General features: G+C 55.3%; 54 protein-coding genes, 1 other RNA gene and 1 other annotated feature (2 of these 56 only partly in view). Of the genes, 23 read left to right on the forward strand and 32 right to left on the reverse strand.

All coding sequences use genetic code 11. The annotated features are described in order from the left end of the window. Positions 1-434, forward strand: the 3' portion of a protein-coding gene (locus HVX72_RS15705) for an NfeD family protein (protein ID WP_042285783.1). The gene continues 28 nt to the left of window position 1, outside the view; the window shows 434 of its 462 coding nt (coding positions 29-462); its start codon lies off the left edge, out of view; its stop codon occupies positions 432-434. A gap of 5 nt (positions 435-439) precedes the next feature. On the opposite strand, the gene cueR is transcribed toward HVX72_RS15705, so the two are convergent. Further along, a complete protein-coding gene (gene cueR / locus HVX72_RS15710) occupies positions 440-847 on the reverse strand; it encodes a Cu(I)-responsive transcriptional regulator (protein WP_042285786.1) in 408 nt (135 codons plus the stop codon). 107 nt (positions 848-954) lie between these two features. Here cueR and copA point away from each other — a divergent pair, with 107 nt between their 5' ends. The 3 genes from copA (at position 955) to ybaK (ending at position 5,070) form a co-directional block, all read left to right on the forward strand. Further along, on the forward strand, positions 955-3,456 hold the full coding sequence (gene copA, locus HVX72_RS15715; protein WP_181821850.1) for a copper-exporting P-type ATPase CopA: 2,502 nt from the start codon (positions 955-957) through the stop codon (positions 3,454-3,456). 138 nt (positions 3,457-3,594) lie between these two features. Then, the gene (locus HVX72_RS15720; protein WP_060569041.1) at positions 3,595-4,389 is read left to right on the forward strand and encodes a TraB/GumN family protein; all 795 of its coding nucleotides are present in this window, start codon (positions 3,595-3,597) and stop codon (positions 4,387-4,389) included. Between the two features lie 201 nt (positions 4,390-4,590). Beyond that, positions 4,591-5,070 (forward strand): Cys-tRNA(Pro)/Cys-tRNA(Cys) deacylase YbaK, encoded by a 480-nt coding sequence (gene ybaK / locus HVX72_RS15725; protein WP_042285792.1) that lies wholly within the window; start codon positions 4,591-4,593, stop codon positions 5,068-5,070. A gap of 44 nt (positions 5,071-5,114) precedes the next feature. Here the strand turns inward: ybaK and ushA are convergent, their stop codons facing one another. Then, complete coding sequence (ushA, locus tag HVX72_RS15730) at positions 5,115-6,764, reverse strand: bifunctional UDP-sugar hydrolase/5'-nucleotidase UshA (RefSeq protein WP_181821851.1); 1,650 nt, start codon at positions 6,762-6,764, stop codon at positions 5,115-5,117. Between the two features lie 161 nt (positions 6,765-6,925). Between ushA and HVX72_RS15735 the strand changes: the two genes are divergently transcribed. Together HVX72_RS15735 and ybaL are read left to right on the forward strand one after the other, a co-directional pair. After that, on the forward strand, positions 6,926-8,131 hold the full coding sequence (locus HVX72_RS15735) for an MFS transporter (RefSeq protein ID WP_060569043.1): 1,206 nt from the start codon (positions 6,926-6,928) through the stop codon (positions 8,129-8,131). 215 nt (positions 8,132-8,346) lie between these two features. Continuing rightward, on the forward strand, positions 8,347-10,023 hold the full coding sequence (gene ybaL, locus HVX72_RS15740) for a YbaL family putative K(+) efflux transporter (RefSeq protein ID WP_042285798.1): 1,677 nt from the start codon (positions 8,347-8,349) through the stop codon (positions 10,021-10,023). A 110-nt stretch (positions 10,024-10,133) separates the two neighbouring features. Here the strand turns inward: ybaL and gsk are convergent, their stop codons facing one another. Continuing rightward, the gene (gsk, locus tag HVX72_RS15745) at positions 10,134-11,438 is read right to left on the reverse strand and encodes an inosine/guanosine kinase (protein ID WP_042285800.1); all 1,305 of its coding nucleotides are present in this window, start codon (positions 11,436-11,438) and stop codon (positions 10,134-10,136) included. A gap of 142 nt (positions 11,439-11,580) precedes the next feature. Between gsk and aes the strand changes: the two genes are divergently transcribed. After that, entirely contained in the window at positions 11,581-12,540 is a 960-nt protein-coding gene (aes, locus tag HVX72_RS15750; RefSeq protein WP_181821852.1) for an acetyl esterase, read from the forward strand. On the opposite strand, the gene hemH is transcribed toward aes, so the two are convergent. The 8 genes from hemH to HVX72_RS15790 all read right to left on the reverse strand — a co-directional run bounded on the left by hemH (position 12,537) and on the right by HVX72_RS15790 (position 20,683). Next, positions 12,537-13,499: a ferrochelatase gene (hemH, locus tag HVX72_RS15755; protein ID WP_060569045.1), complete on the reverse strand. Its 963-nt coding sequence runs from the start codon at positions 13,497-13,499 to the stop codon at positions 12,537-12,539. The two genes, aes and hemH, sit on opposite strands and share 4 nt — an antisense overlap. 172 nt (positions 13,500-13,671) lie before the next feature. Then, positions 13,672-14,316 (reverse strand): adenylate kinase, encoded by a 645-nt coding sequence (gene adk / locus HVX72_RS15760; protein WP_042285806.1) that lies wholly within the window; start codon positions 14,314-14,316, stop codon positions 13,672-13,674. A gap of 241 nt (positions 14,317-14,557) precedes the next feature. Continuing rightward, positions 14,558-16,432, reverse strand: a complete 1,875-nt coding sequence (gene htpG, locus HVX72_RS15765) for a molecular chaperone HtpG (protein WP_181821853.1) — start codon at positions 16,430-16,432, stop codon at positions 14,558-14,560. 110 nt (positions 16,433-16,542) lie between these two features. Next, entirely contained in the window at positions 16,543-17,148 is a 606-nt protein-coding gene (gene recR, locus HVX72_RS15770) for a recombination mediator RecR (protein ID WP_042285814.1), read from the reverse strand. Then, complete coding sequence (locus tag HVX72_RS15775) at positions 17,148-17,477, reverse strand: YbaB/EbfC family nucleoid-associated protein (protein WP_001515903.1); 330 nt, start codon at positions 17,475-17,477, stop codon at positions 17,148-17,150. The genes recR and HVX72_RS15775 overlap by 1 nt, the downstream gene beginning before the upstream one ends. A 53-nt stretch (positions 17,478-17,530) precedes the next feature. Next, entirely contained in the window at positions 17,531-19,462 is a 1,932-nt protein-coding gene (gene dnaX / locus HVX72_RS15780; RefSeq protein ID WP_042285817.1) for a DNA polymerase III subunit gamma/tau, read from the reverse strand. Beyond that, positions 18,134-18,198: a sequence feature (DnaX frameshifting element), on the reverse strand. It overlaps the preceding gene by 65 nt. Positions 19,463-19,550: 88 nt before the next feature. Beyond that, positions 19,551-20,102 (reverse strand): adenine phosphoribosyltransferase, encoded by a 552-nt coding sequence (apt, locus tag HVX72_RS15785; protein ID WP_042285819.1) that lies wholly within the window; start codon positions 20,100-20,102, stop codon positions 19,551-19,553. Between the two features lie 203 nt (positions 20,103-20,305). Then, complete coding sequence (locus tag HVX72_RS15790) at positions 20,306-20,683, reverse strand: DUF454 family protein (RefSeq protein WP_042285821.1); 378 nt, start codon at positions 20,681-20,683, stop codon at positions 20,306-20,308. A gap of 69 nt (positions 20,684-20,752) precedes the next feature. Here HVX72_RS15790 and priC point away from each other — a divergent pair, with 69 nt between their 5' ends. The 3 genes from priC (at position 20,753) to HVX72_RS15805 (ending at position 22,455) form a co-directional block, all read left to right on the forward strand. Continuing rightward, positions 20,753-21,280 carry a primosomal replication protein N'' gene (priC, locus tag HVX72_RS15795; RefSeq protein ID WP_181821854.1) on the forward strand — a complete coding sequence of 176 codons (528 nt, stop codon included), beginning with the start codon at positions 20,753-20,755 and terminating at the stop codon, positions 21,278-21,280. 14 nt (positions 21,281-21,294) lie between these two features. Next, entirely contained in the window at positions 21,295-21,453 is a 159-nt protein-coding gene (gene rsmS, locus HVX72_RS15800) for a pleiotropic regulatory protein RsmS (RefSeq protein WP_181821855.1), read from the forward strand. Between the two features lie 78 nt (positions 21,454-21,531). Further along, positions 21,532-22,455 (forward strand): Rpn family recombination-promoting nuclease/putative transposase, encoded by a 924-nt coding sequence (locus HVX72_RS15805; protein ID WP_181821856.1) that lies wholly within the window; start codon positions 21,532-21,534, stop codon positions 22,453-22,455. Positions 22,456-22,490: 35 nt separating this feature from the next. On the opposite strand, the gene mscK is transcribed toward HVX72_RS15805, so the two are convergent. Then, positions 22,491-25,847 (reverse strand): mechanosensitive channel MscK, encoded by a 3,357-nt coding sequence (mscK, locus tag HVX72_RS15810; RefSeq protein ID WP_181821857.1) that lies wholly within the window; start codon positions 25,845-25,847, stop codon positions 22,491-22,493. 119 nt (positions 25,848-25,966) lie between these two features. Then, positions 25,967-26,620 (reverse strand): multidrug efflux transporter transcriptional repressor AcrR, encoded by a 654-nt coding sequence (gene acrR, locus HVX72_RS15815; protein WP_181821858.1) that lies wholly within the window; start codon positions 26,618-26,620, stop codon positions 25,967-25,969. Positions 26,621-26,761: 141 nt separating this feature from the next. Between acrR and acrA the strand changes: the two genes are divergently transcribed. The 6 genes from acrA to HVX72_RS15845 all read left to right on the forward strand — a co-directional run bounded on the left by acrA (position 26,762) and on the right by HVX72_RS15845 (position 33,555). Further along, entirely contained in the window at positions 26,762-27,955 is a 1,194-nt protein-coding gene (acrA, locus tag HVX72_RS15820; RefSeq protein ID WP_042285835.1) for a multidrug efflux RND transporter periplasmic adaptor subunit AcrA, read from the forward strand. A gap of 22 nt (positions 27,956-27,977) precedes the next feature. Continuing rightward, positions 27,978-31,127 (forward strand): efflux RND transporter permease AcrB, encoded by a 3,150-nt coding sequence (gene acrB, locus HVX72_RS15825; RefSeq protein ID WP_042285838.1) that lies wholly within the window; start codon positions 27,978-27,980, stop codon positions 31,125-31,127. 494 nt (positions 31,128-31,621) lie between these two features. After that, positions 31,622-31,996, forward strand: coding sequence for an Hha toxicity modulator TomB (tomB, locus tag HVX72_RS15830; RefSeq protein ID WP_042285841.1), 375 nt, complete (start codon positions 31,622-31,624; stop codon positions 31,994-31,996). Positions 31,997-32,023: 27 nt separating this feature from the next. Further along, complete coding sequence (locus HVX72_RS15835; RefSeq protein WP_001280991.1) at positions 32,024-32,242, forward strand: HHA domain-containing protein; 219 nt, start codon at positions 32,024-32,026, stop codon at positions 32,240-32,242. A 177-nt stretch (positions 32,243-32,419) separates the two neighbouring features. Continuing rightward, positions 32,420-32,977: a maltose O-acetyltransferase gene (gene maa, locus HVX72_RS15840; protein ID WP_042285845.1), complete on the forward strand. Its 558-nt coding sequence runs from the start codon at positions 32,420-32,422 to the stop codon at positions 32,975-32,977. 107 nt (positions 32,978-33,084) lie between these two features. After that, a complete protein-coding gene (locus HVX72_RS15845; protein ID WP_042285848.1) occupies positions 33,085-33,555 on the forward strand; it encodes a YlaC family protein in 471 nt (156 codons plus the stop codon). Positions 33,556-33,602: 47 nt separating this feature from the next. Here HVX72_RS15845 and ykgO read toward each other — a convergent pair whose 3' ends face one another. Further along, positions 33,603-33,743, reverse strand: a complete 141-nt coding sequence (ykgO, locus tag HVX72_RS15850) for a type B 50S ribosomal protein L36 (RefSeq protein ID WP_016537667.1) — start codon at positions 33,741-33,743, stop codon at positions 33,603-33,605. A gap of 2 nt (positions 33,744-33,745) precedes the next feature. Next, positions 33,746-34,006: a type B 50S ribosomal protein L31 gene (locus HVX72_RS15855; protein WP_042285853.1), complete on the reverse strand. Its 261-nt coding sequence runs from the start codon at positions 34,004-34,006 to the stop codon at positions 33,746-33,748. 178 nt (positions 34,007-34,184) lie between these two features. Here HVX72_RS15855 and HVX72_RS15860 point away from each other — a divergent pair, with 178 nt between their 5' ends. Continuing rightward, positions 34,185-35,735 carry an EAL domain-containing protein gene (locus HVX72_RS15860; protein ID WP_181821859.1) on the forward strand — a complete coding sequence of 517 codons (1,551 nt, stop codon included), beginning with the start codon at positions 34,185-34,187 and terminating at the stop codon, positions 35,733-35,735. 39 nt (positions 35,736-35,774) lie between these two features. Here HVX72_RS15860 and HVX72_RS15865 read toward each other — a convergent pair whose 3' ends face one another. Both HVX72_RS15865 and HVX72_RS15870 read right to left on the reverse strand, forming a co-directional pair. Beyond that, positions 35,775-36,128, reverse strand: coding sequence for a DUF1428 family protein (locus tag HVX72_RS15865; protein WP_060569050.1), 354 nt, complete (start codon positions 36,126-36,128; stop codon positions 35,775-35,777). 80 nt (positions 36,129-36,208) lie between these two features. Next, positions 36,209-36,805 carry a hypothetical protein gene (locus tag HVX72_RS15870; RefSeq protein ID WP_181821860.1) on the reverse strand — a complete coding sequence of 199 codons (597 nt, stop codon included), beginning with the start codon at positions 36,803-36,805 and terminating at the stop codon, positions 36,209-36,211. An 83-nt stretch (positions 36,806-36,888) separates the two neighbouring features. On the opposite strand from HVX72_RS15870, the gene HVX72_RS15875 reads away from it, so the two are divergent. Then, the gene (locus tag HVX72_RS15875) at positions 36,889-38,316 is read left to right on the forward strand and encodes a PLP-dependent aminotransferase family protein (protein ID WP_042285864.1); all 1,428 of its coding nucleotides are present in this window, start codon (positions 36,889-36,891) and stop codon (positions 38,314-38,316) included. On the opposite strand, the gene HVX72_RS15880 is transcribed toward HVX72_RS15875, so the two are convergent. The 3 genes from HVX72_RS15880 to ffs form a co-directional block, all read right to left on the reverse strand. Further along, positions 38,313-38,531: a hypothetical protein gene (locus HVX72_RS15880; protein WP_060569052.1), complete on the reverse strand. Its 219-nt coding sequence runs from the start codon at positions 38,529-38,531 to the stop codon at positions 38,313-38,315. The genes HVX72_RS15875 and HVX72_RS15880 overlap by 4 nt on opposite strands. Next, on the reverse strand, positions 38,528-38,779 hold the full coding sequence (locus tag HVX72_RS15885; RefSeq protein ID WP_042285870.1) for a hypothetical protein: 252 nt from the start codon (positions 38,777-38,779) through the stop codon (positions 38,528-38,530). Before HVX72_RS15885 ends, HVX72_RS15880 begins: the two co-directional genes overlap by 4 nt. 198 nt (positions 38,780-38,977) lie before the next feature. Continuing rightward, an RNA gene (ffs, locus tag HVX72_RS15890) (signal recognition particle sRNA small type) lies at positions 38,978-39,074 on the reverse strand. A gap of 162 nt (positions 39,075-39,236) precedes the next feature. Between ffs and HVX72_RS15895 the strand changes: the two genes are divergently transcribed. Then, entirely contained in the window at positions 39,237-39,548 is a 312-nt protein-coding gene (locus tag HVX72_RS15895) for an MGMT family protein (RefSeq protein WP_200033566.1), read from the forward strand. 32 nt (positions 39,549-39,580) lie between these two features. Here the strand turns inward: HVX72_RS15895 and HVX72_RS15900 are convergent, their stop codons facing one another. Further along, positions 39,581-40,150, reverse strand: coding sequence for a YbaY family lipoprotein (locus HVX72_RS15900; RefSeq protein WP_181821861.1), 570 nt, complete (start codon positions 40,148-40,150; stop codon positions 39,581-39,583). 213 nt (positions 40,151-40,363) lie between these two features. Here HVX72_RS15900 and tesB point away from each other — a divergent pair, with 213 nt between their 5' ends. Beyond that, positions 40,364-41,224, forward strand: coding sequence for an acyl-CoA thioesterase II (gene tesB / locus HVX72_RS15905; RefSeq protein WP_181821862.1), 861 nt, complete (start codon positions 40,364-40,366; stop codon positions 41,222-41,224). A gap of 70 nt (positions 41,225-41,294) precedes the next feature. Here tesB and amtB read toward each other — a convergent pair whose 3' ends face one another. The 5 genes from amtB to decR all read right to left on the reverse strand — a co-directional run bounded on the left by amtB (position 41,295) and on the right by decR (position 47,219). Beyond that, the gene (gene amtB, locus HVX72_RS15910) at positions 41,295-42,581 is read right to left on the reverse strand and encodes an ammonium transporter AmtB (RefSeq protein WP_042285877.1); all 1,287 of its coding nucleotides are present in this window, start codon (positions 42,579-42,581) and stop codon (positions 41,295-41,297) included. A 31-nt stretch (positions 42,582-42,612) separates the two neighbouring features. Next, positions 42,613-42,951 (reverse strand): P-II family nitrogen regulator, encoded by a 339-nt coding sequence (gene glnK, locus HVX72_RS15915; RefSeq protein ID WP_002891893.1) that lies wholly within the window; start codon positions 42,949-42,951, stop codon positions 42,613-42,615. Positions 42,952-43,172: 221 nt separating this feature from the next. After that, the gene (locus tag HVX72_RS15920) at positions 43,173-44,951 is read right to left on the reverse strand and encodes a SmdB family multidrug efflux ABC transporter permease/ATP-binding protein (RefSeq protein ID WP_042285880.1); all 1,779 of its coding nucleotides are present in this window, start codon (positions 44,949-44,951) and stop codon (positions 43,173-43,175) included. After that, positions 44,944-46,716 carry a SmdA family multidrug ABC transporter permease/ATP-binding protein gene (locus HVX72_RS15925; protein WP_181821863.1) on the reverse strand — a complete coding sequence of 591 codons (1,773 nt, stop codon included), beginning with the start codon at positions 46,714-46,716 and terminating at the stop codon, positions 44,944-44,946. The genes HVX72_RS15920 and HVX72_RS15925 overlap by 8 nt, the downstream gene beginning before the upstream one ends. A 44-nt stretch (positions 46,717-46,760) precedes the next feature. Next, entirely contained in the window at positions 46,761-47,219 is a 459-nt protein-coding gene (decR, locus tag HVX72_RS15930) for a DNA-binding transcriptional regulator DecR (protein ID WP_042285884.1), read from the reverse strand. A gap of 112 nt (positions 47,220-47,331) precedes the next feature. Here decR and HVX72_RS15935 point away from each other — a divergent pair, with 112 nt between their 5' ends. Then, positions 47,332-48,387: a PLP-dependent cysteine synthase family protein gene (locus tag HVX72_RS15935; protein ID WP_084588982.1), complete on the forward strand. Its 1,056-nt coding sequence runs from the start codon at positions 47,332-47,334 to the stop codon at positions 48,385-48,387. Between the two features lie 43 nt (positions 48,388-48,430). Here the strand turns inward: HVX72_RS15935 and cof are convergent, their stop codons facing one another. Beyond that, on the reverse strand, positions 48,431-49,249 hold the full coding sequence (gene cof, locus HVX72_RS15940; RefSeq protein ID WP_181821864.1) for an HMP-PP phosphatase: 819 nt from the start codon (positions 49,247-49,249) through the stop codon (positions 48,431-48,433). Positions 49,250-49,349: 100 nt separating this feature from the next. Here cof and HVX72_RS15945 point away from each other — a divergent pair, with 100 nt between their 5' ends. After that, positions 49,350-51,050 (forward strand): SgrR family transcriptional regulator, encoded by a 1,701-nt coding sequence (locus HVX72_RS15945; RefSeq protein WP_060569055.1) that lies wholly within the window; start codon positions 49,350-49,352, stop codon positions 51,048-51,050. A gap of 64 nt (positions 51,051-51,114) precedes the next feature. Next, entirely contained in the window at positions 51,115-51,810 is a 696-nt protein-coding gene (gene queC / locus HVX72_RS15950) for a 7-cyano-7-deazaguanine synthase QueC (RefSeq protein WP_181821865.1), read from the forward strand. 106 nt (positions 51,811-51,916) lie between these two features. Here queC and fadM read toward each other — a convergent pair whose 3' ends face one another. The 5 genes from fadM to lon form a co-directional block, all read right to left on the reverse strand. Continuing rightward, the gene (gene fadM, locus HVX72_RS15955; RefSeq protein WP_042285898.1) at positions 51,917-52,315 is read right to left on the reverse strand and encodes a long-chain acyl-CoA thioesterase FadM; all 399 of its coding nucleotides are present in this window, start codon (positions 52,313-52,315) and stop codon (positions 51,917-51,919) included. A gap of 104 nt (positions 52,316-52,419) precedes the next feature. Beyond that, positions 52,420-52,794, reverse strand: a complete 375-nt coding sequence (locus HVX72_RS15960) for a helix-hairpin-helix domain-containing protein (protein WP_042285900.1) — start codon at positions 52,792-52,794, stop codon at positions 52,420-52,422. Positions 52,795-52,943: 149 nt separating this feature from the next. After that, the gene (gene ppiD / locus HVX72_RS15965) at positions 52,944-54,818 is read right to left on the reverse strand and encodes a peptidylprolyl isomerase (protein ID WP_181821866.1); all 1,875 of its coding nucleotides are present in this window, start codon (positions 54,816-54,818) and stop codon (positions 52,944-52,946) included. 201 nt (positions 54,819-55,019) lie between these two features. Beyond that, a complete protein-coding gene (gene hupB / locus HVX72_RS15970) occupies positions 55,020-55,292 on the reverse strand; it encodes a nucleoid-associated protein HU-beta (protein ID WP_003021629.1) in 273 nt (90 codons plus the stop codon). A 208-nt stretch (positions 55,293-55,500) separates the two neighbouring features. Continuing rightward, a protein-coding gene (gene lon, locus HVX72_RS15975; protein ID WP_042285905.1) for an endopeptidase La crosses the window boundary here: on the reverse strand, positions 55,501-57,671 show its 3' portion. The gene runs 184 nt beyond the window's last position; only the last 2,171 of its 2,355 coding nucleotides appear in the window; the start codon falls outside the window, past its right edge — the gene reads right to left on this strand; the stop codon is at positions 55,501-55,503.

Here is a 57,671-nt window from a genome sequence, read left to right on the forward strand (position 1 = left end):
ATATTTTCTGGCTCAGCCTCGGCGGCCTGCTGCTTGCCGCCGAAATGCTCGGCGGTAACGGCTACCTGCTGTGGAGCGGCGTGGCGGCAGTGATTACCGGTCTCACGGTATGGCTACTGCCGGTTGGTTGGGAGTGGCAGGGTGTGATGTTCGCGGTCTTAACCCTCCTCGCCGCCTGGCTATGGTGGAAATGGCTGGCGAAGCGTGTACGGGAGCAGAAACCCGCCGACCGCCAGTTAAACCAGCGCGGGCAGCAACTGGTGGGTCGCCGGTTTATGCTAGAGTCCGGGCTGGTCAATGGCCGCGGGCATGTGCGGGTCGGCGACAGCTCCTGGCCGGTCAGCGCCACGGAAGATCTGGCTGGCGGTACGTTAGTTGAAGTGATTGCCGTTGAAGGGATTACCCTGCATGTCAGAGCAATAACACGTTCGTAATTAACTCACCTTCCCTTGTGATGGCAGCAGCCGGAAAGATTATCGATAATCGGACAGTCGGCGCTGTCATCGCCGGGACAGGCGTCCGCCAGCGTCAGCAGTTGCTCGCGCATCGACTGTAACTCGCTGATGTGCCTCTCAATTTCCGCCACTTTTTCCAGCGTGCGCTTTTTCACATCCGCGCTGTGGCGGGCCGGATCGTTGAACAGGTTGACCAGTTCGCCACATTCTTCAAGGTTAAACCCAACCTGACGCGCCTGGCGCAGCAGCGTCAGTTCGTTCAGATGCTGTTGGCTGTAGGTCCGGTAGCCATTTTCACTGCGTAACGGCGGCGTCACCAGCCCCTTTTCTTCATAAAAGCGGATGGCTTTGCTGGTTAAACCGGTTTTTTTCGCGACATCGGATATATTCATGACTTCCCCCTTGACCTTCCCCTTGATGGAAGGTTTACCCTAAATAACAGTTAGCCCATCGAAGTGCAAGGGGCAATACCTTTGCCCTGTAACAGAGGAGAGTTGTGATGCCACAAACCATCGACCTGACCCTGGACGGCCTGTCCTGCGGTCATTGCGTGAAACGCGTGAAAGAGAGCCTTGAGCAGCGCCCTGATGTTGACCAGGCGGAAGTAAGCATTACGGAAGCGCACGTCACCGGCACCGCCAGCGCCGACGCGCTTATCGAAACCATCAAGCAAGCCGGTTACGGCGCGGAGTTAAGCCACCCAAAGGCTAAACCGCTGGCGGAGTCATCAATCCCGTCGGAAGCACTGGCAGCGGTCCCTGATGAGCTTCCGGCAGCCACGGCTGAAGACGATAGCCAACAGCTGCTGTTAAGCGGCATGAGCTGCGCCAGCTGTGTCTCCCGGGTTCAGAACGCGCTGCAAAGCGTACCGGGCGTCACGCAGGCACGGGTAAACCTTGCGGAACGCACTGCGCTGGTCATGGGCAGCGCGTCCGCCGCAGAATTAGTGCAGGCGGTGGAAAAAGCGGGCTACGGCGCCGAGGCGATTGAAGATGACGCCAAACGCCGCGAACGCCAGCAGGAAACCGCCATCGCCACCATGAAACGCTTTCGCTGGCAGGCGATTGTCGCCCTGCTGCTCGGTGTGCCAGTGATGGTCTGGGGCATGATCGGCGACAATATGATGGTCACCGACGACAACCGCAGCCTGTGGCTGGCGATTGGCCTGGCGACGCTGGCCGTTATGGTTTTCGCAGGCGGCCATTTCTACCGCAGCGCGTGGAAAAGCCTGCTGAACGGCACCGCCACGATGGATACGCTGGTCGCCCTCGGCACCGGCGTGGCGTGGCTCTATTCGATGAGCGTCAACCTGTGGCCGCAGTGGTTCCCAATGGAAGCGCGGCATCTCTATTATGAAGCCAGCGCGATGATCATCGGTCTGATTAACCTCGGACATATGCTGGAAGCCCGCGCCCGCCAGCGCTCGTCAAAAGCGCTGGAAAAACTGCTCGACCTCACACCGCCAACCGCCCGGATCGTCACCGACGAAGGCGAAAAAAGCGTCCCGCTGGCCGATGTCCAGCCAGGCATGCTACTGCGGCTCACCACCGGGGACCGCGTACCGGTTGACGGTGAAATCACCCAGGGTGAAGCGTGGCTGGATGAAGCGATGCTCACCGGGGAACCTGTCCCGCAGCAAAAAGGCGAAGGCGATAGCGTTCATGCCGGTACCGTCGTGCAGGACGGCAGCGTGCTGTTTCGCGCAAGCCGCACGGGGAGCCACACCACACTGTCACGCATCATTCGCATGGTGCGCCAGGCCCAGAGCAGCAAACCGGAAATCGGTCAGATGGCCGATAAAATCTCCGCGGTGTTCGTCCCGGTGGTAGTGGTTATTGCATTGGTAAGCGCCGGGATATGGTACTTCTTTGGCCCCGCGCCGCAAATTGTCTATACCCTGGTCATCGCGACAACGGTGCTGATCATCGCCTGTCCATGTGCGCTGGGGCTGGCAACGCCGATGTCGATCATTTCCGGCGTTGGGCGCGCCGCCGAATTTGGCGTTCTGGTTCGCGATGCCGATGCGCTACAGCGCGCCAGCACCCTGGATACGGTGGTCTTTGACAAAACCGGGACGCTGACCGAAGGCAAGCCGCAGGTTGTGGCGATCGCAACCTTTAACGGCGTTGATGACGCCATGGCGCTGCGTCTGGCGGCGGCGCTGGAACAAGGCTCCAGCCATCCGCTGGCCCGGGCGATCCTCGACAAAGCGGGCGAGGCAACGCTGCCGCAGGTTAACCGTTTCCGTACGTTGCGCGGGCTGGGCGTGAGCGGTGAAGCCGAAGGCCATACCCTGCTGCTGGGCAACCAGGCGCTGTTAAATGAGCAGCAGGTCGCCACGACGCTGATGGAGACCGAGATTGCCGCTCAGGCGTCACAAGGCGCCACGCCGGTTCTGCTGGCGATTGACGGTAAAGCGGCAGCGTTACTGGCTGTGCGCGATCCGCTGCGCAGCGACAGCGTCGCGGCGCTTCAGCGACTTCATCGCGCCGGGTATCGTCTGGTGATGTTGACCGGGGACAACCCGACGACCGCTAACGCGATCGCGAAAGAAGCCGGGATCGACGAGGTGATCGCAGGGGTATTGCCGGACGGTAAAGCCGATGCCATTAAGCGTCTGCAGAGTCAGGGACGTCAGGTGGCGATGGTGGGCGACGGCATTAACGACGCCCCGGCGCTGGCGCAGGCGGAAGTCGGTATCGCGATGGGCGGCGGCAGCGACGTGGCGATTGAAACCGCCGCCATCACCCTGATGCGCCATAGCCTGATGGGCGTCGCCGACGCGCTGTCGATCTCCCGCGCCACGCTGCGAAATATGAAGCAGAACCTGCTCGGCGCGTTTATTTATAACAGCATCGGTATTCCGGTCGCCGCCGGGATCCTCTGGCCCTTCACCGGTACTCTGCTGAATCCGGTGGTTGCCGGGGCGGCAATGGCGCTGTCATCCATTACCGTGGTGAGTAACGCGAACCGTCTGCTGCGTTTTAAACCAAAAGAGTAACGCGGATCGCTGACGCTTATCCGGTCTACACAGCCGTTTGTAGGCCGGATAAGCCGCGCGCGCATCGTCATCCGACAATTCACGGTTTGCACCTTCTCAGGCCACGCGCTAGCATGAGTCTCTACTTAGGGAGGTCGCATGGATCTGTTGTACCGGGTAAAAAGGGTTTTCGCTGCGCTGCGCGGCCATCCGTATAGCTGGCCCGCCATCGACGTTTCGTTGCCCGGCCATCGCCACTTTCACCTGATTGGCAGTATTCATATGGGCAGCCGCGACATGTCGCCGCTGCCCGCCAGGCTACTCAAAAAGCTCAGAAACGCCGATGCGCTGATCGTTGAAGCCGATGTCTCCGGTAGCGACAGTCCGTTTGCCGACTTACCGGCGTTTGCCGCGCTGGAAGATCGCATCAGCGAAGACCAGTTGCGCAATCTGCACAGAGCGACCGACGAGCTGGGGATCTCCCCTTCCCTGTTTTCCACGCAGCCGCTGTGGCAGATTGCGATGGTGCTGCAGGCCACCCAGGCGCAACAGTTAGGATTACGGCCTGAGTACGGAATCGACTACCAGCTATTGCAGGCGGCCAAAAACGCGCAGATTCCGGTCATTGAACTGGAAGGCGCGGCCAGCCAGATTACGTTACTGAGCGAACTGCCGGACAACGGCCTGGCGTTGCTGGACGATACGCTGACGCACTGGCATACCAATGCCCGGCTGCTTCAGCAGATGATGAGCTGGTGGCTGAAAACGCCGCCGCAGGATAACGCGTTGACGCTGCCGAACACCTTTAGCGAATCGTTGTACGACGTACTGATGCACCAGCGCAACCTCGCCTGGCGGGATCGCCTGGCGGCGCTGCCCGCGGGACGCTATGTGGTTGCCGTCGGCGCGCTTCATCTGTATGGGGAAGGAAATTTACCGGCGCTGATGCGCTAAAAAAATGGCCAATATCGCTATTGGCCCGTCAAAGAGGAATTTCATCATTATTATTATGCCGCCGCTTTTTGCGACGGTGTATGTCGATTGTCGCTCAAACTCTGCATCCTGCCAATACAATTGCGCAAGATGGTACTATTTTTTAGACAGTCGTCAGGGGTATGCTTTTGTTGAATTACCTCCGAGCAAGGATTCGTAGTTATGACACCCGCCGTTAAATTACTCGAAAAAAACAAAATTTCCTTTCAGATCCACACCTACGATCACGATCCTGGCGAAACGAACTTTGGTGACGAAGTGGTGCGTAAACTGGGACTGAATGCGGATCAGGTTTATAAAACGCTACTGGTCGCTGTAAACGGAGACATGAAGCACCTGGCCGTTGCGGTCACGCCGGTTGCCGGTCAACTGGATCTAAAAAAAGTGGCGAAAGCGCTGGGGGCAAAAAAAGTCGATATGGCTGACCCGATGGTTGCGCAACGTACTACGGGGTATCTGGTGGGCGGCATTAGCCCACTCGGACAGAAAAAGCGGTTGCCGACGCTGATAGATGCGCCCGCACAAACGTTCCCGACCATTTACGTGTCCGGCGGCAAGCGCGGGCTGGATATCGAACTGGCGGCAAACGATTTGGCTGCCATTCTGGACGCTAAGTTCGCCGACATTGCGCGTCGGGATTAAACCCGTTGTCAGCCCGGCGGCATAGCGTCACCGGGCAAGCAGATTTAAAAAATCACCTCATTGCCAGGCGCATACGCACCGGCATCCAGCGGTGAATTTTTCTGGATATATTCTTTCAGCACTTCCGCATCGATGAAGCCGGTGTTGACGTAGCCCGGCTTATTATCCAACCGCGGATAACCATCCCCGCCCGTGGCGTTAAAGCTCAGCGTCGCCATCCGGTAGGTTTTGGCCGGATCGATCGCTTCCCCTTTGATTTTGAGATCGTTTAGCTTACCGTCTTTCGCCACAAAGCTGACGTTAGCAAACTGCGGATACGCGCCGGAATCCGGCTTCATTTGCGCTACGGCGGTCAGGTATTCAATGACCTCTTTGCCGCTCATATCGGCGTATACCACAATGTTGCCAAACGGCTGCACCTTCAGGACGCTTTTATACGTGATGTCGCCCTCTTCAATCGAGTCGCGAATGCCACCGCCGCTCATCACCGCGAAATCCGCGCCGGTGCGCGCCATTTGCGCGGCCAGGATCAGACGGCCCATATTGGTTTGCTCGAAGCGCACTTTGCTGCGATCGCCTTCCAGACGAGCATTCACCGAGCCGATTTTGACATCCAGTTGCGCTTTGCCTTTATTCTGAAATGGCGTCAGTAGCGAGAGCATCTGCGGGTTTTCGGCTATTTCCGGTGTGTAAAGCACGCGCTCACTTTTCCCGTCTTCCCAGGTGACTTTCTTCTTCAGGTTCACCGGAATGAGCTGGTAGTTGACCATTTTCATTTCACCGTTACGGAACTCAAAGTCCGCACGGCCTACGTATTTGCCCCATTCATGCGCCTGTACGATCCAGATGCCGTTCTGCTTATCCGGTGCGCAAGGCGTTCCCGGAACATAATCGACCTGCTTTTTGTTTTCTGACGCCATGCACACGGGGTCTTGTGAGTGACCGCCTACAATCATCGCCAGCGAACCGGCAGGCAGGCTGCGCGCCATTTCGACGTCGCCCGGCGCATTGGAGCCGTGATTGCCGTTATCGTAGTGCCCCATGTGGGTCGTCGCGATAATCAAATCCGGCTTCTCGTTCATTTGCAGTTCCTGAATCACCAGCTTCGCTTCATCCGCGGGCTTACGGAACTCAATATCCGTAAAGAATTCAGGGTTGCCAATTTTCGCCGTGTCGTCGGTGGTTAAACCGATAACCGCAATTTTCAGATCCTGACGCTTAAAAATAGCCCAGGGTTTAAACAGACGTTCACCGGTGCTTTTCTGGTAAATATTGGCGGAAAGAAACGGAAACTTCGCCCACTTTTCCTGCTGGCGTAAAACAGTGAGCGGATTATCGAATTCGTGATTGCCGACGGCCATTGCATCATAGCCAATCAAATTCATGCCGCGAAAGTCGGGTTCGGCATCCTGCAGATCGGACTCCGGCACGCCAGTATTGATGTCGCCGCCGGAGAGCAGCAGCAGGCTTCCGCCCTCTTCCGCCACTTCGTGACGAATACCGTCCACCAGCGTTTTTTGCGCAGACAGGCCATATTCGCCGTATTCACTGCGCCAGAAATGGCCGTGATGATCGTTGGTGTGCAGGATGGTGATTTTGTAAGTTTTATCCTTTTCATATGCCTGCACGGGCTGGCTGACCAGCGCCCAGGTTGCCAGCAACGCCAGTGCGACGCCACGTTTCATAAACTTCATTTTTTCTCTCCCTGACCCAGGACAAATGCAGAAATTACAGCGAGTAATGAGAATAAACAAATAAGTTTTCAGAAATGCGACTTTCTTCAAAACTCAGTCACAGGTATGTTAGGCGGATAATAATTACTCCCTGCACTTCAATAACTATAGACGTGGTACTTATGGCAATCAGTGAAACCTCTCAGCCAGCGTCGCTGCCGAAAGGGCGGACGTCATTTGGCATTTTAGGGGCCATCAGCCTCTCGCACTTACTTAACGATATGATCCAGTCGCTGATTCTGGCGATTTACCCACTGCTTCAGTCAGAATTTTCGCTGACGTTTATGCAGATTGGCATGATCACCCTTACCTTTCAACTGGCCTCGTCGCTGTTGCAACCGGTTGTCGGCTACTGGACCGATAAATATCCCATGCCGTGGTCGCTCCCCATTGGAATGTGTTTCACCCTTAGCGGACTGGTTCTGTTGGCAATGGCGGGCAGCTTTGGCGCCGTTTTGTTGGCGGCAGCGCTGGTAGGGACAGGTTCATCGGTCTTCCATCCGGAATCCTCGCGCGTGGCGCGCATGGCCTCCGGCGGACGTCACGGCCTAGCCCAGTCGATCTTCCAGGTGGGCGGCAACTTTGGTAGCTCGTTAGGGCCGCTGCTGGCGGCAGTGATTATCGCCCCTTACGGTAAAGGCAACGTTGCGTGGTTTGTGCTGGCCGCTCTGCTGGCGATTGTCGTGCTGGCGCAAATCAGTCGCTGGTACGCCGCGCAGCATCGAATGAGCAAAGGAAAACCTAAAGCCAGCGTTATCAATCCGCTACCGCGCAACAAAGTCGTACTCGCGGTAAGCGTCCTGCTGGTGCTGATTTTTTCGAAATACTTCTATATGGCGAGCATCAGCAGCTATTACACCTTTTATCTGATGCAAAAATTCGGATTATCGGTACAAAACGCGCAGCTTCATCTGTTTGCGTTTCTGTTTGCGGTCGCTGCCGGGACGGTTATTGGCGGGCCTGTCGGCGATAAAATCGGTCGAAAATATGTGATTTGGGGGTCTATCCTCGGCGTAGCGCCGTTTACATTGATTTTACCCTATGCCACGCTCTACTGGACCGGGGTTTTAACGGTGATCATTGGTTTTATTCTTGCCTCGGCGTTTTCTGCCATTCTGGTGTATGCCCAGGAACTGTTACCCGGCCGTATCGGCATGGTTTCTGGTCTGTTTTTCGGCTTCGCTTTCGGAATGGGCGGACTTGGCGCGGCGGTATTAGGGTTAGTTGCCGACCATACCAGTATCGATTTAGTTTATAAAATCTGCGCTTTCCTGCCGCTTCTCGGGATATTGACCATATTCTTACCTGATAACCGACCTAAAGCCTGAGTTTACCGCGGCTAAAGCTAAACTTTAGCCGCGCCCCAGACCAGTTATCATAAGCGTTTGCTCTGTCTGTCCTCAGTCCCTTTTCCGATCCGTGCCTTTTTTGCGCCAGATTGCAGTTTTCTTCAAAATTCAACAATTATTCATAAACATGATAATGAAAATTGTCATAAACTATTACGTGGAATTTGTGGACATCAGCTACCAAAGGAGACGGAATGCATCACGCCACCCCGCTTATCACCACCATTGTTGGCGGCCTTGTGCTCGCTTTTATTCTCGGCATGCTTGCCAATAAACTGCGTATTTCTCCTCTGGTGGGATATCTGTTAGCGGGCGTTCTGGCCGGTCCATTTACCCCTGGTTTTGTGGCTGATACCCAACTGGCGCCGGAACTCGCCGAACTGGGGGTTATCCTGCTGATGTTCGGCGTTGGCCTACATTTCTCGCTCAAGGATTTGATGGCGGTAAAGTCCATCGCCATTCCCGGCGCGATCGCCCAGATAGCCGTGGCGACGCTGCTGGGTATGGCGCTTTCCGCAGTGATGGGCTGGTCGTTGATGACCGGCATCGTCTTTGGGCTGTGTCTGTCGACCGCCAGTACCGTGGTGCTGCTGCGCGCGCTTGAGGAGCGTCAACTGGTTGACAGCCAGCGCGGGCAGATCGCTATCGGCTGGCTGATTGTCGAAGATCTGGTGATGGTGCTGACGCTGGTGCTTCTGCCCGCGGTGGCCGGAATGGTGGAAAAAGGCAACGTCGGTTTCGCCTCGCTGGCGGTCGATATGGGCATTACCATCGGCAAGGTCGTGGCATTCATCGCCATTATGATGTTGGTGGGTCGCCGCCTGGTGCCATGGATTATGGCCCGCAGCGCCGCCACCGGCTCCCGCGAGCTGTTTACGTTATCCGTTCTGGCGCTGGCGTTAGGCATCGCCTTTGGCGCGGTGGAACTGTTTGACGTCTCCTTCGCCCTCGGCGCGTTCTTTGCCGGCATGGTGTTGAATGAATCAGAACTGAGCCACCGCGCGGCGCACGATACGCTGCCTTTGCGCGACGCGTTTGCCGTACTGTTCTTCGTTTCCGTCGGTATGCTGTTCGACCCGATGATCCTTGTGCAACAACCGCTGGCGGTGCTTGCCACGCTGGCTATCATCATCTTCGGTAAGTCGGTCGCCGCCTTCCTGCTGGTGCGTCTGTTTGGGCATTCGCCGCGTACCGCACTGACCATTGCCGCCAGCCTGGCGCAGATTGGCGAATTCGCCTTTATTCTTGCAGGTCTGGGGATGGCGCTGAATCTGCTGCCCCAGGAAGGGCAGAATCTGGTGCTGGCCGGCGCGATCCTGTCGATAATGCTAAACCCAATATTGTTTGCGCTGCTGGAAAAATATCTGGCGAAAACCGAAACGCTGGAAGAGCAGACGCTGGAAGAAGCGATCGAAGAAGAGAAGCAAATTCCGGTGGATATCTGCAACCACGCGCTACTGGTAGGCTTTGGCCGCGTCGGCAGCCTGCTTGGCGAGAAACTGATGGCGGCGGATATACCGCTGGTGGTGATTGAAACGTCACGAACCCGCGTGGATGAACTGCGCGAGCGTGGGATCCGCGCGGTGCTGGGCAATGCCGCCAACGAAGAAATCATGAATCTGGCGCATCTGGACTGCGCGCGCTGGCTCATCCTTACTATCCCGAACGGCTACGAAGCGGGTGAAATCGTGGCGTCTGCCCGTGAGAAATGCCCGAACATTGAGATTATCGCCCGCGCGCACTATGACGATGAGGTGGAGTACATTACCGAGCGCGGGGCGAATCAGGTGGTGATGGGCGAACGTGAAATCGCCCGGACGATGCTGGAACTGCTGGAAACGGGGCCAGCAGGTGATGTGGTGCCGGGTTAATCCTGAATCCTGAATGTCACCCTGCCGGATGGCGGCGTCATGCCTTGTCCGGCCTACAGCGCTTGGTACTCTACGCAGGCCCGATCAGTGAATCGCCATCGGGCAGAGGTTCAGCGATCCCAGTAGGACTCCTCAAGACTGTCTTCCCGTTCCGGCAATCCTCGCGTCAGACGCGGGGAGTGTTGGTTCAACACCTGATAGCTGACCCGGTTCGCATACTTGCATACCTGCGCCAGTGACGAATAGGTCAACCAGGTAAAGGTATGCTTGCTGGAATTCGGCACGTTCGTGCGGTGATAGCTGTTAGCAGTAATATCATGCAGTAGCGCCGCCAGCGCGCCGTCGCCCGCGCCGTTGGTATTCATGATCTTTTCCGGACCGCCCATATACGGCGCGATATGAGAATAGACCCGCAGCGGATTCACGCAATCCTTATGACGCATCGCGCGGCTGAACTCGTACTGGTTAAACTCGGCAATCGCGCCCGGCAATAATGGATGCTGGGTTTTCCGTTTGGCTTCATCTTCGGTGAAGCCCGCCATATACAGGCCGATCGGCCCGGCGGTGCAAAGCACCAGATCCACCCAGTCCAGCGCCTTGTCCGACGCCAGCAGCGGATCGCTCTCTCCGGTCAACGCTTCGGCTTCTTCTTCGTTCATTGCCAGAATTGAGACGTTTTCTTGCAGAAATGCCTGCCACCACTGTGGGTTATCGGCAATCACGAATTTGGTGCCAAGCGTCAGCACTACCGGCACATTGTGTTTTTTCGCATACCCGATGGCCTTCATGGTCGCTTCCGGCATTGGTTCTCCCGGCTTACAGCGCACCAGATAGGAGGTTAATACCAGCGCAGAGGCACCGGCAATCACCGACTCGGGGATGCTTTCCGCACGCAGTTGGTTCATGTGGCCGGGGCTGATGGCGAAGGTACGCTCACCGGATTCGCCGATCAGGGTAAAACAACGGCCAATCGGTCCGTCCACGCCCTGAAGATAGTTGAGATCGGTACGGCTGGAGGTATTGCACAAATAGCGATAGGCATAGCTGCCTATTTCGATGTTACTGCACATGACGCCAAGCAACACCGAGCGATCGTCCGCCAGCACCGAATAGTTGTGCATGGTGTTGCCTATGGTGCCGCCCGCAAACTGATGAGTGATTAAATTTCTCTGCTTCAGCTCCTGATATAACGCTTCCGCCACGTCATCTTCGATCACCAGAGAATGTCCGGCGCTTAATCCGTAACGTTGTATAAACTCGTCATCGACTTTCGCTTCAATATCCACCAGCGTCTGGTCGATACCGACGACCCATGCGGCGCTACTCTCGTTTTCAGGCTGAATTTGTTGCAGCAGCGGATCGCGCGCATTGACGGGGAAATAGTGTTTGGATTTGCGTTTACCGGGAAATTTCATGACTGTTTTTACGGGTGACTAACGGAGCGGTGCATGGTAGCACATTCCCCCCCGCTTCCGCAGAGTTTCAATATCCGACGGCGGGATCGCAGTTTCTGCGGCGAGAATTTTTACAATGTTCCTTTTTCACAAGGAGCGTTCGATGAACCCGGAAAATAAGCTTCCCGTCCTGACGTGCATTTCAGAAGAGATGCAGACAGTGCTTGATGTCCACCAGGACGACCTGCCGCCCTGGCCGCCCGCCGATGATGTGAAAGCCATGCGCCAGCATTATCAGCTTGAGCGTCGTTTCTGGAATCTTGATGCGCCAGCGATGACGACGCGAGAATATACGATTCCAGGCGCGCACGGCGAACTGACCACGCGGTTTTACTGCCCGGAGCCAGAAAGTCAGGCAACGCTCTTTTACCTGCACGGCGGCGGATTTATTCTCGGCAATCTCGATACCCACGACCGCATTATGCGTCTGTTGGCACAATATAGCCGGTGTACGGTGGTAGGCATTGATTATTCCCTGTCGCCCGAGGCCCGTTTTCCGCAGGCTATTGAAGAAACGGTTTCTGCCTGCCAGTTTTTTCATCAGCACGCGGACGATTATCAACTGAACATGTCGCACATTGGCTTTGCCGGTGATTCGGCGGGAGCGATGCTGGCGCTCGCCAGCGCGCTGTGGTTGCGGGATAAACGGTTGGAATGCGGGAAAGTGGCAGGCGTGTTGCTATGGTATGGTCTGTATGGCTTGCAGGACTCCCCCAGCCGTCGGCTGCTGGGCGGCGAGTGGGACGGCCTGAGTCGCGACGATCTGAAGGTATTTGAGAACGCCTATCTGCGTACCGCAGAAGACCAGGAGTCGCCTTACTATTGCCTGTTCAATAACGACCTGACGCGCGACGTGCCGCCATGCTTTATCGCCACCGCCGAATTTGATCCGCTTATTGACGACAGCCGCCTGCTTTTTGACACGCTCAGGACGCACCGCCAGCCGTGCGAATACAAAATGTATCCCGGCACGCTGCATTCCTTCCTGCACTACTCCAGGATGATGCGTAGCGCTGACGAAGCGCTTCAGGACGGCGCGCGTTTCTTTACCGCCCAGCTTTAGCGATACGCTGCGGTCAGTTTTAGCATCATATCAATATGTTCCGGTGTGGCATTAAGCGCCGGAATATATTCATATTTCTTGCCGCCCGCCTCAAGGAAGATCTCTTTGTTTTGTACCGCGATCTCTTCCAGCGTCTCCAGGCAGTCAGCCGCAAAGCCCGGGCACATCACCTGTATATGGCCGGTCCCTTTTTCACCGAGCATTTTCAGCGTTTCGTCGGTATAAGGCGTTAGCCATGGCTCACGACCAAAGCGCGACTGGAAGGTCATCATCACCTTGTCCGGCGGCAGGCCGAGCGCAGAAACCAGCTCTCGGGTGGTATCACGGCAGCGCTGCGGATAATCGTCGCCTTCATCTGCATAACGCTGCGGAATGCCGTGATACGACAGCAGCAGCAGATCGGGTTCGCCATGTTCTGCAAATGATGCCCGCACGCTGTTGGCCAACGCATCAATGTAGGCGCTGTCGTCAGCGTAATCGCGAATGAATGAGATGCCGGGAATGTGGCGCTTGCGCTCAAGAATGCGCGCCAGTTCGTCCCAGACGGCAGCGACGGTCGAACAGGAATATTGCGGGTACAACGGCAACACGACGATATGATCGACATGGTTGGCCAGCAGTTCATCCACTGCGCTTTCCAGCGATGGCGATCCATAGCTCATCCCGAGGGCAACCGGCGTATCCGGCAAGCGTGCGGCAAGCGCCTGCTGCTGCTGGCGGCTGTAAACCATTAGCGGCGACCCGCCTTCCATCCACACAGACTGATACAGTTTCGCCACGCGCGGCGAGCGCAGCGGCAAAATCACCCCGCGTAACAACGGCCACCATAAAAGACGAGGCGTATCAACAACGCGTTTGTCGCTGAGAAATTGCTTGAGATAGCGTTTCACTGCCGCTGGCGTAGGCGCATCGGGCGTGCCGAGGTTAGCCAACAAAATTCCGGTTTTCGTCTGACGCATTACCGCCTCTTATCGTTTCAACTGGTTGATAATTGTAGCGGAAAAGCAGAGAAGAAGAACTAATTGCTGCGAGAGGTATTTTTGGGCGAAGCCGGAGAGTAGCGTGCCGCGTTCTCTCCGGCCTACGGTGCGGTAAGCCCGATAAGCGTGGCGCCTTCGGGCATTTTACCGATTAACCGAGGATTTTTTCCAGGTCTGCACGCACGTCAGCCACGGCCTGTGTGCCGTCGACTTTGGCGTATTGGGTGTTACCGGCTTCCGCTTCTTTCTGGTAGTAGCCAATCAGCGGTGCGGTCATCTGATGGTATTCCACCAGACGCTTACGTACGGTTTCTTCCTGGTCGTCTTTACGGGTAGTCAGCTCTTCACCGGTCACATCGTCTTTACCGTCTACTTTCGGCGGATTGAATTTGATGTGGTATACGCGGCCAGAGGCGGCGTGAACGCGGCGACCGACGATACGGTCCACGATCAGTTCGTCCGGTACGTCGAATTCGAGAACGTAATCCACCACGATGCCCGCTTCTTTCATGGCGTCAGCCTGCGGAATGGTGCGCGGGAAGCCGTCTAACAGAAAACCGTTACGGCAATCTTCCTGGGCGATACGCTCTTTCACCAGCGCAATCACCAGCTCATCGGTCACCAGCTTACCCGCATCCATGATGTCTTTCGCTTGTTTACCCAGCTCGGAGCCAGACTTCACGGCAGCACGCAGCATATCACCCGTGGAGATTTGCGGAATACCATACTTCTCCATGATGAACTGAGCCTGAGTTCCTTTACCCGCGCCCGGAGCGCCAAGCAGAATGATACGCATTACGAAAATCCCCTTAAAGGTTGTCGATATTTTTTAAAAAAGCGCTAAACGATACCACCATCACGCAATTCGCTCAAGGAAGGTGCCCTGCGCTGAAACGGTTAACGGCGGGAAAATAAGAAAAGAGAGGAACAAATAAAAGAATGCCGGATGGCGCTGACGCTTATCCGACCTACAAACAGCAACCTGTCGGTAGGCCGGAAAGACGTTTTCGTCGCCTTCCGGCATCACCTCAACGCGGTCAGGAAACCAGCAGTTGGTTCATGCGACGGATAAACTGGTTCGGATCCTCCAGCGTCCCGCGTTCGGCAAACAGCGCCTGATCCAGCAGCAGTTCTACCCACTCTTTAAACTGAGCGTCATCTTCGGTGTCCGCGGTGCGTTTCACCAGCACGTGATCCGGGTTCAGTTCAAAGATGTATTTCACTTCCGGTACAGCCTGACCCGCAGCGGCAAACAGTTTTGCCATCTGAGTGCTCATTTCGTCCGCATCGGTGGTGACAATCGCGGGCGTGTCGGTCAGACGGTGGGTCAGACGCACCTCTTTCACCCGATCGCCAAGCAGAGTTTTCACACGCTCAACGAACGGCGTCAGCGCTTTTTCCGCTTCTTTCGCGCTTTCGTCCACTTCATCGGCCAGCTTGTCGATAGATTCGTCGGCTTTCGCCACGGACTGGAACGCTTTACCGTCGAATTCGGTCAGGTAATTCATCATCCATTCGTCGATGCGGTCGGAAAGCAGCAGGACTTCGATACCTTTCTTACGCAGCAGCTCCAGGTGCGGGCTGCTCTTCGCTGCCGCATAGCTGTCGGCGGTGATGTAGTAAATCTTCTCCTGCCCTTCTTTCATGCGGGAAACATAGTCTTCCAGCGAGACGGTCTGTGCGGAGGAATCGGTATGGGTGGAGGCAAAACGCATCAGTCTGGCGATGGTTTCCTGGTTGGCGTGATCTTCCGCCGGACCTTCTTTCAGCACCAGACCGAACTGTTTCCAGAAGGTCTGGTATTTTTCCGCATCGTCCTTCGCCAGTTTTTCCAGCATTTGCAGAACGCGTTTGGTCAGCGCGCTGCGCAGATTACGGGTAACGGTGCTGTCCTGCAGGATTTCACGAGAAACGTTCAGCGGCAGGTCGTTGGAATCGATCAGACCCCGCACGAAACGCAGATAGTTCGGCATGAACTGTTCAGCGTCGTCCATGATAAACACGCGCTGGACGTACAGCTTCAGGCCGTGTTTATGATCGCGGTTCCACATGTCCCACGGCGCCTGAGACGGGATATACAGCAGGCTGGTGTACTCCTGCTTCCCTTCCACGCGGTTGTGGCTCCAGGTCAGCGGATCGGTAAAGTCATGCGCAATGTGCTTGTAGAATTCTTTGTATTCGTCTTCGCTGATTTCGGACTTGTTACGGGTCCACAGCGCCTGCGCCTTGTTGATTTTTTCCCAGGAGACAACGGTTTCACCGTCTTTCTCTTCCTGTTTTTCAATTTCTACCGGCAGCGCGATGTGATCGGAATATTTGCTGATGATCGAACGCACGCGCCAGTCATCGAGGAACTCATCTTCGCCATCGCGCAGGTGCAGGGTAATTTCGGTGCCGCGATCGTCTTTGGTAATGTCGGCAACCGTGTATTCGCCTTCGCCCGCGGATTCCCAGAACACGCCGTTTTCCGGCTTATCGCCCGCCGCGCGGGTGCGCACGGTCACTTTGTCGGCAACAATAAACGCGGAATAAAAGCCGACCCCGAACTGGCCGATCAGCTGGCTGTCTTTCGCCTGGTCAGATCCCATGGATTCGAGGAATGATTTCGTGCCGGATTTGGCGATGGTCCCCAGATGATCGATAACGTCATCCCGGTTCATGCCCACGCCGTTGTCGGCAATGGTCAACGTACGCTTATCTTTATCGAAGGAGACGCGCACGCGCAGTTCACCGTCGCCTTCATAGAGGTCCGGGTTTGACAGCGCGCGGAAACGCAGCTTGTCTGCCGCATCTGAGGCGTTAGAGATAAGCTCACGCAGGAAGATTTCTTTATTGGAATACAGAGAATGGATCATCAGATGCAGAAGCTGCTTTACCTCTGACTGAAAACCGCGAGTTTCTTGTCCTTTCATGTAGATCTACCTCAACAAAGCCATTTTTAATGGTAAAAACACGTTGAGGGGAAAATGGGGACGCGGGGGAGATATTTCAAGCGGAGGCCGCAAACGCCGCCTCCGTTTGTTCAGAATTTAAGCTTATGGCGACCGGCAAGAGAGTGTGACAGCGTTGTGCCGTCAACCATCTCCAGCTCACCGCCAACCGGAACGCCGTGAGCGATACGGCTGGCTTCGACGCCATATTGCGCGCAAAGCTCGGCAATATAGTTCGCCGTTGCCTCCCCTTCAACCGTGGGATTGGTCGCGAGGATCACTTCATTGAGCGGCTCAGAAGAAAGGCGCTGTTCCAGCCGGTCAAGTCCAATGTCGTCCGGCCCGATACCGTCGAGCGGCGACAGGTGCCCCATCAGCACGAAATAGCGCCCGGAAAATTGCCCGGTCTGCTCAATCGCGTAGATATCCGCCGGACTTTCGACAACGCAAATCTGACCGTTTTCCTGACGACGCGGGTTTGAACAGATATTGCACACGTCCTGCTCGGTGAAAGTACGGCAATCGGCACAGTGGCCGATTTCCGACATCGCCCGGGTCAGCGCTTGCGCCAGGCGCATCCCGCCGCTGCGGTCACGCTGTAACAGCGTAAACGCCATGCGCTGCGCCGACTTCGGGCCTACGCCCGGCAAACAGCGCAGTGCTTCCATAAGCTGAGTTAACAGCGGGCTGGTTTGCATCAGAACGGCATCTTAAAGCCTGGCGGCAGTTGCATACCGGAAGACACAGACGCCATTTTCTCTTTCTGCGTTTCTTCAATGCGACGAGCGGCATCGTTGAACGCGGCGGCGACCAGATCTTCCAGCATCTCTTTGTCATCTTCGAGCAGGCTCGGATCGATTTCCACGCGACGGCAGTTGTGCGCGCCGTTAATGGTCACTTTCACCAGACCTGCGCCGGACTCGCCGGTCACTTCCAGCTTCGCAATCTCTTCCTGCATCTGCTGCATTTTTTCCTGCATCTGCTGGGCCTGTTTCATCAGGTTGCCCAGACCGCCTTTACCAAACATAGGCTTCTCTCTCAATCACGTTAAGGGATGACAATCGTAAGTGACGCTTACGATCAAATGGGACGAATACTCTCTTCATCCAGATCCGCATCAAAAAAGCGACGCAGGGTCTGGATATTATTATCCGCAACGATCGACTCACGCGCCTGCGCAAGTTTTTCTTCATAAATGGCCTGACGCCACTCCAGCGGCGTGCGCACCGCCGGATTATCATCTTCTACGATAGTCAGTTCAACCGTTGTACCGGCCAGCGCGCTCAGCGCCTCGGCCAGTTTTTGTTTCGCGCCAGCGGAGTTCAGATGGCGCTGGCTGGAGCGCAAATGCAGACAGACAGCATTGCCGTTCTCTTCTTTCCAGGCATTGAGCGCCACCTGTTCCACCAGTTTCGGTAACGCTAACTGGCTCACCTGCGCCGCCCACGGGTCGCGTTCAATGGCTTCCGTCGCCAGCTTTGCCGCCAGTTCAGGCGTCTTTTCATGCTCCAGCGCTTTTTTCAGCGCTTTCGGCGTCGCGACAACGTCTTTCACTTCGACAACCGGAGTGGTTGCCTTCCAGCGATACGCTTCTTTCTTCACCGGCGCTTGTTCGAGCGCAGACGGTGCGGGACGCGCCTGCACGCGCTCCGTCACCGATGCCAGCCTTTCCAGCGCAGCGTTATTCACCGGCCGCGCGCGAGTTGCGGCTGCCGGTTCACTCTTTTTTGCTTTGGTTGCTCCCTGCGCGCGCTGAAGCTGATTGCGCGCCGCCAGCACCTGACTGGTGGCGTCGGACAATGGCGCGGCTGGCGCCTGCTGTGTCGGCGCAGACGGCTGCTGCGGCACCTGCGTCGGACTCATCACCGCCGTCGGGGCCACGGGCGCAAAAGACTGGCGCGGCGTCTCCGGTTCCGGCAACGGCATCCGTGGGTGAAACGCCAGCGCGCGCAGCAGGGTCATTTCAACCCCCATGCGTCTGTCCGGCGCGTAAGGCAGCTCTTTACGACCCATCAACAACGTCTGGTAATAAAGCTGTACGTCCGTTGGCGGTACGGTTCGCGCCAGTTCGCGCATCCGTACTTCAATTGTCGCCATGTCGCTGCCCAGCGCCGCGGGCGAAAGCTGGACCAGCGCAATTCGATGCAGCAGGCCGAGCATTTCGACCAGCAAAGCTTCCCACTCGATGCCGCGCGCCGCCGCGTCGTTTACCAACGACATGACGCGTTCACCGTCGGCGGCGATCACCGCTTCAACAAGCGACAGCGCCTGGTCGTCATCCAGCGTACCGAGCATCGCGCTCACCGCCTGGGTTGAAACCTGACCGTCGCCGCTGGCGATAGCCTGATCGGTCAGGCTAAGCGCGTCGCGCAGGCTCCCGTCTGCCGCCCGGGAAAGCAACTGCAACGCGCGAGGTTCGTGCGCGATGTGCTCTTCATTAAGAATGTGCTCAAGCTGGTGGCGGATCTGCTCGACGTCCAGCGCCTTAAGGTGAAATTGCAGACAGCGGGACAATATGGTCACCGGCAACTTCTGCGGGTCGGTGGTCGCCAGCAGGAATTTGACATGCGCTGGCGGCTCCTCAAGGGTTTTGAGCAGCGCGTTAAAGCTGTGACGGGACAGCATATGCACTTCGTCGATCAGGTACACCTTAAAGCGACCGCGCGCAGGGGCGTACTGAACGTTATCCAGCAGGTCGCGAGTGTCTTCGACTTTGGTACGCGACGCGGCGTCAATCTCGATGAGATCGACAAACCGTCCCTGCTCAATTTCACGGCAGTTGTCGCAAACGCCGCATGGCGTGGCGGTGATCCCGGTTTCGCAGTTCAACCCTTTCGCCAGCAGACGGGCGATAGAGGTTTTACCGACGCCGCGAGTCCCGGAAAAAAGATAAGCGTGGTGAATACGCCCTAGCGACAAGCCGTTCGCCAGTGCGGTTAGCACATGTTCCTGGCCGACAACGTCAGCAAAGGTTTGTGGGCGCCATTTTCGGGCTAAAACCTGATAACTCATTGGCTGGCTCTGCAACGCTGGAAGGTGAATTCATAGGGGGGAATGCTAACACAACCTCGCTCAATGAGCGAGGTTGCGGGGACCGGGATTAATGCCCGGCAAAGGAGACCAGACAGTAACTGGCGATACCCAATTTTTCCAGACGCGCTTCGCCGCCGAGATCCGGTAAGTTGATGATAAACGCCGCGTCATTGACTTCACCACCCAGACGGCGGATCAGTTTTGCGGTGGCTTCGATGGTGCCGCCGGTCGCTAACAGGTCGTCCACCACCAGCACTTTGTCGCCAGGCTGAATGGCATCAACGTGAATTTCCAGTTGATCGGTGCCGTATTCCAGCTCGTAGCTTTCAGCGATTGTCTCACGCGGCAATTTGCGCGGTTTACGTACCGGCACAAAACCAACGCCAAGCCCCAGCGCCACCGGCGCGCCAAACAGGAAACCGCGCGCTTCGGTACCGACCACTTTGGTAATGCCCGCATCTTTGTAACGCTCAACCAGCAAGTCGATGCTGAGCGCGTAAGCCTTCGGGTCTTCCAGTAAGCTGGTGACATCACGGAAAAGAATGCCCGGTTTCGGGTAGTCCTGAATGCTTTTAATGCTATTTTTGAGAAACTCAAGCTGCTGTGCAGTCGCGGTCATAAGTGTGTGCCTGATAAATACGGTATTACTCTACATTGCGCGCAGTATACTTCATCCTGCAGATTGCCTTAACGCACTTTGGACGATCGTGTGTATAGCAGGCCAAAGTTACCTGTGGTTAACCTTTGACCAGGCGCGCCTGTGCTCGAAAACGGTCGAATTTACTGGCTACAGCCAGTAATTGCAACTGCGATGATTACGCTTCAGTGCTTTTGTTGCTTTTCATCAACTACCGGGATTCGCCACATAAATATCAGCAGGCAGGCGAGGATGAAAAGCAGGAGGATCCGCACCCACATCATGGGGGTCAGCCACAATGAGACGCCAAAAGTCATCAGGATCAGAATAATCGCCCGGGATTTCGCGCCCGGCGGCATCGCTTTATGTTTTTGCCAGTAGCGTAAATAGCTGCCAAACCACGAACGGTAGAGCAACCACTGATGAAAACGCGGCGACGAGCGGGCAAAGCACCAGGCGGCAAGTAAAATAAACGGCGTCGTCGGCAGAAGCGGCAATACCACGCCAAGCGTTCCAAGGACAACCGCAAGCCAGCCCGTGATGATCAAGAAGATTCGTTGCATAATAAAGGCATGTCGCAAACCAGAACGCTACTTTAGCATAACAGTTATCATTTTCATTGGAGTGTTGCATTGAAAACCGCCATGCTGCTACAAAAGCTGGACGATCGGCTCGCCGAATTGCGCCATCGTTGCGCACCGCTAGCGCAGCACGCAACACTCAGCCCTCGCTTCGATCGCCAGCTTTTTCAGACCCGCGCTACGCGTCTTCAGGACTGCGTAGAGGAAGCGGAGGCCAATCTTCAGGCGCTACGCCAGGCTGTTATGCGACAGCAGCTTCCACAGGTCGCCTGGCTGGCGGAACATCTCGCCTCACAGCTGGAGGCTATCGCCCGCGAGTGTGAAAGCTGGTCGCTGCGCGAATGGGACAGCGGTTCACCCACCCTGACCAAATGGCAGCGTAAACGCCTTCAGCATCAGGAATTTGAACGCCGCCTGCGAGTGATGACGCAGGAACGTAAAATGCGCCTCGCCGAAACCCGCACTCTGCAGGAACAACAGACGCTGCAGCGCGAAGTGGAAATCTATGAAGGTCGTCTGGCGCGCTGTCGCAAGGCGCTCGACAGCATTGAACGCGTCATCGCACACTTAACCCGCTAAACCCCGGAGAATCTATGTCACTGGAAAACGCCCCGGACGAGGTCAAACTGGCCGTCGATTTGATCGTGCTGCTGGAAGAGAATCAGCTCCCTCCGCGAACCGTGCTACGCGCGCTGGAAATCGTTATGCGTGATTATGAAAACAAGCTCAAAAGCGCGGAAGACGGCTCGTAATATCAATGATTACTGTCTGGTGGAGCGTCGCGGCGAATGGCATAGTCGCCGCAACAATTCGCGACCATTGGATGGCTCATGGAACGACTTCCCCCTTCACCGCACGATGCGGTTTTCCGACAGATGCTGACGCAAAAAGCCGTTGCCCGGGATTTTCTGCAAATTCACCTGCCCGGCCATTTTCTTCAGATCTGTAATCTGGACTCCTTAAAGCTGGAGTCCGGTAGTTTTGTCGAAGAAAATTTACGCAATCGGTATGCTGATATCCTTTATTCCTTAGAGACGGAACAGGGTCCTGGTTACATTTATGCGCTGATTGAACATCAGAGCACACCCGATAAGCTCATGGCATTCCGAATGATGCGCTATGCGATTGCCGCCATGCAGCGCCATCTTGATGCGGGACATACAACGTTGCCGTTAGTGGTGCCTATCCTCTTTTACCAGGGGCTAAAAAGCCCATGGCCCCACAGCCTCAACTGGCAAAGTCTGTTTAGTGAACCCGAGATGGCAAAGACGCTATACAACAGTGAATTTCCGCTGGTGGACCTGACGGCGATACCGGATAATCAGATCCTGCAGCATCAACGGATGGCGATGCTGGAACTCCTGCAAAAACATATTCGTCAACGCGATTTGAGCGAGTTACTGGATCAGTTGATCACATTGCTAACGCAGCAATCGCTTACCGACCCTCAACTTAACGTGTTGATAAACTATATGGTGAAGGCAGGTAATTGTGAAAATCCCGGCGTACTGATTCGCCAACTGGCACAAGGTGCGCCTCAGTATAAGGATCAACTGATGACGATTGCCGAATGGCTGGAAGAGAAAGGCCGCACAGAGGGTATTCAACTGGGCATGCAACAAGGTCTGGAAAAAGGCCGCCAGGCGGAGGCCCGTGCCATTGCGCGAAAGATGCTGGATGACGGGATGGAATCCTCACGTATTATGCAGTTTACTGGCCTGACCGCAGAAGAACTGGCTGCGCTATCTCATTAAACAATCGAGGGGCGACATTCGCCGCCCCCGTTTGGTTAACTTACCGCCGGCGTCGGATCGTCGCCTTTAATCTCGCGCTTCACTTCCGTCACTTCATCGCCCTTATCGTTGCGCAGATGCACTTCAAGTTGATTAAAGGCAATGTCGATATTGTTTTCGCGGCACAGGCGGTCGATGGCGCGGTTCAGTTCGTCCACGGTATGGCTGCGATCGCGCAGTTCGCTGACGTACAAACGCAGCTCGTGGTCGAGTGTACTGGCGCCGAAGGTGGTAAAGAACACTTCAGGCTGCGGATCGTGCATCACCTTTGGATGCTCCAGCGCCGCCTGTTGCAGAACTTTACGCACTTTCTCCAGATCTGAACCGTAGGCCACGCCAATGCGGATCACCAGTCGCGTGGTGGTATCGGACAGGGACCAGTTGATCAGACGTTCGGTCACAAACGCCTTGTTCGGGATGATCACCTCTTTGCGATCGAAGTCAGTGATAGTGGTCGCACGGATGCGGATCTTACTGACGGTCCCTGAATAGGTGCCGATGGTCACCGTATCGCCGATCCGCACCGGACGTTCGAACAGGATAATCAGACCGGAGACAAAGTTACCGAAGATCTCCTGCAAACCAAAACCCAGACCGACCGACAGCGCCGCCGCCAGCCACTGCAGTTTATCCCACGAAACGCCAAGCGACCCGAATACTGTCATCGCCCCGACGGCGATAATAATGTAATTGAGGATCGTGGTGATCGCGTACGATGCGCCCTGGCGCATTTTAAGCCGCGAGAGCACTAACACTTCCAGCAGGCCCGGCAGGTTACGGATCAATGCCCAGGCCACCATAGAGGCGATAATGGCAAACAGTAAACTGCCCATCGTCACGCTTTTCACCACCGCGGCGCCCGCTTCAGTGCCGTTGTAATGCCAGAGCGTAATGCTGTCGAGATAGCTGAACACGGTGATCAGATCGGACCAAATCGCCCAGAACATGACCGCAAACAGCGAGACCATTAGCAGCATGGTGATACGCAGCGTTTGCTGGTTCACCTGCTCGAGCGCGATCGTCGGCTCCTCCTGCGGTTCCGCCCCTTCAGCGCCCTCTTTCACCAGATTTTGCCGACGCGCCAGTGCGCGACGCCAGGCAATGCGCCGCGCCGCAACGCTCAGTCCGCGCAGTACGGTCTGGTAAAGCAGATTCCAGATAATCACCAGATAAACGGTCTCTATCCAGCGCCCCGCCAGGCGAAGCGTGGTATAGAAATAGCCGGTCGCGGTCAGCACCATCAGGGCAACCGGAATGATCGACAGGATAGTGATCGTGACCAGTCGCAGTCCATGCGACTCTTTGTCGCGCCAGCTTTCCCGGAGCATCGGCCAGACCAGAAACGCGATCAACAGCAGGTTAAGGAAAATCATCGCCTGCCCCAGCACATCATCCATCAGATGCAGCGGCGACTGCTCGGCCACCACCGACCAGAAGTGCAGCGGCAGCAGCGCCAGACTGATGCGTACGATCTGACGCCGCCAGTGGCTGGTCAGCTGCGCGGGCATCCCGAAGTGTCGAATCGCCACCCCTTCTTTTTCCAGTACCTTCCAGCACAGGCCAAACACCAGCCAGAAGATGGCCAGTTTTTTGCTGAACGCCCACAGCAGGTCGCTGATGTTGAGCTGCATTGTCAGCAAAATCAGGCCGACGGCGAGGATAAGCAGGCACGCAGGCAGGGCGCGAATCAGATCGATCAGAATCGCTTTCGGCGTATTCAACTGGCTGTCATTGCGTAAGGAACCGACCGCCGCAGCAAGTTTTTGCTGCCAGGCTTTCAGCCATTTCAGACGCCAGCGAATCACGCCGGCAATCAGTAGCAGCGGCAAACCAGCGAGAAACGCGATGAATACCGCAGGCCAGGCTTTCTCCCAGTTAACGGTGATTTTCATCGCCTTAAACTGCTCTTTCAGGGTTTCCGGGAACGCCTTTATCCAGTCCCAGTCCATCGGACGGTTGCTGTTTACCCAGAAGATTTGCTGGGTGAGAATTTCTTTCAGGCTTTTTGATACGCTCATTAACTGCTGTTGATTAATTTGCAGGTTAATGGCCATCATCAGCTGATTGCCAAGCTGCTTATTCAACTGGTCCAGCAGCTCGCGGCGCATATCGACCACCTGCAGCAGCGCGTCGTGCACCTCGTCGTTAACGTCGCTCTGATGCCCCTCTTCCAGTTTGGCGACGAAAGCATCATTCTGAAACAGCGCGTCGCGCTGTTGGTTGACTTCAAACTGCTCAAGACGCAAATCCGCGATGCGGTTGGTCATATCTTCAAGCTCATCTGCCGACGGCAGGGTTTGCTGCTGTTGATACAGGATACGAGACAGCAGGAGGCTCCCCTTCAGCACCGCGATCTGTTCTTTAATATTGCGTTCAGACTGCAGGGCGCGATCCAGCCAGTTTTTGACTTTGATGTTTTGCTGCATCAACGCGTTGCCGTTTTCCGTCGCGGTAATCAGACGCTGGCTGAGCTGATGGTTGATATCCAGTTCCTGCTTCACCAGCGGATTGGCCTGAATGCGCGCGGTCTCATCTGGCGAAATGGCCTCCTGCGCGGTCTTTTCGGTGAGCGTTAGCCGCTTGTTATTCACCGCTTCCTGCAACAGCTGCAGCTGATGCTCAATCCGGTTGCTGTTGGCGGTGACGAAATCGCGCTGCTTTTGCAAAGTGTCCTGGAGCACTGTATTGCCTTCCAGGCTTTTACGCTGTTGCTCAATTTGGGCATTCAGCAACACTTGCTGCGCTTGTAGCAGCACCTGTTGGGTTGGACGTAACGCCGTTTCGCCGACGCCATCCAGTTGGTTACGGATTTGCTGAAGCTGTTGGGAAGCGGCGTACATAGCGTTCTGCACGCGCTCTGGCTGCGTTTGCAGGGAAACTAACTGACTATTATAGGTCGCCAGGTCGTTTTGCGAATTCTGCAGATCATCCAGCGCCTGGGCCACGCGCAGCTCCAGCTGACGCAGTGACAGAGTGCTGAGGGTTTTCCGCGTCTCGTCGTCATTATCGACATCGCTCAGCGCGTTAAGGGACTCCACGGCCTGACGCATTTTTTCCGGCGCCTGTGACACTTTCTGGCGTAACTGAACTGTCTCCTCTTTCACCCGTTCGATTTTCTCCAGCGTGGCAATGGTCTCAGTGAGATCCTGCTGAATCAGTTTGTCCTGGGCGGAAAGGTCTTTTTGTTTATTGAGTGTATCCAGTTGGCTTTGCACATCCGCCCGGGAAGGCAGGTCACCGTTTGTGGAGGCGCGGGCCAATGCCAATGACGGGCAGGACAACATAAGAATGAAAACAGCCACCGTGACAAAAATAAGGTGCTGTGAACGTTTATAGAGCTGCAACATAGTCATGTGAATGAAGGTTTCTGAACCGAAAAGACGACCGAAAATAGTCAACGCGCAAGAATATCACGGCTCTCTTAGGCAGAATAGCGGCAGCGAAATCGACCAGGACAATTCCTGGCGCGGGTTCAGGCCTGCGCGTCAGGCGCGACGGCGCGCAGTGTGGGGCAAAACATAAACATTTCCAGCAGGATAGCGACGTAATCGCGCGCTTCTTTTTTGAGATCGAACGAATGCGGCGCAAACAGCCAGTTTTCCATGATGCCCGAGACGTAGGCGCGCATGATAACCGCGGCGCGGCGCGTGAGCAGATTTGCGGGAAGCATATTGGCTTTTATACAGTGCGTGAGGGTCTGCTCAATACGGTCATAGCTCTCCAGGCAGATGTTTCTTTGCGCCTGCTGCACTACGGCCATTTCTCCCACAAATTCGCATTTGTGGAATATAATCTCCATCAATAAACGTCGCCGCTCTTCCGTCACGGTAGATTCAAGAAGATGAACTAATATTTCTCTTAATACAGATAGTGGATCGTCGGGGAATTTTGCCTGATACTCAGTCTCAAGCTCACCAATGTTGGATTCTGACAGCTCCCAGATTTCACTGAATAAATCCGACTTGTTTCTGAAATGCCAATAGATTGCGCCACGAGTAACGCCCGCGGCTTTTGCAATCTCCGCCAGCGAGGTGGAAGATACCCCTTGTTGCGAGAACAAACGTAGCGCTACATCCAGTATGTGTTGTCGTGTTTCCTGCGCTTGTTGTTTGGTTTTTCGTGCCATATGTCGGTGAATTTACAGGCGTTAGATTTACATACATTTATGAATGTATGTACCATAGCACGACGATAATATAAACGCAGCAATGGGTTTGTGGACTTTTGACCATTGATCAATTTGAAATCGGACACTCGAGGTTTACATATGAACAAAAACAGAGGGTTAACGCCTCTGGCGGTCGTTCTGATGCTCTCAGGCAGCTTAGCGCTAACAGGATGTGACGACAAACCGGCCCAACAAGGGGGCCAGCAAATGCCAGAAGTTGGGGTTGTGACGCTCAAAACTGAACCTCTGCAGATCACCACTGAACTTCCGGGTCGCACCAGCGCTTTCCGTATTGCCGAAGTTCGCCCTCAGGTAAGCGGCATTATCCTGAAGCGAAATTTCGAGGAAGGCAGCGATATCGAAGCAGGTGTGTCTCTCTATCAGATTGATCCTGCGACTTATCAAGCGTCATACGAAAGTGCGAAAGGCGATCTGGCGAAAGCCCAGGCCGCAGCCAGCATCGCGCAGGTCACGGTGAACCGTTATAAGAAACTGCTCGGCACGCAGTACATCAGTAAACAAGACTACGATCAGGCGCTGGCGGATGCGCAACAGGCGAATGCTGCCGTGCTTGCCGCTAAAGCCGCCGTTGAAACGGCGCGTATTAACCTGGCGTACACCAAGGTGACCTCTCCGATTAGCGGCCGTATTGGTAAATCGTCCGTAACCGAAGGCGCACTGGTGCAAAACGGTCAGGCGACCGCGCTGGCGACCGTACAACAGCTTGATCCGATCTACGTTGATGTTACCCAGTCGAGCAACGACTTCCTGCGCCTGAAACAAGAACTGGCTAACGGAACGCTGAAACAGGAAAACGGCAAGGCGAAAGTTGAGCTGGTGACCAGTGACGGCATTAAATTCCCGCAGACAGGCACGCTTGAGTTTTCAGACGTGACCGTCGACCAGACTACCGGTTCTATTACTTTACGCGCCATCTTCCCTAACCCGGACCACACGCTGCTGCCGGGTATGTTTGTCCGCGCGCGTTTGCAGGAAGGGACTAACCCATCCGCTCTGCTGGTGCCGCAGCAGGGGGTAACCCGTACGCCGCGTGGCGATGCTACCGCGTTGGTCGTCGGCGCAGATAACAAAGTCGAAACCCGTCAAATTGTGGCCAGTCAGGCGATTGGTGACAAGTGGCTGGTGACCGATGGGCTGAAAGCGGGTGACCGTGTTGTCGTCAGTGGGCTGCAGAAAGTGCGTCCTGGTGCGCAGGTGAAAGCACAAGAGATTACCGCAGATAACAAACAGCAAGCTGCTGGCGGTAACCAGCCTGAGCAAACTAAGTCTTAACTTAAACAGGAGCCGTTAAGACATGCCAAATTTCTTTATCGATCGCCCCATATTCGCATGGGTGATCGCCATTATCATCATGTTGGCAGGGGGGCTTGCGATCCTCAAACTGCCGGTCGCGCAATATCCAACGATTGCGCCGCCAGCAGTGACGATCTCCGCAACCTACCCTGGCGCTGATGCGCAAACCGTGCAGGACACCGTCACGCAGGTTATCGAACAGAACATGAACGGTATCGATAACCTGATGTACATGTCCTCAAACAGTGACTCCACGGGTACCGTGCAGATCACCCTGACGTTTGAATCCGGTACCGATGCGGACATTGCGCAGGTTCAGGTGCAGAACAAACTGCAGCTGGCGATGCCGTTGCTGCCGCAGGAAGTTCAACAGCAGGGCGTGAGCGTTGAGAAGTCATCCAGTAGCTTCCTGATGGTTGTCGGGGTTATCAACACCGACGGTTCCATGACCCAGGAAGATATTTCGGACTACGTTGCCGCCAACATGAAGGACGCCATCAGCCGTACTTCCGGCGTGGGTGACGTGCAGTTGTTCGGTTCGCAGTACGCGATGCGTATCTGGATGGACCCGACAGCGCTCAACAAATTTCAGCTGACGCCGGTCGATGTGATCAACGCAATCAAAGCGCAGAACGCCCAGGTTGCGGCGGGTCAGTTAGGCGGTACGCCGCCGGTGAAAGGCCAGCAGTTGAACGCCTCGATCATTGCCCAGACGCGACTGACTTCAACCGAAGAATTCGGCAAAATCCTGCTGAAAGTGAATCAGGATGGTTCGCAGGTTCGTCTGCGTGACGTTTCCAAAATCGAACTGGGCGGCGAGAACTACGACGTTATTGCGAAGTTCAACGGCCAGCCTGCGTCCGGTTTAGGGATTAAACTGGCGACGGGCGCCAACGCGCTCGACACCGCGACAGCGATCCGTGCTGAACTGGCGAAAATGGAGCCGTTCTTCCCGTCGGGCCTGAAAATTGTTTACCCGTATGACACCACCCCGTTCGTGAAAATCTCCATTCATGAAGTGGTGAAAACGCTGGTGGAAGCGATCATTCTCGTGTTCCTGGTAATGTATCTGTTCCTGCAGAACTTCCGCGCGACGCTGATCCCAACCATTGCCGTTCCGGTGGTTCTGTTGGGGACCTTTGCGGTCCTTGCGGCCTTCGGCTTCTCGATAAACACCCTGACGATGTTCGGGATGGTGCTCGCCATCGGTCTGTTGGTGGATGACGCCATCGTGGTGGTCGAGAACGTCGAACGTGTTATGTCCGAAGAGGGCCTGCCGCCGAAGGAAGCGACGCGTAAATCAATGGGCCAGATTCAGGGCGCACTGGTGGGTATCGCGATGGTTCTGTCGGCGGTGTTTATCCCGATGGCCTTCTTCGGCGGCTCGACCGGGGCTATCTATCGTCAGTTCTCCATCACTATCGTCTCCGCGATGGCGCTGTCGGTTCTGGTAGCGTTGATCCTGACGCCGGCGCTGTGCGCCACCATGCTCAAACCCATCGCCAAAGGCGACCACGGTGAAGGCAAAAAAGGCTTTTTCGGCTGGTTTAACCGCATGTTCGATAAGAGCACGCACCACTACACCGACAGCGTAGGCAACATTCTGCGCAGCACCGGTCGTTATCTGCTGCTGTATCTGATCATCGTGGTCGGCATGGCCTTTCTGTTCGTTCGTCTGCCAAGCTCCTTCCTGCCGGATGAAGACCAGGGGGTATTCCTGAGCATGGCCCAGTTGCCTGCCGGTGCGACTCAGGAACGGACGCAGAAAGTTCTCGATGAGATGACCGACTATTTCCTGACCAAAGAAAAAGCCAACGTTGAGTCGGTGTTTGCGGTTAACGGCTTCGGCTTTGCGGGTCGCGGTCAGAACACCGGTATCGCGTTCGTCTCGCTGAAAGACTGGGCCGATCGTCCGGGCGATGAGAACAAAGTTGAGGCGATTACCCAACGTGCGTCAGCGGCCTTCTCGCAGATTAAAGACGCGATGGTCTTCGCCTTTAACCTGCCGGCGATTGTTGAGTTGGGTACTGCAACCGGCTTCGATTTCCAGTTGATCGACCAGGCGGGCCTTGGCCATGAAAAACTGACACAGGCACGTAACCAGCTGTTTGGCGAAGTGGCAAAACATCCGGATCTGCTGGTTGGTGTTCGTCCTAACGGTCTGGAAGATACGCCGCAGTTCAAAATTGATATCGACCAGGAAAAAGCACAGGCGCTGGGCGTTTCCATTAGTGATATCAATACCACACTGGGCGCAGCCTGGGGCGGCAGCTACGTAAACGACTTTATCGATCGTGGTCGTGTGAAGAAAGTTTACGTAATGTCTGAAGCGAAATACCGCATGTTGCCGGAAGATATTGGTAACTGGTACGTCCGCGGCAGCGATGGCCAGATGGTGCCGTTCTCGGCCTTCTCGTCGTCACGCTGGGAATACGGTTCACCGCGTCTGGAACGTTATAACGGCTTGCCTTCCATGGAGATTCTGGGCCAGGCGGCGCCGGGCAAGAGTACCGGTGAAGCGATGGCGATGATGGAAGAGCTGGCAAGCAAACTGCCTTCCGGCATCGGCTATGACTGGACGGGGATGTCCTATCAGGAACGTCTGTCCGGCAACCAGGCCCCTGCCCTGTATGCCATCTCGCTGATCGTCGTCTTCCTGTGTCTGGCGGCGTTGTATGAGAGCTGGTCGATTCCGTTCTCGGTTATGCTGGTGGTTCCGCTTGGGGTTATCGGCGCGCTGCTGGCGGCGACCTTCCGCGGGTTGACCAACGACGTTTACTTCCAGGTGGGCCTCCTCACAACCATTGGGTTGTCGGCGAAGAACGCGATCTTGATCGTCGAATTCGCCAAAGACCTGATGGATAAAGAAGGTAAAGGCCTGATTGAAGCCACGCTTGAAGCGGTACGTATGCGTTTACGTCCGATCCTGATGACCTCGCTGGCGTTCATTCTGGGCGTTATGCCGCTGGTTATCAGCTCCGGCGCAGGCTCCGGCGCGCAGAACGCCGTGGGGACAGGCGTGATGGGCGGTATGGTCACCGCGACCGTACTGGCTATCTTCTTCGTTCCGGTGTTCTTTGTGGTGGTACGCCGTCGCTTCAGCCGCAAGAGTGAAGATGTCGAGCACAGCCATACCGTAGAGCATCGTTGATCCGCATTATAATAAAGGCCGCGCAAGCGGCCTTTTTTTTCGAGTGATAGTGTTCACCGCGCTAATTGCAACGTCGTTTACTTACGATTGAGGAATAAACGTCTTTATCCACAACAGTGAGGAGGATTTTCTTAGCGGTTTTAGTTAATTCTTATTTGTCGATTATTAATTCATTATTAAGAGTATTCCTGGCGATGAAAACAGCGACGCCTCCCCCGCAACAACTAAGTCAATGAAAAGATAAGATATATTGAGTCTACGACTCAGGATAAAATACCTTATTCCGGACAGCCTCTATTACGTGCTATAATGATAATGTTGCACCCCACTCTTCTATTCACTTAATTGTAATTTTTCGTAATAGGACGATGAAATCTTTTATAGAGTAGATTATAGTTAAAGCATCAGGAGCAGAGGGCAAGTTCCAGGTCTGTTAGTTGTACCCATCCCGAAAGGTGTTCGGTTAGTTAAAGCCACTAAGAAGGGGATGCGTTATGGATGAATACTCACCCAAAAGACATGATATCGCTCAGCTGAAATTTCTTTGTGAAACGCTTTATCATGATTGTCTTGCAAACCTTGAAGAAAGCAATCATGGCTGGGTTAACGATCCAACCTCGGCTATCAACCTGCAACTCAACGAACTGATCGAGCATATTGCAACCTTCGCGCTTAATTATAAAATTAAGTATAATGAGGACAATAAGCTGATCGAACAGATTGATGAATATCTGGACGACACTTTTATGTTGTTCAGCAGTTATGGCATTAATGCGCAGGACCTCCAAAAATGGCAGAAATCCGGGAATCGCTTGTTCCGCTGCTTTGTGAATGCCACCAGGGCTAATCCTGTTAGTTTGTCTTGTTAAATATTATTACAATCATAGGTAAGAATCATGTCCGATAAACCATTAACTAAAACTGATTATTTGATGCGTTTGCGACGCTGCCAGACTATTGACACGCTGGAACGCGTGATTGAAAAAAATAAATATGAATTGTCTGACAATGAATTGGCTGTATTTTACTCAGCAGCAGATCACCGTCTCGCAGAATTAACCATGAATAAACTTTACGACAAGATCCCCTCCTCCGTCTGGAAATTCATCCGTTAATTCGTGGCAGACTCATTAGAAAATACGGATGTTTTCTTGCGAAACAATGTTGAATATTTGCTTTAAGCGTCGATACGCTGTTGTGAATTCTGTCACAAAATAACGCAGGGAACGTTCCCTGACACCCTCTGTCCCTCTACTGTATGGCTTTTAATGCTAACGCAGAGAGTGCATGGAATGAGTGAAGAAAAGCAAAAAATGATCGCGGGCGAGCTGTATCGACCCTCGGATGACACCCTGCGCGATGACCGGATGCAGGCGCGCAAGTGGGTTCACCGCTACAATCAGACCGCCCCGGACGAAAAAGCCGAACGCCTGGCGATCCTCACCGCGCTCCTCGGTCACTGTGACAAGCCCTATATCGAACCGTCCTTTCGCTGTGACTACGGTTACAATATCTTTCTCGGGAAAGACTTTTACGCCAATTTCGACTGTGTACTGTTGGACGTTTGCCCCATCCGCATTGGCGACAACTGTATGCTGGCGCCCGGCGTTCATATTTATACCGCCACCCATCCTCTGGACGCGACTGAACGCAACAGCGGACGGGAGTTCGGCAAACCGGTCACCATCGGCAATAATGTCTGGATTGGCGGACGCGCGGTGATTAATCCGGGCGTAACGATTGGCGACAATGTCGTTGTGGCCTCCGGCGCGGTGGTGACCAAAGATGTGCCGGCAAACGTGGTCGTAGGCGGCAATCCAGCGCGGATCCTGAAACACCTGTCGGCCTGATTGTAACTGTTATGCTAAATTGTGGTTAATCTGTTACTTTTTTCAGGGTTACGCCGCTTTTAAAATGGGGTGTTCATCTGCAAGTAGCACAATCACAAAGGCTAAAAATGACAGAAATACAACGCCTGCTTACCGAAACCATTGACGATCTTAACGTGCGTGAGAAGCGCGATAATAAGCCGCGCTTCAGTATCAGCTTTATCCGCAAACATCCGGGCCTGTTTATCGGCATGTACATCGCCTGGTTCGCCACCCTCGCGGTCATGTTGCAGTCCGACACGCTGGTTGGCTCAGTCTGGCTGCTGGTCGTGCTTTTCATCTTACTGAACGGTTTTTTCTTTTTTGACGTCGCTCCGCGCTATCGTTATGAAGATATCGACGTGCTGGACTTCCGGGTGTGTTACAACGGCGAGTGGTACAACACGCGATTCGTTCCCCCGGCTTTGGTTGAGACGATTCTTGAGTCCCCGCGCGTCAATCGCGAACAGAAGACGCAGTTACAGAAGATGCTTTCCCGTAAGGGCGAGCTGTCGTTTTATGACATTTTTACTCTGGCACGCGCTGAAGCGCAGCAATAACCTGCCGGTGCCGGATGGCGCGCTCCGCCATCCGGCACCGGGTAATCTTACCGACGCTTTTTCCGCCCTTGTACTGCCTTAAAACGCGGATTCGTTTTACAAATCACATATAACCGCCCTTTTCTTCTGACAATCTGACAGTCCGGATGGCGCTGCTTTGCGCTGCGCAAGGAATTCAGTACCTGCATTTTCACCCCCGCTTCGAGCTTAAAAAATGGCCAAAACGTTTCTCAAAGCGCGCCGCGCTGCCTTCGTTAGCGAACGTTTTTTGCTTACCGGTGTAATACGGATGCGACTTAGATGAAACATCAATAGTGACGTACGGGTAGACCACACCGTCCAGCTCAATTTCGCGATCCGTTTTAATGGTTGAACCTACTTTAAAATATTCATCAGCGCTGGTGTCGTGAAACACCACGGTGCGGTAAGCAGGATGGATATTCGGTTTCATCTTTACCCCTTTAATTGTTACATTATAACATAACAATAAAATACGCCAAGCCTGGCCGTTTATCAACCCCATGAAAACCAGGCTCAATACGCACATTGCACTTAACACACTCACCAATACCGGTTTTTTTCCGCGATCGGATATAATTTCTTTACGATGCGTTATTAAGGATATCTTCGTGACCACACGACATCTGGTTAGCCTGGTAACGGGCGTGCTGATCCTCGCTATTTTGCTGCCAGTAGGGGTGAGCATCTGGCTTGCCCATCGCCAGGTCGAGAGGAAGTTTATTGAGGAGCTGGATAACTATTCCACCCAGGTGTTTGAGCGCACCCAGCGTGTGGTCCAGCAGGCGAAAAATGCCCTACAGGACATTGAGGCAGTGACCAGCCTCCCCTGCTCGCATGACCATTTGCTGGCGATGCGACGTATCTCTTTTAGCTACCGCTATGTACAGGAAGTGCTGTACCTGGAAAACAACATCCCGCGATGCTCGTCGCTGGAACAGGAAAGCCATACCGCTCCTTTTCCGCCCGCTATGAAGCTGACCGACGACGGTTACCAGGCCTGGTTTACCACGCATAACGATTTGGGGATTGCGCGCTATATGACCGCGCTGGGGAATGGTCGCTATATCGTAATGATCGATCCCGCCTCATTTATTGACGTTGTGCCCTTTGGCGCATGGCAAATCGATGTGGCGATAATCGGCACACAACGTAATATTGTTATCGCCAGTAGCGGGACCATTCCTCCCGCCGTTCTGCAATATACCCGCGAAAAAACACCGCGCCATCTGGAACGTCACGGCGTGGTATATGAAATCCGCCCCTTCCCGGAAATGGGGATTGCCATTGTCAGTTGGGCGTCCACGCGTCCACTGGATAAAATCTGGTATCAACAGGCGTTTATCTGGGTGCCCGTCGGTACGGCGATTGGGCTTCTGGCAGCGGCGTTTATCCTGCGCATTTTGCGGCGTATTCAGTCTCCTCGTCATCGGCTACAGGATGCTATCCATAACCGGGACATCAGCGTTCACTATCAACCCATCATGTCGCTGACCACGGGGAAGATCGTTGGCGCAGAGGCGCTGGCGCGTTGGCGGCAAACTGACGGCAGCTTTCTTTCGCCGGACATTTTTATTCCGCTTGCCGCTCAGACCGGGCTTACCGAATCGCTTACCCGCCTGATCATCGAGTCGGTGTTTGAAGATATGGGGCAATGGCTTCAGCAGCATCCGGAACAGCATATTTCCATCAATATTGAATCCACGGATCTTGCCTCAGAGAAGCTCCCGGCGCTGCTCAACAAACTGCTCCAGCAGTACCAGGTTTCTCCTTCTCAGATAGCCCTGGAACTGACTGAACGCGCCTTTGCCGACCCAAAAACCAGCTCGCCCATCGTTGCCCGCTATCGTGAAGCGGGACATGCCATCTATATTGACGATTTCGGTACCGGTTTCTCCAGCCTCAGTTACCTGCAGAATCTGGAAGTGGATATCATGAAAATTGATAAATCCTTTGTCAGCGCGCTGGAATACAAAAACGTGACGCCGCACATTATCGAAATGGCCCGGACGCTGAATCTGAAGATGGTGGCCGAGGGAATTGAAACGGCGAAGCAGGAAGCATGGTTACGCCAGCATGGCGTGGATTATGGTCAGGGCTGGCTGTACAGCAAAGCGCTGCCCAAAACGGCGTTTATCCTCTGGGCTGAAGAACACCTTTGAGGCGAAAATGGCTGGCGGCACGCCGCACAGCCAGTCACGTTATTCGTCGAGTATAGGGGCAAATCCACCGTAGATCATGCGTTTACCATCAAACGGCATTTCATCGCCGAATTCTTTCATCCGCGGGTCGGACATCATCTTTTGATTCGCCGCATCCCGTACCTCTTTCGACGGGTATTCGATCCAGCTGAACACCACTTCTTCGTTTTCTCCGGCTTTAACCGCCATGCGAAAATCGGTGACGCTGCCATCTGGCACGTCGTCGGCCCAGCATTCAACGATGCGAAGCGCGCCAAATTCCTTAAACAGCGGTGCTGCTTTCGCCGCCAGCGCCTTATAAGCCTCCTTGTTTTCGGCGGGGACGGCTACAACAAAACCATCAACATACTTCATGAGAAAAACCTCCGAAGTTTACTGCGCGACCAGCCTTTCCAGCCACGTCAGTCGGATTAAGTGTAGTCGTCTCTCGTCAACTACGCTGTCTGGATCCGGGACCGGGAAGTGTAGCGAAACCACGGCAAACAAAGCTGAATTAACGGCCCGATCGCCAGAGCGTACAGCACCGTTCCTATGCCAAGCGTGCCGCCCAGCAGCCAGCCGCTGAAGAGCACCGACACCTCGATCGCCGTTCGAATCAGACGCACCGACCAACCGGTGCGGGCATGAATGCCGGTCATCAGCCCGTCCCGCGGCCCCGCGCCAAAGCCAGCGCCGATATACATGCTCGTCGCCAGCGCGTTGACCACCACCGCCGCCGCCAGCATCACGCTGCGCACGACCAGCGAGGAGAGTTCCGGCATCAGCGCCAGCGCAGCATCGGCGGTAAGTCCAATGACAATAACGTTGCTGAATGTGCCTAAGCCGGGACGCTGGCGCAGCGGGATCCACAGCAACAGGACCAGCGCGCCAACGATAATCATCACGATGCCTATCTTCATTGACAGCAGATTTGCCAACCCAAGATGAAAAACGTTCCACGGATCGGCGCCTAAGTCCGCGCGCACAAACATGGCGGTTGAGACTCCATACAGAGCCAGTCCAAAATAGAGTTGCAGCAGTCGACGTCCCATTTTCCCCTCCCCGTCAAGATGGCTTTTATCTTCGCCATAATTGGCACTATGATTAATGACCAGTTTTGAGAAAGTGGACTGCTATGTCATCACGTCGCAATGGAAGCCAGTCGTTACATCGCCTGCTGGGTCACTGGCAAGAGACATCTTCACGTACGCCGCTGTGGCGACAGTTGGCGGAAGCGCTGCGTCTGCTGATCCTTGACGGGCGTCTGGCGCTAGACAGCCGCTTGCCTGGCGAACGCGAACTGGCGTCAGTGCTGGATGTGAGCCGCACCACCGTTGCCAGCGCGCTGGCGCAATTACGTGAAGAGGGATATCTGGACATCCGTCACGGCAGCGGGTCGCGGGTGATTTTGCCAACGCATATTCGCGACGTGCCCACGCGCTCGGCGACGCCCCTGGCGGTTGATCTTTCCACGGCGGCGCTGAATGCCGGACCTGAAATCCATCAGGCTTACCAGGAGGCGCTGCGCGCCATGCCGCCCCACTTGTTGACCTCCGGCTATCAGCCGCAGGGGTTGCTCTCCCTGCGCGAGTCTGTCGCCCGGCACTATGCGTCGCGAGGACTGCCGACCCATGCTGATGAAATCATGGTAGTGAACGGTGCGGTCAGCGGTCTGGCGCTGATCCTGCGTTTAATGACCGGGCCTGGCGACCGCGTACTTGTCGATCATCCCACTTACCCACTGGCCATTGCCGCGATTCAGGGCGCCTCCTGTCGACCGGTTGGCGTTTCGTTACCGGAGCAGGGCTGGGATACCGCTGGACTGGCAGCCACTATCGCACAGACCTCTCCCAGGCTCGCTTATCTGATGCCGGATTTTCATAACCCCACCGGGCGGTGCATGGATGAGCCGACGCGCCAGATTGTCGCCGACATTGCGGCCACAACCCACACAACGCTGGTCATTGATGAAACGATGGTGAATCTGTGGTACGACGCCGCGCCGCCGCCTCCACTGGCGGCTTATCATCGCCATGCGCCGGTCATTCTGCTGGGTTCGGCAGGAAAAAGTTTTTGGGGCGGCTTGCGGCTGGGATGGGTGCGCGCGCCCGCAAGAACCATCGCTGCGCTGGTGCAAACGCGCGACACGTTCGATCTCGGCTCGCCGGTGCTGGAACAGCTCGCCACCACGTGGCTTCTCGATAATGCCAGCGCCTTTTTACCCCAACGCCGACAGCAACTGGCGGAACGACGCGCATTGTGTCAAACGCTTATGCGCTCGCATTTTCCGGAATGGCGCTTTCAGACGCCGCAGGGAGGACTTTCGTATTGGGTGGAACTGCCGGACGCGCTGGCGACGCAGTTCGCCACGCGCGCGGAGAGCGCCGGGATACAATTGGGAACAGGCACCCGCTTCGGTTTAGCAGGCGCCTTTGATCGCTTTTTGCGGATGCCGTTCGCGCTGCCGGAAGAAGGCTTGCGCGAAGCTTTTCGAACCTTACAGCCGCTCTGGGAGAGCCTGCGCATGCAGTCAGCAGGCAGTAAAGTTCGCAAAATTATTTAGTATTGACGCGGTACCGGAAAGCCTTTCAGGGAGATGATAAAATCCTCACCCTCTTTCTTGATTCTGGCGCCCGCGTCGCACCAGTCTGAGGCAATACGGAAAAACTCGTCGCTGCCGACGTTCCAGTGTAAGCGAACATGTTTCACGTAGCCTGAGCGCAATAATTCACAGGCTTCACTGTAGCTGCTGGCGGTGGAAAGCGTTTGCTGTTTCATTTTTTCTTCTTCAGTAATCTGCGCAATGCTTTGATTTCTTTCGACGTCAGCGGTTCGACTTGCGACTCGATCGTGTGCTGGCTGTCGATCTCATCTGCGCAGACGTCGCCTTCTGCCGCCGCCCCAAAGGCGCTAAGCAGCAGTTTTTCTGTCGTGATACTCAAATTTTCGTTGTTCGTTTCGGCATGCTGGCGAAGTTTCTCTTTCACCGCCTCATCGATTTTGACATTTAGTACCGCTGTAGCCATCGTAAAATCCTTGTGTGCAAGCAGGCAAAACACGGCGTAGCCGCAAACGCGCCGGTACGACGTGGAAAGAAAGAGGGGATTATGTTTTAACTTCCCGACAACACTCTGCCAGTTGTTCATTACAAAAAAATGACAAATTCATGACAAAATGAAGAAGTGAGACGGCGGGCTACTTCGGACGGCAGAAATGGGTGGGGGCCCTGCCAGCTACATCCCGGCACACGCGTCATCTGCCTTGGCTGCTTCCTTCCGGACCTGACCTGGTAAACAGAGTAGCGTTGCGGGAGAACCAACAGAGCCCCCATTGAGAGCGTTGTTAACCAACGCGCAGGCGCATTATCACTGCTGCCCCGGCCAATTGCAAGCCGTCGGGCGTCGGATGCTGGTTTCTTGCGCAATAGCGCTTCACCCGCCGCCGTTTCGGGATTATCCTGAAGGATTACCGCAGGAAGAAATAATGGACAGAGAAGACACTTTTCCCCAACGAGTCTGGCAAATCATTGCCTCAATACCGGAAGGATTCGTCACCACCTACGGTGACGTGGCAAAACTTGCCGGTTCGCCGCGGGCTGCGCGCCAGGTAGGCGGCGTCCTCAAACGCTTACCCGAAGGCAGCACCCTTCCCTGGCATCGGGTGGTTAACCGACACGGCGCGATCTCGTTAACCGGGCCGGATCTTCAGCGTCAACGTCAGGCATTATTATCAGAAGGGGTTCAGGTGTCCGGAAGCGGGCAAATCGATTTGCAGCGTTATCGCTGGAACTACTGACCCTCTCCGGGCGGAGAGGGTCGTTTTACGTCTTAATACTGCGTAGGTGCTGGTACGGCAGAAGAAGGCGTCACCTGTGTCGGCGACGTCGACGGCACCGTTGTGGTTGCGCCGCCGCTGGCCTGAACAGGCACTGCCGTCTGCTGGACAGGGACCAGCGTCAGATCGGCTTTCGTTCCGCCCTGGTTGATAACCGGCTGAACGGTATCGGTGATAAAGACCAGTTTGTCATTCACAGTAATGGCTGCGCTCAGCAGAATGCGGGCATTCGGCTTGATATCGGCCGGGTTAAACGGCAGTACGAAGCTGAACGGCGCTTGCTTCCCTTCGGTTCGTACCGCTTTTTGCGACAGCACCTTAGACGGCGCATCGGCCAACGAAGCGTCTGACAGGGTAACGGTCAGAACAGCATCAGGCGGCAACGCCACTTTCTGACGGATCCATACGGTACCTGAAACATTAGGTTGCTGAATAGTGGACTGTGTGGCAGTAATGGAAGTGTTCGGGTTTGGCGCAGGCGTCTGAATGTCCGCGCTTCTATCCGCGCAGGCAGCCAGGGACACCGCAACCGCTAAACCACTTACTATGTGCACGAGTTTCATTCAATTCTCCTTATCATCAATGCACCAGCAGGCCTTTCCCCCCGCCGGAAGAGTGGTTAACAAATACATAACGTCAGTAAGTGTGGCACATATCACTGATTTTTGCCTGGATTAAGCCTTTTATTCAGACTATTGCACCCATCGGACCACTTAATAAATTGCGTTATACTCTGCCTATCTCGCTTCGGCGCCGTTGTTACCTGGAGAGCATGTATGAGTCAGGCACTGAGTAATTTGCTGACATTATTGAATCTGGAAAAAATTGAGGAAGGACTCTTTCGGGGCCAGAGTGAAGACTTAGGACTGCGCCAGGTCTTTGGCGGCCAGGTTGTCGGTCAGGCCCTGTATGCCGCTAAAGAGACCGTACCGGAAGAACGCCTGGTTCACTCTTTCCACAGCTATTTTTTACGCCCCGGCGACAGCCAAAAACCGATTATTTATGATGTGGAAGTGCTGCGCGACGGCAACAGTTTCAGCGCCCGCCGCGTTGCCGCTGTCCAGAACGGCAAGCCTATTTTTTACATGACCGCGTCGTTTCAGGCGCCAGAAAACGGTTTTGAACATCAAAAAACCATGCCGCACGCCCCCGCGCCAGACGGCCTGAAATCAGAAACCGAAATCGCCCAGTCGCTGGCGCATCTGCTGCCACCGGTACTGAAGGATAAATTTCTCTGCGACCGCCCACTGGAGGTGCGACCAGTTGAGTTCCACAATCCGTTGAAAGGCCATGTGGCCGAACCCACCCGTCAGGTGTGGATCCGCGCTAACGGCACGCTGCCGGATGATATCCGCGTGCATCAGTATCTGCTGGGCTACGCGTCGGATCTTAATTTTCTGCCGGTTGCGCTACAGCCGCACGGTATTGGTTTTCTGGAAAAAGGGATTCAGATCGCCACCATCGATCACTCCATGTGGTTCCACCGTCCCTTTGATTTGAATCAGTGGCTGTTGTACAGCGTGGAAAGCACCTCGGCGTCCAGCGCCCGGGGCTTTGTACGCGGCGAGTTTTATACTCAGGACGGCATATTGGTCGCCTCAACCGTGCAGGAAGGGGTGATGCGCAATCACAACTAAACCGGCAGACGCCGTATGCGGTTGATAACGCACGCAGGCCCGGTCAGCAATACGCTGCCGGGCCCCGACGTTACGCGTTATACGCGTTCTCGCCGTGGCTGTTGACATCCAGCCCTTCGCGCTCTTGCTCTTCCGGCACGCGCAGCCCTACGGTCATATCCGCCAGCTTGTAACCGATGAACGCCACCACGCCGGACCAGACGAGGGTGATGGCAATACTTTCCAGTTGTACCAGCACCTGATGCCCCATCGTTACGCCCTCGGCGAACCCCACGCCGCCCAGCGCGCTGGAGGCGAATACGCCCGTCAGAATACAGCCGACGATCCCGCAGACGCCGTGAACGCCAAACACATCGCACGGGTCGTCAACTCGCAGCAGACGCTTCAACATGGTTACGCCCCACAGCCCGGCTAGCCCGGCGACCACGCCGATGATTAACGCGCCGCCTACGCCGATATAGCCGCAGGCAGGCGTTACGCCAACCAGACCGGCAATCGCACCGGAACAGGCGCCCAGCAGAGACGGTTTACCGCGCAGCGCCCACTCCCCGAAAATCCAGCCGAGGATTGCCGCCGCCGTTGCGACAACGGTATTGACGAAGGCCAATGCCGCAATTTCATTCGCCGCCCCGGCAGAGCCGGCGTTAAAACCAAACCAGCCGATATAAAGGATCGCCGTGCCGGTAAACACCATCGGCAGGTTGTGCGGTTTAAACGCCTCTTTGCCAAAACCGACGCGTTTGCCAATCAGGTATGCGCCCACCAGCCCGGCAATCGCCGCGTTAATATGCACCACGGTACCGCCGGCGAAGTCCAGCGCGCCATGTGACGCCAACAGGCCTCCGCCCCACACCATATGGGCGATCGGAATATAGGAGAGCGTCAACCAGACCACCACAAAGATCAGCACGGCAGAGAAACGGATACGTTCCGCCAACGCCCCGACGATCAACCCGACGGTGATACAGGCAAACGAGCCCTGAAAAGCAACGTGAATATACTGGTAGATACTGCCCATCACGGCGGTCAGCTCAATGTTCTTGAGCATCACCCAGTTAACATTACCGAAGAAGTTGTTCCCTTCGCCAAACGCCAGTGAATAGCCAAATACCACCCACATAATACACACCAACGCGAAGGTGACCGTCACCTGCGTCAGCATCGACAACACGTTCTTACCGCGGATCAGACCGCCATAGAACAGGGCAATGCCGGGAATGGTCATAAACAGCACCAGCGCGGTGCAAATCATCATAAAACCGTTGTCCGCTTTTTCGGCAACTGCCGGAGCAGCCGCTGCCAGCCCAGGCAGCATCGCCAGTGAAGCAAGGCCCGTTTTCATCGTTGCTATCTTCATTTTGTCGTTTCCCGTTACTGTGTGCCAGGCGTTACAGCGCCGCTTCGTCGGCTTCGCCGGTACGAATACGAATCACACGCTGCAGCTCAGCGACGAAAATTTTGCCGTCGCCAATTTTTCCGGTGTATGCCGCTTTACTGATGACATCAATCACTTCATCAAGCTGGTCGTCGGCAATCGCCACATCAATTTTCACTTTGGGCAGGAAATTGACGCTGTATTCCGCCCCGCGATAAAGCTCAGCATGACCTTTCTGCCGCCCAAAGCCTTTCACTTCGGTGACGGTCAGTCCCTGAATACCTATAGAAGAGAGCGCTTCGCGAACGTCTTCCAGTTTGAACGGTTTGATTACCACGGTAACCAGCTTCATAGATCCCCTCCAGTCAGAATTCGGTAATGGCGCTGCTACACGTATACGTGATTGCAAGGGTTATGCCAGAAATGAAAATTCCCCGAAGAGCGGCCTGCGGCTGGCGAAAGAATTGACGTGAGAAAGAGCGAGGCGAAGCGAGAAAAGAAAAACGCACCATGGCAGTGCATGATGCGTTACATTTTTGCACCACCGCCGTCGGGGCTAACGGCGTCGGTGCATCAGGCGGGTTGCGACTCTTCCCGCACGCTGGCCGCCAGTTCCTCTCCGGCGAGCTGGAGCTGATACATCTGCCAGTAGCGTCCCTGCGCGGCGAGCAGTTGATGATGGGTCCCGCGCTCCACCGCTTGTCCGCGATGCAGCACCAGAATGGTATCCGCTTCCACGATAGTTGATAGTCGATGAGCGATCACCACCAGCGTGGTATGTTCGCGCACCGCCGCCAGCGCCCGCTGAATTGCCTGCTCAGTGCCCGAGTCAATGCTGGCGGTCGCTTCATCGAGAATTAAGATTTGCGGCGTCGCGACCAGAACCCGCGCCAACGCAAGCAGCTGTTTTTGACCGACGGAGAGGTTATTTCCCTGCTCGCCAAGACGGGTATGGATACCTTCGCTCATGCCGCGCGCCAGCTCCGCGAGCTGCACGGTTTCGAGCGCCTGCCAGACCTGCTCCTCGGAAATATCCCGTCCCAGGGTAACGTTGGCAAGGAACGTATCCGCCATCACCACCGGATCCTGCTGCACCATCGCCACGCCCTGGCGTAACGCACCGTGACTGAGCGTACTCAGCGGACGGCCATCAAGACGAATTTCGCCGTGGCGAAGGGGATAATAGCCCATCAGCAGGCTGGCAAGCGTGCTCTTGCCGCTGCCGGTGTGCCCCACCAGCGCCACAAAACTGCGCGACGGCACTGAGAGGCTAATGTTTTGCAGCACCAGATTATCATCGCGATAAGCAAACGAAACATCGTCGATTTCGATCTGCCCGGATGCCAGCGGACGAGCGTCCTGACCGTAACGCTGACGCGGGCCGTCCATCAGTTCAAACACGCGTTCACCCGCCACTACCGCCTGTTGCAGCATCGACTGCTGCGTAGTGAGTTCAATTAGCGGCTCATTCAGGCGCCCCAGATAACTGATGAAGGCGTACAGTACGCCGACTTCAATAGTGCCGACAGAGGTAAAGCTGAACAGCATCAGCAGCCCACAGAGAATCAACGCTGAAAACAGGCTCAACAGAGGACGCAATAAAAAGCCGTCCAGACGCAGAGTCTGCATCCGCGCCATATAATGCGATCGGCTGGCCTCCCCCATTCTTTCACCAAAACGCGCCTGTTGGCGGAACTGCTGAATGACGCTCATGCCGTTGATGACTTCGTTAAAACCGTCGTTAATATCGGCGAGATAAGCGCGTACCCGGCGCACTATCGGCGTGCTGTAGCGCTGGTAGATCACCATCACCACCAACACGGCCGGGAAAATCAGGATCGCCACCAGCGCCATACGCCAGTCAAGACTGAACATCGCCACCAGCATCGCGCCAATCAGCGCCGCGCTGCGCAGCACGGTCGCCACCACCGTGACGTACAGATCGCGAATGACTTCGGTGTCATTGGTGACGCGTGAAATCAGTTGGCCGACGGGTTGGGTGTCAAACTCGCTTAGCGGCTGTCGCAGCGCGGCGTCCATCACGTCGGTACGCAGTTGCTGAACCACCCCGACCGCGGCGCGGTTAAACAGCAGCGACTGCGCGTAATGCAAACTGGCGGCCAGGATTTGCAAGCCGAGATAAGCGGCTATCAGCCCGGCGACAATGCCAAGCGGCAGCGTGTTTTTCGCCACCATATTGTCGATAAAATAACTGATCAACAACGGGCCGCTGACTTCCGCCGCCGCCGCAATCCACAGCATCACGACCGCGATACCCAGCGGTTTACGCCACGGAGAGCCGTAGGCCAGCAGGCGCTTGAGGGTCGGCCATAACTGCCCGAAACTACGCATTCGCCGTCTCCTCATCGTTTTGCGGCGCATCGTCCAGCGCGGCTTCCAGTTGCTGGTAACGGTACATGTCGCGATACCAGCCCGCCTGCTGAACCAGCGTCTCATGATCGCCACGCTGGATGATATGACCATGCTGCATAACGATGATTTCGCTCGCTTCGGTCAGCGCCGACAGTCGGTGCGCGCTGATAATCACCGTGCGCCCTTCTCCCCACTGGCGCAGGTTATGCAGGATCTGATGCTCGGTGCGGCCATCCACTGCCGACAGCGCATCATCAAGGATCAGAATTTCGGCATTCAGCAGCAGCGCTCGCGCAATGGAGATGCGCTGTTTTTGCCCGCCAGAGAGCATGACGCCACGCTCGCCCACCTCGGTGTCATAGCCCTGCGGCAGACGCAAAATATCCTCATGAACGCTGGCCAGCCGCGCCACATGCTCAATGTCCTGCTGCGTGGCGTTCGGGCAGCCCAGCGCAATGTTATTGGCCACGGTATCGGAAAACAGAAAAGGCGTCTGGCTAACCACCGCCAGGCGGCTGCGCCAGCTGTCCAGTTGCAAACGCGGCAACGGAATGTTGTGAAAACGCACGTCCCCCTGGGTAATGTCGAAATGACGCTGAATCAACGACAGCACCGTACTTTTACCCGCGCCGGTGGGCCCGCAAATGCCAAGCATCTGCCCCGGTTGAAGGTGAAAAACCACGTTTTCCAGCGCCGGATGCGAGGTGTGGGGATAGCTGAACTCACGTATCGCGACCGCCAGTTCTCCCCGCCCTTCCGGCACCGGTTCCGTACCGTCGTTAACTACCGGCGCTTCGGCCAGCATCGCGCGAATGCGGCTGTATGCCGCGCTGCCGCGCTCGACGATGTTGAACATCCACGCCAGAGCCAGCATTGGCCATATCATCAGCCCGAGATACATCATAAAGCTGGTTAATTGTCCCAACGTCAGAGCGCCCTGGACAACCATCCAGCTGCCGCCGCCAATCGCCAGCAGGTTCGCCATCCCGATGGCGATGTAAATCGTGGGATCAAAGCGCGCGTCAATGCGCGCCACGCGCATGTTTTTCTTACCGGTGTCGTCCGCATCGGCCGCAAACAGCGCCGACTGGCGATCCTCCAGACCAAAGGCTTTGATCATGCGGATGCTGGTGAGGCTCTCCTGGGTACGGTCATTCAGGCTGGAGAAAGCAGCCTGCGCCAGGCGAAAGCGATCGTGCAACTTATCGCCGTAGCGCTTAATCATCAACGCCATAACCGGCATGGGCAACAGCGCTAACAGGGTCAGTTGCCAGCTGATCTGCGTGGACATCACGATCAGCACCGCACAGCCCATCACCAGCGAATCCACCAGCGTCAGGACGCCTTCGCCTGCGGCGAACACTACGCGATCCACATCGTTGGTGGCGCGCGCCATCAGATCGCCGGTACGGTGGCGCAGATAAAATTCAGGATGCTGACGGCTCAGCTGACGGTAGTAATCTTCCCGCAGTTCCACCGCAAGCTGGTAAGACGCGCCAAACAGCAGCACGCGCCAGACGTAGCGCAGCAGATACACCACTACGGCAATCAGGGCGATGGTGCCAATCCACATCAGCACCCGCTGCGTCGTAAAGTGCTGCGCGGTGACGCCATCCACGACAATGCCCACCACCTTTGGCGGAATGAGCTGAAGAATGGCGATGATAATAAGCAAGGCAACAGCGCCGAGGTAGCGACGCCACTCCCGGCGAAAATACCAGCTTAATTGAGCAAATAATCGCACGCGTTATGTCCTGACCTGATTTTCCGGCTCATCGTCCGGGAGGGTTATTCAATGGGTAAAGCGGTAGTGTATTTAATCTGTTCCATCGCGAAACTGGATGTCACATCGGAGAGGCCCGGCACGCTGTTCACCAGGCGCTTATAGAAATCATCGTAGCGTTTCATGTCGGCCACCTGTACCCGCATCAGGTAGTCGTACTCCCCGGCCATGCGCCAGAAGCCAAGCACTTCGGGCATCTCGCTGACCACCGTCACGAAACGGCAGTACCATTCACTGCTGTGGTGCTGGGTTTTGATCAGCACGAAGGCGGTTAATCCCAGCCCCAGTTTTTCCGGGTCCAGCAACGCGACTTTGCCCAGCAAAATACCGTCGTCTTCCAACCGTTTGAGGCGCTTCCAGCAGGGCGTGGTGGTCAGATTAACGGCATCCGCCAGCGCCTGCAAAGAGAGGGTGCAGTCTTGCTGCAACAGCGCCAGTAGCTTGCGGTCAATTTTATCTAACATATCGACGTCTCAGAGAACAATTTTCTCCATTCATTCTATTTTAAAGGTCAAATAGCAACAATTTTTTCCGTGCTTTTCGCTACGCTTGGCACAAAATGACAAATGGATATTAATGATGAATAGTGCATGGGTTAAAAACGCCATCAATGAAATCAACGCGGATTACCATCGCTCCGCCGATACTCACCTTATTCGCTTGCCGCTGCCTGCCTTTCCGGGTATTCAGCTGTATCTTAAAGATGAAAGCACGCACCCGACCGGCAGCCTGAAACACCGGCTGGCGCGCTCGCTATTTCTCTACGGGCTGTGCAACGGCTGGATCAAAGAAGGCACTACTATTATAGAATCCTCTTCGGGATCGACCGCGGTTTCTGAAGCCTATTTCGCTCGCCTGCTGGGGTTGCCGTTTATCGCCGTCATGCCATCCTGTACGGCAAAGCGTAAGATTGAGCAGATTGAATTTTACGGCGGTCGCTGTCATTTCGTCGAAAGCGCGTGTGAAATTTACGCCGCCTCGGAGCAACTGGCGCGCGAGCTGAACGGTCATTACATGGATCAGTTCACCTACGCTGAACGCGCCACCGACTGGCGCGGCAACAATAACATCGCCGACAGTATTTTCCGCCAGATGCAGTGCGAACCGAACCCGGTTCCCGCGCACATCGTTATGAGTGCGGGCACAGGCGGCACTTCCGCCACTATTGGACGCTATATTCGCTGTCAGGGCTATGCGACCCGTCTGATGGTGGTTGACCCGGAAAACTCGGTATTCCTCCCCTACTGGCAAAACCGTGACGCCACGCTTCGCAGCCCGACGGGCAGTAAAATCGAAGGCATAGGCCGTCCGCGCGTGGAGCCTTCTTTTATTCCGGACGTGGTGGACGAAATGCTGCGCGTGCCCGATGCCGCCAGCGTGGCAACCGCGCACTGGCTGGAAACCCAGCTCGGTCGTAAGGTTGGGGCTTCCACGGGAACCAATATGTGGGGAATGCTGCACCTTGCCGCCAGAATGCGCGACGCGGGTGAAACCGGTTCACTGGTGACGCTCTTATGCGACAGCGGGGAGCGGTATCTGGACACCTACTACCACCCCGAGTGGGTAAAGGCGAACATGGGCGATTTGACGCCGTGGCAGGATGCGCTTGCTCAGTTGCTACGCCTTAAATAAAAAAACGGGCAACGTGATGCTGCCCGTTGCCGGAAAGGATCTCTCATTCGGGGGAATAAGGTAGATGCGGATTGTCCAGCCAATGTGTCAAAAAGTGTGATACCGCCTGATTACGGCAGTGGCCAATAACCGGCAGATGAGGCAGCTCGGCAATCAACTGCGGCATCGCATTGCCCATAATCAGGCCATGACCAACGCTACCGAGCATTTCACGGTCGTTCATCGCGTCGCCGAACGCCATGCATTCCGCCATCGTCAGTCCAAGGTGCTGACTCAACACTGACAATGCGGAACCTTTATTACAGTTCACCGGCAATACTTCCAGGCAATCAACGGCAGAGAAGCACAGATGCGCCCGTGGGCCTAACGTTTCATGCAACTGCGTTTTCAGTCGCGACAGATCGTCATGATCGCCGCAGAAGCAAACCTTGGTGACTTGATCCGCCGGGAGACGTTTGATATCGACGATCTGATAGCGAAAGCCGCTGTAGACGTGGGCCTGCAGGATCGCCGGAATGTCCTGGCCGGTAAACCAGCCATTGTCGTTAAAAACATGCATACTTGCCCGGGTGTCCCACTTCTGCTGCAGGACGATTTGCGCGACCGCCGGATCCAGATCCTGTCGATGCAGCACCTCTCCTTCCAGCGAATGAATGCGCGTACCGTTGCCGGTAATTAAAAACGCCTCCAGCGAAACGGCGCCAAGAATATGGCGCATTTCCAGCACGTGACGCCCGGTCGCAAAAGCCAGCGTGATGTCACGTTCACGCAGGCGGGACAACGTGGAAATCGTTTCCTCACCCAGCAGGTGGTTTGGCATCAGCAAGGTGCCATCCATATCAAATGCAGCCAGACGAGCCATCTCTTTCTCCACTCTGTGACGGGGTTAACTTGTGGATGAGTATCACCTGATATATACGGAAGTAATAGTGAATAGATAATCTGAATTGTTCCGGGTTTTTATGCGACTTCTTAATCGTCTTAATCAATACCAGCGGCTGTGGCAACCTTCTGGCGGCGAACCGCAAAGCGTGACCGTGGGCGAACTGGCGGAGCGCTGCTTTTGCAGCGAGCGTCACATCCGCACCCTGCTACGTCAGGCGCAGGCGGCGGGGTGGCTTGTCTGGACGTCGCAGTCCGGGCGGGGTAAGCGCGGATTGCTGCGTTTTTTGGTGACGCCGGAATCGCTGCGCACCACGATGATGGAGCAGGCGCTGGAAAAAGGGCAACAGCTTAGCGTACTGGAGCTGGCGCAACTGGCGCCCGGCGATTTGCGCGCCATGCTCCAGCCTTTTATGGGGGGTCAGTGGCAGAATGCGACGCCAACGTTGCGAATTCCCTATTATCGCCCGCTGGATCCGTTGCACCCTGGTTTCCTGCCTGGCCGCGCCGAACAGCATCTGGCAAGCCAGATTTTCTCGGGTCTGACCCGCTTCGACAGCGAGACGCAGCAACCCTGCGGCGATCTAGCGCACCACTGGGAGATTTCCCGCGACGGCTTACGCTGGGATTTTTATATCCGATCCACGCTGTACTGGCACAACGGCGACCCGGTGGCAACCACGCAGTTACACCAGCGGTTGTTGATGCTGCTGGCGCTTCCGGCGCTGCACAGGCTGTTTATCAGCGTCAAGTCGATAGATGTGACCCATCCGCAATGCCTGACGTTTACCCTTCACCGCCCGGACTTCTGGCTGGCGCACCGTCTGGCAAGCTACTGTAGCCATCTGGCGCATCCGGAACAGCCACTCGTCGGTACGGGGCCGTTTCGCCTGACGCTTTTTACTCCGGAACTGGTGCGTCTGGAAAGCCACGACCATTACCATCTTACGCATCCCCTGCTTAAAGCCATTGAATACTGGATCACACCACAATTGTTCGCGCAGGATCTGGGCACCAGTTGCCGCCACCCGGTGCAGATCACCATTGGAAAACCAGAGGAACTCGCCACGGTAAGCCCGGTCAGTACCGGAATCAGCCTGGGCTTTTGCTACTTAACGTTGAAAAAGAGCGCAAGATTATCCCTGCACCAGGCGCGTTGGCTGGTCGAACTCATCCATCGTTCTTCGCTGCTTGAGACGCTCGATGTCGGCGAGAATTTAATCACGCCCAGCCGCGCGCTGCTGCCAGGCTGGTCTATTCCACGCTGGCAAGGGCTTGAAGAGGTTGCGCTGCCAAAAACCTTGACTCTGGTCTACCATCTGCCAGTGGAACTGCACACCATGGCCGAACGCTTGCGCCTTACTCTGGCGGATCTGGGCTGCGAACTGACGTTAATTTTCCACAATGCGAAAACCTGGGAGGGCTGTCATCTGCTTGCCGAAGCGGACCTGATGATGGGGGACAGGCTGATTGGCGAAGCGCCAGAATATACCCTCGAACAATGGCTGCGCTGCGACGCGCTCTGGCCACATGTGCTCGACGCGCCTGGGTTTTCGCACCTACAGGCGACACTGGATGCGCTGCAAATTCGCCCCGAAGAAGCGCATCGGCATGCCGCGCTCCGGCAGGTTTTCACCACTCTGATGAATGAGGCGACGCTGACGCCGCTGTTTAACTATCATTACCGCATCAGCGCTCCCCCAGGCGTGAACGGCGTACGCCTGAATCCGCGCGGCTGGTTTGCCTTTACGGAAGCCTGGCTGCCGCCGCCGGGGCCGTGAAGTCGCTGGTCGGCGCGCATTTCAGGCGTTAACATAATGGTTTTGTAGATTTACGGGAAATACCATGAAACGTGCCGTCGTTGTGTTCAGTGGAGGACAAGACTCCACCACCTGTCTGGCGCAGGCGCTGCATCAGTATGATGAAGTGCATTGCGTGACCTTTGACTATGGTCAGCGCCATCGCGCTGAGATCGATGTGGCCCGTGAACTGGCCCTGAAACTGGGCGCCCGTGCGCACAAAGTGCTGGATGTGACGTTGCTCAGCGAACTCGCCGTCAGCAGCCTGACGCGCGACAATATCCCGGTACCGGATTACGAACCGGAAGCAAACGGGATCCCCAATACTTTTGTTCCCGGACGCAATATTCTGTTTTTGACGCTAACGGCCATTTACGCCTATCAGGTGAAAGCAGAAGCGGTGATCACTGGCGTGTGTGAAACCGATTTTTCCGGCTACCCGGACTGCCGCGACGAATTTGTGAAAGCACTCAATCACGCGGTTAATCTTGGCATGGCAAAGGACATTCGATTTGAAACGCCGTTAATGTGGATTGATAAAGCTGAAACCTGGGCGCTGGCAGACTACTGGGGCAAGCTGGATCTTGTGCGTCATGAAACACTGACCTGTTATAACGGCATTAAAGGCGACGGTTGCGGCCAGTGCGCGGCCTGTTATCTTCGCGCCAACGGTCTGCACCATTATCTGGCTAATAAGCCTGCGGTAATGGCGGCGATGAAACACAAAACCGGTTTACAATAACGCCTGTAGCATGGCCGGATGGCGAAACGACGTGTCGTGTCCGGCCTACGCCGTCTGATGCGCAGGCCGGATACGCGAAGCGCCATCAGGCACGCTTCGCGGTTTTCTACTGGACCATTTGCTCCAGCTTATCCCGCAATTCCCCTTCCAGCGGTAACGCTTTCTGTGTTTTCAGATCGATGCAAACGAAGGTGATCAGCGCATCGGCCACCACCTGCCCTTCTGGTTCAAGCGTGATGACCTGGCTCAGAATACCGCTTTTACCGTTTAACTGTTGTACCTGACTGGTGACGGTCAACAGATCGCTCAGCACCGCCGGACGGCGATAATTGATATTGATATTTACCACTACGAAGGCGATGTTGTGCGCCGTCATCCACTGAAAGCTGTCGCTGTTTTCCAGCCCGTCCCAGCGGGCTTCTTCAAGGAATTCCAGATAGCGGGCGTTATTCACATGTTGGTAAACATCGAGATGATAACCACGGACTTTGATTTGTGTTTGCATAGCGCTGAAACCTTAATTTATCGTTATAGGTATGACAGAAGTAAAGAGGTCATAACTGGTATGACCTCCGTAATCCTGGCAAATTTTAGCCACTACGCAAGTGCTTAAAGCGTCAACGCTGACAGATTACGTTCAACTAATGCGCTACCCATGCCCGGCACCTGCTTGAGATCGTCTACCGTTTTAAAAGGACCGTACTCTTCGCGATAGCTGACGATCGCCTGTGCTTTCTTTAGCCCGACGCCGTTCATCGCGCGCGCCAGCTCCTCTGCCGTTGCGGTGTTAATGCTGACCCGGGTACCGTCTTCGTCGCTGGCTTTCACTGGCGCCGCCGCTTTGTTTTGCGCAGCGGTATGGGCTTCCGCTTTGTTTTCCGCCACCGCGCCCTTTGTTGCTGGCGCGGCGGCCAGCGCGCTGTGCGTCATGCCCGCGCAGGCTAAAGAAAGGGTAATGAGTAGCGCTTTGAATCCGTGTTTCATACTGTTTCTCCTTGTTTGTTAACAGTGAAAGCACAATAGCGGGACGGCAGAAAGCGAACAAACGGTAAAGTTCAGAAATGGAAAAGGCCGCGAAAGCGGCCTTTTGGTGTTACAACTGTTGAGCTATTTTTTGCGAGACGTCTCGATGATTAAGGCTGTTGCTCCATCGCATCACCGATTTTGATCTTCGCTTCTTTACGCAGATTGCTCATCAGCGCTTCAAACACAATCTGCGCATTGTTCTGGGTGATACCCTGAACCATCGCCTTTTTCTGATCTTCCGGCATGGAGCCTGCTTTCACTTCGTCCAGCGCCAGGATCACGACGTTACCCTGCATGTCGTCAGCAATGCCATAGCTTGGTTTATCTTTGGCTGGCAGGCTCAGGCCAAACGCCGCCTGGCTAATCGGATCCTGTCCCGTACGGCTCAGGGTTTTCGATTCACCAAAGCGCAGGCCCGCCGCTTTCATCGCTTCTGCGCCTTTTCCTGCTTTCAGATCAACCAGCAGTTTTTCCGCGCTCAGTTTGGCCTGCTGCGTGGCTTTTTCATGTTTCACTATTTCAGTGACCTGATCTTTTACCTCAGCCAGAGGCTTCACCGCTTCCGCTTTATGCTCGCTAATGCGCAGTACAAACGCACGATCGCCGTCAACGGTGATGATATCCGAGTTTCTGCCCGGCGTGCCGTTTTCACCTACCAGTGAGCCGTCAAAGATCGCGTCTGACACCGGTTTAAAATTGAGTTCTTCAGGCAGACTGTCGCGGCTAAACCAGCCCGTTTCCACCGCTTTCACACCGGCGACTTGCTCAGCGCCCGCCAGCGATTCGGTGTCATTGTTCGCCGCGTCGCTAACTTTCTGCTGCAAGGCGAAAAAGGCGTCGATCGCTTTTTCCTGTTTCACTTTCGCGGCAATGTCATCACGTGCTTCGCTCAACGGTTTGACCTTCGCTGGCTGGACGTCGTCAAGACGCGCCACCAGGAAACCGACGGAAGATTTGATTACGCCGGAAAGCTGGCCTTTTTCTTTCAGACCGGCATTTTTCAGTTCGTCAGGGGTGGTTGATTCTTCCAGCCAACCCATGTCGCCGCCGTTACGGGCAGAGATGATATCAGCCGATTTTTCTTTCGCCAGCGCTGCAAAATCACCGCCTTTATTCAGCGCGTCCAGCACCGCTTTGGCTTCATCTTCCGTTTTGGTCTGGATGATGCTGTAACGGGTGCGCTGCGGCTGAGTGAATTCATCCTGATGCTGATCGTAATAAGACTGGATGTCTGCATCGCTCACCGGTTTTTGCATCGCCGCAGCGTCGAGCTTGATATAGCTGACGCGGAACTGTTCCGGGGTCATGAAGCTGTTTTTGTGCTGCTCGTAATAGCTGCTGACATCCTGTTCGGTCACCTGCTGCTTCGCCGCCAGCGTATTGACGTCGATAGTGGCTTCACGCACCACGCGCTGCTGAGCCACCAGCGCCGCCAGTTCGTCTGTTTCGCCTTTGAGCATAAAGTCGGTACCCGCAACGCCGCTGATCAGCTGCTGGGTAGTCAGTTGATTACGCAGCGCCTGGGCATACTGGTCCGCGGTCATGCCCATCTGATTAATAATCGCGTTGTAGCGATTGTTATCAAATTTACCGTCAACCTGGAAAGCGGGCGTAGTGAAAATCGCTTGTTTAACCTGTTCGTCGCTGATGCCAAGTTTGAGTTCGCGCGCGTACTGGTCGAGCAGCGCTTCGTCGATCAGGCGATTCAGCGTCTGCTGGCGCAGGGTTTTCATATAGCCTTCATTGGCGGCCAGTTCTGAATACCGATCGCCAAGCTGCTGCTGCATGCGATTACGTTCGCTGTTGAACGCATTCTCAAACTGCCCACGGCTGATTTCCTGGCCATTCACTTTAGCGGCGTAGTTGTTGCCTCCGCCAATCAGGTAACCACTCACGCCGGTCAGAATGAACGACACGATAATGATTCCGAAAATAATCTTGAGCACGAGACTGTTAGCAGCCGTGCGTAAGCTGTCCATCATGGTGTAACCACACTCCGCTGTAGGTGACTATACACTGCACGCAGCATAGTGTTTCCTGAACGCTGCGCATAAAGGCCTATTGTGACAAGAAACAGGGGCGATTGTCAGCCCACAACGTATAGAAAATCGGTTCAATAATAAAAAAGGCACATCAGATGATGCGCCCTTGTACTGGATCCTGTTCCCCTGAAGGGAATACGCTTAGTTTACAGCGTCTTTCAGTGCTTTACCTGCACGGAAGCCAGGAACTTTCGCCGCAGCAATGGTGATCTCTTTACCGGTTTGCGGGTTGCGACCAGTACGGGCAGCACGCTCTTTAACGGCAAAAGTACCAAAACCTACCAGCGCAACGTCATCCCCTTCTTTCAGAGATTCGGTAACAGATGCAATAATTGCATCTAACGCACGTCCAGCCGCAGCCTTAGAGATATCAGCCCCTGCAGCAATTTTGTCGATCAGTTGAGATTTATTCACTCTTCTCTTCCTCATTATAATTTATATCGCACCTGAGTCCTTCAAAGTGCGACCGCGCAGCAGTTATATCAGGCCTGCCATGCCCTTACAACACCCGTTAATGATGGCAAGCCTAATCCGTCATCTAAATTAGCTATACAAAAAAAGGCTGGCAAGCCCGAAATGGCCTGCCAGCCCTGTTTTTATTAGTGCTCTTTGCGCGAGGTCACTATTTTGCGGTTACAACCTGCATGCCAGACGGCTCATTTTGCAGCGCGAGGGTCAAAACTTCTTCGATACGTTTCACCGGATGAATGTCCAGATCCGCAATCACGTTATCCGGAATCTCTTCCAGGTCACGTTTGTTCTCGTCAGGAATTAAGACCGTTTTAATGCCGCCACGGTGTGCCGCCAGCAGTTTTTCTTTCAACCCGCCGATAGGCAACACCTGGCCGCGCAGGGTGATCTCACCGGTCATCGCGACATCGGCGCGTACCGGGTTACCGGTCAGACAGGAGACCAGCGCAGTACACATTGCGATACCGGCGCTCGGGCCGTCTTTCGGCGTCGCGCCTTCCGGTACGTGAACGTGGATATCGCGTTTTTCGTAAAAGTCCGGATTAATACCCAGTTTTTCCGCGCGCGCGCGTACCACCGTCAACGCTGCCTGAATGGACTCCTGCATCACCTCGCCCAGCGAACCGGTATAAGTGAGCTTGCCTTTGCCCGGCACGCAGGCGGTTTCGATGGTCAGCAGATCGCCGCCCACTTCCGTCCACGCCAGACCCGTGACCTGGCCCACACGGTTTTCGTTGTCCGCACGACCATAGTCAAAGCGCTGAACGCCCAGGTAATCGTGTAGGTTATCGCCATTGATCACGATATGCTTCAGGGACTTATCCAGCAGCAGTTGCTTCACGGCTTTGCGGCACAGTTTAGAGATTTCACGCTCCAGGCTACGTACGCCCGCTTCACGGGTGTAGTAACGAATAATGCCGATAATGGCGCTATCGTCGACCGTCAGCTCACCTTTTTTCAGCGCGTTACGCTCGATCTGCTTCGGCAGCAAATGCTGCTTCGCAATATTCAGTTTCTCGTCTTCGGTGTAGCCAGACAGACGGATCACTTCCATACGATCCAGCAGCGGCGCCGGAATGTTCATCGAGTTAGACGTCGCGACAAACATGACGTCGCTGAGGTCGTAGTCCACTTCCAGGTAGTGATCACTGAACGCCACGTTCTGCTCGGGATCCAGCACTTCAAGCAGGGCGGACGCCGGATCGCCACGCATGTCCGAAGACATCTTGTCGATCTCGTCAAGCAGGAACAGCGGGTTTTTAACGCCCACTTTGGCCATTTTCTGGATCAGTTTACCCGGCATAGAACCGATGTAAGTCCGGCGGTGACCGCGAATTTCCGCTTCATCGCGCACGCCGCCGAGCGCCATACGGATGTATTTACGCCCGGTCGCTTTCGCGATGGACTGGCCCAGAGAGGTTTTACCTACCCCCGGCGGCCCAACCAGACACAGGATCGGTCCTTTAATTTTGTTCACACGGCTCTGCACCGCGAGATACTCAAGGATACGGTCTTTCACGCGCTCAAGGCCGTAATGATCGGTATCAAGAATTTCCTGCGCCTGACGCAGGTCTTTTTTGACTTTGCTCCGCGCATTCCACGGAACCTGCACCATCCAGTCGATATAGCCGCGCACAACGGTCGCTTCTGCCGACATCGGAGACATCATTTTCAGCTTCTGCAGCTCCGCTTCCGCTTTCTCTTTCGCCTCTTTCGGCATTTTCGCCGCGTCGATCTTGCGCTTCAACGCTTCGTTTTCGTCCGGGGCATCATCCATTTCGCCAAGTTCTTTCTGAATGGCTTTCATTTGCTCATTCAGATAGTACTCACGCTGAGATTTCTCCATCTGCTTCTTAACGCGGTTGCGGATACGCTTCTCAACCTGCAGCAGATCGATTTCGGACTCCATCATCGCCATCAGATATTCCAGACGCTCGTTCACGTCGGACATTTCCAGCACGGACTGTTTGTCCGCCAGCTTCAACGGCATATGCGCCGCGATGGTATCCGCCAGACGCGCCGGGTCGTCGATGCTATTGAGCGACGTCAGCACTTCCGGTGGGATTTTCTTGTTCAGCTTGATATAGCCTTCGAACTGGCTGATTGCCGTGCGCACCAGCACTTCCTGTTCACGCTCGTCGATGGCGGGGGAATCAAGGTATTCCGCTTTCGCAGAGAAGTGTTCGCCGTTATCAGACAGCGCAGAAATACGTGCACGCTGTAACCCCTCGACCAGCACTTTTACCGTGCCGTCAGGCAGTTTCAGCATTTGCAGAATAGAGGCCACGGTCCCGACGGTGAAAAGATCGTTTACACCCGGCT

Source organism: Citrobacter sp. RHB21-C05 (assembly GCF_013889015.1).
GTDB classification, from domain to species: domain Bacteria; phylum Pseudomonadota; class Gammaproteobacteria; order Enterobacterales; family Enterobacteriaceae; genus Citrobacter_A; species Citrobacter_A sedlakii.

Coding starts and splice junctions, on each gene's coding strand:
- cueR (WP_042285786.1), bottom strand. CDS start 847: ATGAATATATCCGATGTCGCGAAAAAAACCGGTTTAACCAGCAAAGCC.
- copA (WP_181821850.1), top strand. CDS start 955: ATGCCACAAACCATCGACCTGACCCTGGACGGCCTGTCCTGCGGTCAT.
- HVX72_RS15720 (WP_060569041.1), top strand. CDS start 3,595: ATGGATCTGTTGTACCGGGTAAAAAGGGTTTTCGCTGCGCTGCGCGGC.
- ybaK (WP_042285792.1), top strand. CDS start 4,591: ATGACACCCGCCGTTAAATTACTCGAAAAAAACAAAATTTCCTTTCAG.
- ushA (WP_181821851.1), bottom strand. CDS start 6,764: ATGAAGTTTATGAAACGTGGCGTCGCACTGGCGTTGCTGGCAACCTGG.
- HVX72_RS15735 (WP_060569043.1), top strand. CDS start 6,926: ATGGCAATCAGTGAAACCTCTCAGCCAGCGTCGCTGCCGAAAGGGCGG.
- ybaL (WP_042285798.1), top strand. CDS start 8,347: ATGCATCACGCCACCCCGCTTATCACCACCATTGTTGGCGGCCTTGTG.
- gsk (WP_042285800.1), bottom strand. CDS start 11,438: ATGAAATTTCCCGGTAAACGCAAATCCAAACACTATTTCCCCGTCAAT.
- aes (WP_181821852.1), top strand. CDS start 11,581: ATGAACCCGGAAAATAAGCTTCCCGTCCTGACGTGCATTTCAGAAGAG.
- hemH (WP_060569045.1), bottom strand. CDS start 13,499: ATGCGTCAGACGAAAACCGGAATTTTGTTGGCTAACCTCGGCACGCCC.
- adk (WP_042285806.1), bottom strand. CDS start 14,316: ATGCGTATCATTCTGCTTGGCGCTCCGGGCGCGGGTAAAGGAACTCAG.
- htpG (WP_181821853.1), bottom strand. CDS start 16,432: ATGAAAGGACAAGAAACTCGCGGTTTTCAGTCAGAGGTAAAGCAGCTT.
- recR (WP_042285814.1), bottom strand. CDS start 17,148: ATGCAAACCAGCCCGCTGTTAACTCAGCTTATGGAAGCACTGCGCTGT.
- HVX72_RS15775 (WP_001515903.1), bottom strand. CDS start 17,477: ATGTTTGGTAAAGGCGGTCTGGGCAACCTGATGAAACAGGCCCAGCAG.
- dnaX (WP_042285817.1), bottom strand. CDS start 19,462: ATGAGTTATCAGGTTTTAGCCCGAAAATGGCGCCCACAAACCTTTGCT.
- apt (WP_042285819.1), bottom strand. CDS start 20,102: ATGACCGCGACTGCACAGCAGCTTGAGTTTCTCAAAAATAGCATTAAA.
- HVX72_RS15790 (WP_042285821.1), bottom strand. CDS start 20,683: ATGCAACGAATCTTCTTGATCATCACGGGCTGGCTTGCGGTTGTCCTT.
- rsmS (WP_181821855.1), top strand. CDS start 21,295: ATGTCACTGGAAAACGCCCCGGACGAGGTCAAACTGGCCGTCGATTTG.
- HVX72_RS15805 (WP_181821856.1), top strand. CDS start 21,532: ATGGAACGACTTCCCCCTTCACCGCACGATGCGGTTTTCCGACAGATG.
- mscK (WP_181821857.1), bottom strand. CDS start 25,847: ATGACTATGTTGCAGCTCTATAAACGTTCACAGCACCTTATTTTTGTC.
- acrR (WP_181821858.1), bottom strand. CDS start 26,620: ATGGCACGAAAAACCAAACAACAAGCGCAGGAAACACGACAACACATA.
- acrA (WP_042285835.1), top strand. CDS start 26,762: ATGAACAAAAACAGAGGGTTAACGCCTCTGGCGGTCGTTCTGATGCTC.
- acrB (WP_042285838.1), top strand. CDS start 27,978: ATGCCAAATTTCTTTATCGATCGCCCCATATTCGCATGGGTGATCGCC.
- tomB (WP_042285841.1), top strand. CDS start 31,622: ATGGATGAATACTCACCCAAAAGACATGATATCGCTCAGCTGAAATTT.
- HVX72_RS15835 (WP_001280991.1), top strand. CDS start 32,024: ATGTCCGATAAACCATTAACTAAAACTGATTATTTGATGCGTTTGCGA.
- maa (WP_042285845.1), top strand. CDS start 32,420: ATGAGTGAAGAAAAGCAAAAAATGATCGCGGGCGAGCTGTATCGACCC.
- HVX72_RS15845 (WP_042285848.1), top strand. CDS start 33,085: ATGACAGAAATACAACGCCTGCTTACCGAAACCATTGACGATCTTAAC.
- ykgO (WP_016537667.1), bottom strand. CDS start 33,743: ATGCAGGTACTGAATTCCTTGCGCAGCGCAAAGCAGCGCCATCCGGAC.
- HVX72_RS15855 (WP_042285853.1), bottom strand. CDS start 34,006: ATGAAACCGAATATCCATCCTGCTTACCGCACCGTGGTGTTTCACGAC.
- HVX72_RS15865 (WP_060569050.1), bottom strand. CDS start 36,128: ATGAAGTATGTTGATGGTTTTGTTGTAGCCGTCCCCGCCGAAAACAAG.
- HVX72_RS15870 (WP_181821860.1), bottom strand. CDS start 36,805: ATGGGACGTCGACTGCTGCAACTCTATTTTGGACTGGCTCTGTATGGA.
- HVX72_RS15875 (WP_042285864.1), top strand. CDS start 36,889: ATGTCATCACGTCGCAATGGAAGCCAGTCGTTACATCGCCTGCTGGGT.
- HVX72_RS15880 (WP_060569052.1), bottom strand. CDS start 38,531: ATGAAACAGCAAACGCTTTCCACCGCCAGCAGCTACAGTGAAGCCTGT.
- HVX72_RS15885 (WP_042285870.1), bottom strand. CDS start 38,779: ATGGCTACAGCGGTACTAAATGTCAAAATCGATGAGGCGGTGAAAGAG.
- HVX72_RS15895 (WP_200033566.1), top strand. CDS start 39,237: ATGGACAGAGAAGACACTTTTCCCCAACGAGTCTGGCAAATCATTGCC.
- HVX72_RS15900 (WP_181821861.1), bottom strand. CDS start 40,150: ATGAAACTCGTGCACATAGTAAGTGGTTTAGCGGTTGCGGTGTCCCTG.
- tesB (WP_181821862.1), top strand. CDS start 40,364: ATGAGTCAGGCACTGAGTAATTTGCTGACATTATTGAATCTGGAAAAA.
- amtB (WP_042285877.1), bottom strand. CDS start 42,581: ATGAAGATAGCAACGATGAAAACGGGCCTTGCTTCACTGGCGATGCTG.
- glnK (WP_002891893.1), bottom strand. CDS start 42,951: ATGAAGCTGGTTACCGTGGTAATCAAACCGTTCAAACTGGAAGACGTT.
- HVX72_RS15920 (WP_042285880.1), bottom strand. CDS start 44,951: ATGCGTAGTTTCGGGCAGTTATGGCCGACCCTCAAGCGCCTGCTGGCC.
- decR (WP_042285884.1), bottom strand. CDS start 47,219: ATGTTAGATAAAATTGACCGCAAGCTACTGGCGCTGTTGCAGCAAGAC.
- HVX72_RS15935 (WP_084588982.1), top strand. CDS start 47,332: ATGATGAATAGTGCATGGGTTAAAAACGCCATCAATGAAATCAACGCG.
- cof (WP_181821864.1), bottom strand. CDS start 49,249: ATGGCTCGTCTGGCTGCATTTGATATGGATGGCACCTTGCTGATGCCA.
- HVX72_RS15945 (WP_060569055.1), top strand. CDS start 49,350: ATGCGACTTCTTAATCGTCTTAATCAATACCAGCGGCTGTGGCAACCT.
- queC (WP_181821865.1), top strand. CDS start 51,115: ATGAAACGTGCCGTCGTTGTGTTCAGTGGAGGACAAGACTCCACCACC.
- fadM (WP_042285898.1), bottom strand. CDS start 52,315: ATGCAAACACAAATCAAAGTCCGTGGTTATCATCTCGATGTTTACCAA.
- HVX72_RS15960 (WP_042285900.1), bottom strand. CDS start 52,794: ATGAAACACGGATTCAAAGCGCTACTCATTACCCTTTCTTTAGCCTGC.
- ppiD (WP_181821866.1), bottom strand. CDS start 54,818: ATGATGGACAGCTTACGCACGGCTGCTAACAGTCTCGTGCTCAAGATT.